Source organism: Haloferax marisrubri (assembly GCF_001469875.2).
GTDB classification, from domain to species: Archaea; Halobacteriota; Halobacteria; order Halobacteriales; family Haloferacaceae; genus Haloferax; species Haloferax marisrubri.
Map to the genome: position 1 here is coordinate 120,004 of NZ_LOPW02000018.1, position 57,671 is coordinate 177,674.

A 57,671-nucleotide genomic window follows, 5' to 3' on the forward strand; every position below is an offset into this window, starting at 1 on the left:
CGACGACCCCGTCGCCGCGGGCTTCGCGCGGACGGCGAGCGCCGACGCCTCGAAGTCCTCCGGTTCGTCGACGCTCCCCGGGATGGTCACGTCGGGGAACTCGCTGACGCCCTCGACGCGGGCCGCGGGCGACTCGCCGGCCGAGAGCGTCACCTCGCCGTCGGCGAAGCCGCCGCCGACGTTGTCCCGCACGACCGTCGTGTTCGAGAAAATCCCGATGTTCCGGGTCGTCCCGCCGCCCCGCACGTCGTTGTTGACGATGCGGTTGTGGTTGCACGCCGGCCCGGTTTCGAGGATGCCCCACGTCTGTTTCGGCTCGTCGCGGTCGTCGTAGACGCGGAGGTTGCTGATGGAGATACCCTCCGCCGGAAGTTGTTCGCCGTCGTTCCGCGAGTCGATGCGGACGCCGTCGCCGTTCGTGTTCTTGACGACGCCGCCCTGCACGGTGACGTCCCGGCAGTTCTGGATGAGAATGCCCTGGTCCTCCGCGCCCTCGATGTTGACGTGGCCGATGGTGATGTCGTAACACTCGGAGACGCCGAAGACGCCTCGGTTGCCGCCGCGGCTGACGACCTCGCCGACCGTCACGTCGTGCGCGCCGTTGGCGACGCGGAACGTCGCGTAGCCCGCGGGACCGCCCGGTTCGAGGCCGACGACGCTGTTCACCGTCGCATCGACGGTGTCGTTGAGGAGGACGACGCAGCTCGCGGGGTCGTTGCCGACGACCTGCTCGATTTGGATGCGGTCGACGCCGTAGGTCTCGACGCCGTGGTGGCCGTTCCCCTCGACGTATATCTGCCCCATCTGGATGTCGGTGGACCGGGGCGCGTCGCCCCGGCCGTCGATGCGGATGCCGTCGCTGGTCACGCCCGTGATGCGGATGTCGCCGAGGCGGACGTTCGAACAGCTGGTGAGTCGGACACCCATCGCCGCCGGTCCCTCGACGACGAGCGATTCCACTTCGACGTGTTCCGCGCCGACGGCCCGAACGACCGGCGGCACCGACTCCCCGTCGGGAATCGAGAGCGTGGCCGGCGCGTCGAGGGTCGTGTAGCTCGGGAGTTCGAGGCTGCCGTCCCCGCCCGCAATCTCGCCGGGCGAGGCGATGAGCACCTTCTCGTTCCACGTCCGCCCCTCGGTGAGGCTGTCGATGGCCGCCTGCGCGACCGGAACGACGCCGTCGCCCGACGCGATCTCGCCGTCCGCGCCGTCCGCGTGGAACGTCCCGTCGTCGTCCTTCCAGACGATGACGTCGGCGTCGCGCGCCGAGGTGTAGACGCGGTCCACGTCGAGCGACGCGAGGTTATACAGACTGTTGCCATTCGCGTCGACGTCCCGGTTCCACGGCTTTCCATCGTTTCCGCGGCCGTTCCCGCGTCCCTCTTCGCCGTCGTCCTCGCGTTCGTCGTCGGACTGGGCGGCCGCGGTTCCGGACAGCGCCGCGACGCCGGTCCCGCCGAGGAGCGCGAGCGCGGTTCGTCTGGTGAGCGAGGCTCCGTTCGAATCGCTGGCTGTGGGTGTGTCTTTCATACCCACGAACCCATTCCTAACAAATATACATAAAGTTAATTGCAGAATCAGGTTCGCTTGGGTCAGCAGTAGCGCGTCGTTGCAAAAATGAAAACGGGACAGGCGGAACAGACGGGACAGACAGCGGGACGTGGCTCGGACTTCGGACTACTCCGGCGGGCTGTCCCACTCCTCGCCGTCGTCCTGCGGGTGGTACCCGATTTGCGAGCGGGCGTGTTCGAGGTCGTACCACCGGCGCTGGTTGTCGCTCACGCCGCTGAAGATGCCGAACTCGACGTCGTCGTCCTGCAGACAGCAGTCGATTTCGTGGGCGAAGTCGCGGCGGGACTGCCACATCGCCTTCATGCGGCCGACGGTCTCCTCGTACTCGGCGCTCCCGCGCTCGAACTCGCCGTTCTCGACGGCCTGCTCGGCGTCGCCGTACGGGTGGTCGTACTCGGGCATCCGGACACTGCACACCCGGAGGGCGTAGAACTGCTTGGGGTATTCGTAGTTCTCGACGTAGTACCGGCCCATGTCCTCGCCGTAGGCCTTCGACGCGCCGTAGAACGAGTCGGGGCGGACGGGGTCCTCGTGTCCGATGACGAGTCCGTGGCCCGGTTCGTAAATCTCGGGGGAGAACTCGTCCTCGTAGCCGCCCATGACGTGGTTGGTCGAGAGGAAGACGAACGACTCGATTTCGTTCTCGCGGGCGACTTCGAGCGCGTTGTACATCCCGATGATGTTGGGCTCGAAGATGTCTTCCCACGTGCCGTCGGTGTAGGGGTACGCCGCCATGTGGACCATCGCGTCCTGTCCCTCCGCGGCCTCGTTGAGGGCGTCGTAGTCGGACACGTCGCCGACGACGGTGTCGTAGCCGCCGTATGGGTGGTCGTCGGGGCGGTCGGAGCGGTTGAAGTACGTGAAGTCGTAGGCGTCGTCGTCGTGCAGGTGGTCTATGACTGCGGTGCCGCACCGGCCATAGACGCCGGTCATCAAGACGTCCATACGAATCCACTCTGACCAAATCGTAATAAATTGATGGGTGACCGCGAAATCAGACCTCGCCTCGGGTGCCGCCCCGGCCCGCTCGTTCGGTTCACAAAGCCTGAATGTCGCGTCCCAGATGGACGACTCACGGGCGCTCTCGCGCGCGAACGCCGGATTTAGGGGTTGACGATGGCTTTATCACGGTTGACTCAGATTGACTGTACCATGCCACTCGAAGACGACCGTGTACGTAGTCGTCTCCGTGGCGTCGCCGTCGGCTTGCTCACGCCGTTCGACGACGACCTGGAGATTCAACACGACAAACTCGAAGCGAACGCGAAGTCGCTGTCCGGCGACGGTATCTCGTCGTTCCTCGCGGCCGCGAACATCAGCGAATATCACTCCCTGTCCCAACAGGAGCGCGTCGACGTGACGGAGACGAGCGTCGAAGCGCTCCCCGACAGCGCCTGCGTCCTCGCCGGCGTCGGCGGGTCGACGAAGGCCGCGACGGACCTGATGGAAGCCTACGACCGCGTCGGCGTGGACGCCATGATGGTCATGCCGCCGGACCACACCTACGTCCACGAGCGGGGACTCATCCGCTACTACGAGAAACTCGACGCCGCGACCGACACGCCGCTCGTTCCCTACGTCCGCGGCTTCGACCCCTCGGTCTCCTTCCTCCGCGACCTCTCGCGCGTCGAGGGCGTCGTCGGCGTCAAGTACGCCATCGAGGACCCGGTCAAACTCGGCTCCGCCGTCGCCGCCGCGGACGACGACGTGGTCTGGGTAGACGGCCTCGCGGAACCGTACGCCGTCTCGTTCTGGAACGAGGGCATCGAGGGCTTCTCGGCCGGCGTCAGTAACTTCCGCCCGGAAATCGGCCTCTCGCTGTTCGAGGCGCTCTCCGAGGAGAACTGGGCGCTCGCCCGCGAGATTCGCGACCTGACGCTCCCCTTCCAAGACTTCCGCGGCGAGACGGGCCAGGACAACGACCTGCCCGGCGCAATCAGCGTCTCCGCCGTGAAGAAAGGCCTCGAACTGGCCGGCCTGCACGGCGGGTCGGTCCGCGAGCCGATTCGGCCCCTGTCGGCCGAAGACGAGCGCCGCGCCGAGGAACTGTACGAGGAACTCGACGACGGTATCGCCCGCGTCATCGACTGACTCGGCGACCTCGACCCGAGCGCGCACCGCCGACTCGGACCGCACCGACACCGACTGACCACCACCCACACTGCCTGACGCTCCCCGACTGTGCCGGTCGGGGCCCCACCTCCTCCTTTTGCCGTCTCACCGCCGAGTCGTCTCTGAACCGCTGTTCTTCTCTCCTCTTTTCCTCACCTCGCTTCTTCCGTCTTGTCCGGTATCGTGTCGTTCTCCCGGCCGTGAGAGTAGCCAAACTCGCTTGCTGACTTCCGACACCGGCGGGTGACCCGGACGAACCGACCATCACGGCGTCGTCACATTCCTGCGCGACGTTCGCGGGTGGGGAACGGACTCCCGGCGAATTGTGCCCGATTATTCATCTGCAATGGTTTCCCTGTTCCCTTCTTACGAACGAGCTTGTTAGGGGCTTGTAACGCCGGAATTTGAGAGAATAGCTGATTTATCGATTCCGGGCAATCCTCCGACATTGGGGCCCAACGCTCGAATTCGGAGTCACAGTAGGCAGAATATTACAAGCATATGGCTGTAATTTTCCCGCCTCGGGAACCAGACTGGCCGAATCGGAACTTCCCTCGCGCCGAGTCCCGCCGCGCTCGTCGCCGCACGTCGGCGGTCGGAGGTAGCAATAAGTAGGTGCGGAGTGTGCGTGACTCACACGGTATGCAGCACGACGATATCCAGCACGACGACGTTCAGTTCCACAACGTCAGGGCGCTCCAGCGGGTCAGACCGCACGAGGGACTTCGACTGCTCCGCGTCCCGGAGGCCGTCAGGAGCGGTCTGAACACCGGCGCGCAGACGCGGATGTCCCACCCCGCGGGGACCGAGATTCGGTTCGTCCCCGAGGAGACGGTCCGCATCACGCTCTCCTCCGAGGAGCGCGACAGCCTCGTTCGACCGTTCTGGGGGGACTTTCAGGCGACGGGCGATGAGTTCACGCTCGGGCCGGAACCGAAGACGGTCGAACTGTCTCCCCCGGAGTCGCTGTCCGACCTCGACCCGGCGGCGACCGGCGAGATGCGTTACGCGCCCGAGGTGTGCCGACTCGTCTTCCCCGGCGACCACCGCGGCGGCCACATCTACTACCACGACGTCGAGGGCGCGCGGCGGCCGCCGACCGACGACGAAGTGCCGAGCCTCCGGTACCTCGCGTACGGCACGTCGATTACCGAGGGCGAGGACCCATCGGCAGAGATGCTCACGTACGTCAACCAGACGGCCCGGAGACTCGGCGCGGACCCGATAAACCTCGGCTCCTGCGGGACCGCCTACTGCGACCCCGCGATGGCCGAGCACATCGCCGCCCGCGACGACTGGGACGTGGCGACGCTCTCGCTGTCGGTGAACATGGTCGGTCGATTCTCGCCCGACGAGTTCCGCGAGCGGGCCGCGGACATGGTCGAGACCGTCGCCGCGGCGAACCCGACCAAACCCGTCGCCTGCATCACGCTGTTCCCGCACGTGCGCGAGTACAAACGAGACCACGAGGAGGCGACGCTCTCCGAGACGTTCCGCGAACACCTCCGCGACGTGGTCGCCGAGTGCGGCTACGACAACGTCCACCTCGTCGAGGGTCCCGACCTCCTGCCGACCGCCAGCGGGATGACGACCGACCTCGTCCACCCCGGCGACGACGCGATGATTCGCATCGGCGAGCGCCTCGCGCGCGAGCTCGAATCTCTCATGGACGATTAACTGGAATACCTGCGACTCAGGCGCTCTCGTGCTCGAATTACCCGAACGAAATCTCCGCGAGCGTAACACCGAAGGACCCCCCTGTTCGATGGAAGGGTATGACCGTCGCCGCAAATCTGGGCTACATGCTCGGGGTGCTCTGCCTCGGGGCGCTAGCGAAGCGTCTCGGCCTCCTCGACAGTAGCCGTCGCGACAAGCTCACGTTCTTCGCGTTCGCCTTCGCGCTCCCCGCGCTCGTGTTCACCTCGACGTACGACCAGCCGATTCGCGAGGTTATCGAGCCGACGCTCCTCTTGGGCTTCTGGCTCGTCCTCTTCACGATGCTCGCCGTCGGCTGGGTCGTCCACCGTCGGGTGTCGCCCGACTCGGTCCGGAGCGTCGCAATCGTCCAGTCGTACTACTCGAACCTCGGCTTCCTCGGCCTGCCGCTCGTCGCCTCGACGTTCGGCTCGCTGACGACGGCGAAGGCGAGCGTCATCCTCGGTGTCGGCGCGCTCACTCACGTCCCGCTCACTATCACCGTCCTCGTGCTCGTCAACGGCGCTGACGTGTCGTTCAAAGAGGAGTTCATCGGCGTGCTCAAGACCCCGGTCATCCCGTCGCTCGTGCTGGGACTCGCCTTCTCCGGGCTCGGCCTCGGCGTCCCCGGCGTTCTCGTGACGGGTCTCGACGCGCTCGCCTCGCTCGCCCTCCCCGTGGCGTTGCTCTCTATCGGCGCGTCGCTCACCGTCTCCACCGAGTCGTTCGACTTCCGCACCGTCGGGGCCGTCGTCGGCAGCAAGGTCATCCTGATGCCGCTCGTCGCCTTCGCGGTGTTCTCGACGCTCGCGTCGAGTTGGACGACGGTCCAAGCCGGCGTGACGATGCTCGCGACGCCGACCGCCGTCTCCTCGTTCATCTATGCGAACGAACTCGGGGGCGACGCCGACCTCGCGTCGATGAACGTGTTCGCCACCACCGCCGTCTCGGTCGCGACGCTCTTCGTCGTCCTCCAGTTCCTGCTCTGAGTCGGCGGCGCACCGTCGGTATCCCTTCCGAATCTCACGAATTCGCTTCTCTCACGCCTTGGGACGGTCACGAGCGCGCGCCGAGCGTCGCCGTTCGGCATGAGAAGCTTACTTAGTGATGGGTGTGCATGGCTAGGTCGAATGTCGAGAACTTACGGTAACTTCATCGACGGCGAATGGACCGACTCCCAGTCGGGAGAGACGTTCGAAGTGACGAACCCCGCGGCGGCCGACGAAGTCGTCAGCGTTCACCCGGCGTCCTCCGAAGCGGACGTCGAGGCGGCGCTCGACGCGGCCGTCGCCGCACAGGACGAGTGGGCGTCGACGCCCGGTCCGTCCCGCGGCGCGATTCTCCGCGAGGCCGGCAACAACCTCGAAGCTCGGAAGGAGGAGGCGACCGAAGTACTCGTCCGCGAGGAGGGCAAGACGCGCTCCGAGGCGGGCGGCGAGGTACAGCGCGCCATCGACATCTTCCACTACTACGGCGCGAAGGCGCGTGACTTCGGCGGCACCGTCAAGTCCGCGAGCGCCCCCGGGAAGGACCTCTACACGAAGCACGAACCCCTCGGCACGGTCGCGCTCATCACGCCGTGGAACTACCCCATCGCCATCCCGGTCTGGAAGCTCGCCCCGGCGCTCGCCGCCGGCAACACGGTCGTCCTCAAGCCGGCGTCCGAGGCACCGGCCGTCGTCTCCATCGTCCTCGAATGCCTCGACGACGCGGGCCTCCCGGCCGGCGTGGCGAACACCATCACCGGCTCCGGGAGCGAGGTCGGCGGCCCGCTCATCGAGAGCGAGCGCATCGACGGCGTCTCCTTCACCGGCAGCACCGCCGTGGGGACGATGGTCGCCGAGACGGCCGCGGTCGACCTCAAGCGCGTCCAGTGTGAGATGGGCGGGAAGAACCCGACCGTCGTGATGCCCAGCGCGGACATCGAAGACGCCGCCGAGACCGTCGGCGTCGGCGCGTTCGGCACGACCGGCCAGTCGTGTACGGCCACCTCGCGCGCCATCGTCCACGAGGACGTGTACGACGAGTTCGTCGCGGCCGTCTCCGACTACGCAGACTCGCTCGTCGTCGGCGACGGCCTCGACGACTCCGACATGGGCCCGCACGTCTCCGAGAACGAACTCTCTTCGACGCTCGAATACATCGACATCGGTGCCTCGGAGGGCGCGACGCTCGAAGCCGGCGGGAGCCGGCTCTCCGGCGACGACTACGACGACGGCTACTTCGTCGAGCCGACCGTGTTCTCCGGCGTCGAAAACGACGCTCGCATCGCCCAAGAGGAGATTTTCGGCCCCGTGCTCGCGGTCGTCAAGGCCGACTCCTTCGAGGACGCGCTCGACCTCGCCAACGACGTTGACTACGGCCTGTCGGCCAGCATCGTCACGCAGGACCTCAGCGAGGGCAAGCGCTTCGTCAACGAGGTCGAAGCGGGCGTCGCGAAAATCAACGAGAAGACGACCGGCCTCGAACTCCACGTCCCCTTCGGCGGCTACAAGGACTCGTCCACCAATACGTACCGCGAGCAGGGCGACGCCGGCCTCGACTTCTTCTCGTCTGTGAAGACCATCTACGAGAACTACTGAGCCGCGGGCCCCTCCGCGCTCAGGAGAACTTCGTGTTCAGTTCGATGACGTTCGCGGCGCTCTGGACGTAGTCCGCGAGTTCGCCGTGCAGGCGGTCCTCGGTGAACCGGCTCGACGGACCGGTGATGCTAATCGCGCCGAGGATGGTCTCGTCGTTCTTGACGGGTGCGGAGACACAGCGCAGGCCGTTGATGTTCTCCTCGTCGTCGATGCCGTACCCCCGCTCGCGAATCGCTTCGAGTTCCTCGAACAGCTCCTCGGGACCGGTGATGGTGTTCGCCGTCTTGGGTTCGTACTCCATCGCCGCCGCGATTTCCTCGATGCGCTCGGGGGGCAGGTACGCGAGAATCGTCTTGCCCAGCGACGTGGAGTACATCGGCTGTTGTGTCCCCACCCGAGACAGCGTCTCGACGGCGTGTTCGCCCTGCGCCTTGTGGAGGTACGAGACCTTTCCGTACTCTTCGACACCGAACTGGACGATTTCCCCCGTCTCCTCGGCCAGCGAATCGACCTCCTTTTGGACGATGTCGAAGTTCCCTATCTGGTCGCGGACGTGCGAGGCGACGTCGAGGAACCGCAGGCCGAGTCGGTAGCCGTCACCCTCGCGCACGATGACGCGCCGCTCTTCGAGCGTCCGGAGGTGGCTGTGGACGGTGCTCTTCGAGTGCCCGAGCTCGTCGGCGATTCTCGTCACGCCGATGCCCGCTTCCTCCTGCAGGAGGTCGATGATATTGAACGCTATCTGGACCGAGCGGATTGTTCGACCGGGGCGTTTGTTCGGTTGGGGGCTCATGGTGTGGTAGTCGAACCAGAGCCGTATATATCTGTTCCCGCCTGGGGAACGTGTCTGTCGCGGCGAACGAGTGTTTCGGAGTGTTCAGACCGACAGACCGGCGCGTACCGGCCGCCTTCCCGCGGTGGCGCGTCGCCATGGGATACATTTTTCATCCCTGCACGTCTTCGTGTGGGTACTGTACTCATGCCAGCAGACGAGCTTACACCAGTCCAGCGCGCCGCGTCGTATCTCCGGTCGCTGGACATCGACGGTCAGTCGTGGATAACCGGCGTCGCCATCAACGGCCTGCTCGCCGAGGGGGGAGACGAGTCGGTCGAGCGCGCGAAGCACCTCGTCGACACCGCGGTGGCGACCCAGAACGACGCCGGGCAGTTGAGCTACGGCCCGAGCTACCCGATAGAGGTCTTCAGCCACGGCCGCGAGTACGAGGCGAGCTGGGAGTTGACTGTCAAGAAGTGCATGAACACGAACAACAGCACCGCCATCGGTCACGGCGTCCTCGACTTCTACGACCGGACGGGCGAGGAGCGCTACCTCGACGCGGCCGAACGCGCGTACGAGTCACTTCTGTCCTTCGAGCGGACCGAAGACGGCGGCATCCCCCACCACGACCCCGAACTCGCGGGCATCAAGTCGCTGTGGATCGACTCCGTCTACATGATGTGCCCCTTCCTCGCCCGCTACGGCGAGGCCGCGGGCGACGACGACGCCTTCGACGAGGCGGTCGAGCAGATTCTGATTCACGCCGCGCACCTCCGCGACGACCACACGGGGCTGTTCCGGCACATCTGGGTCGAACAGCCGAACCACTACCCGCAGGGCGCGTTCTGGGCGCGCGGCAACGGCTGGGCCGCCGCCGCCTCGGCGGACGTGCTCGAACGGCTCCCCGAGGACCACCCGAAGCGCGACGACCTCCTCGACCTGTTCCGGTCGCACTGCGAGGCGCTCCTCCCGCTGCAGGACGGCAGCGGCTTCTGGCACAACCTCGTCGACGACCCGCACACGCCGCTTGAGTCGTCGGGGACGCTCATGTTCGCCTACGCGTTCGCCCGCGGCATCGACCTCGGCATCCTCGACGAGGAGACCTACCGCCAACCCGCCGAAGACGGACTCGCGGCCGTCTCCCGCGTCGTCGGCGATGAGGGCGCAGTCAACCGCGTCGCCGGCCCGCCGGGCGGCCCCGAGGCACCCCTGACGGACACGCCATACGGCCAAGGGTGGTTCCTCATGGCCGCGGCCGCGCTCGACTAACCTCTCGGTATCCTTCTCGACTCTTTCTGGGCCGACACCACAGTTATGCGCCCCGGCGTACATTGACGAACGAACGCGAGCAATAGGACACACTATGACTTATCAAGCAGGCATCATCGGAACGGGCGGCATCGCAGGGATGGGTATCCTCGGCATGCACGACGAGGAGGCCATCGGCAGAGAGAAAATCGACGCGAGCCACGCGGGCGGCTACGCCGCGACCGACGACGTCGAACTCGTCGCCGTCGCCGACGTGGACGAGTCGAAACTGGACACCTTCGGCGAAGCGTGGGACATCCCCGCCGACCGCCGGTACGTCGGCCACGAGGCGATGCTCGAAGCCGAGGACCTCGATGCCGTGTCGGTCTGCACCCCGTCGTTCCTCCACCGCGACCACGTCGTCGACGCCGCGCGCTCCGCGGCCGACCCGTCTGTCATCTGGTGCGAGAAACCCATCGCGTCGTCCGTCAGCGACGCCGAGGAGATGGTCGCCGTCTGCGACGAGACCGACACGGAACTCGTCATCAACCACTCGTTCCGGTTTACGGACAAGCTTCGCCGACTCCGCGACCTCGTCCGCGAGGAAGGCATTCTCGGCGACGTGAAGTCCGTGAGCGCGCAGTACCGGATGGAACTCATGCGGAACTCCACGCACGTCCTCGACACGCTCGTCTACCTCCTCGACGCGCGGGCGTCGCGGGTGAGCGGTCACATCACCGGGGAGAACGAGGCGCTCGACGCGCTGGACGCTACTGAGTCGGTCGTCGACGCCGGCGGCGGCGGCCACGTCGTCATGGACGACGGCACGTTCGTCACCGTGGACTGCACGATTCCGCGCGACGTCTCCTCGATGACGCTGAGTTTCATCGGCACCGAGGGCAAACTATACATGAACAACGACGACGGCGAGTGGCGCTACTGGTCGCTCGAAGACGGCGAACACGTCGAGCGACCGCTTCCCGGCATCGAGGGCGCGTGGACGTGGGAATCGGACTACAAGGGGTCGTTCGCCAACGCGGCGGCCCACGTGCAGGACCTCCTCGACGGACAGGCGGAGAACTACTCGCCCGGCGTCGCGGCGACTCGCTCGCTCGAAATCATCGTCGGGTTCTACCTCTCGCACTACACCGATTCGACGGTCGATATCCCGCTTCCAGGGCCGCTCCGCGAGGTGCCTATCACGTCGTGGTGAGGCGCGGTCGGTCGGTCAGTCGCTCACGCCGGAAAGACTTCCGGTATGGCCGGATGGTCTCTTGGCGCCGGTTCTCGAACTGAATTGGGCGTATATTGCGGATAGAGGCCCACATAGTGCAGTATCGCGTTTTCAATTGCTCTCTCCCGCGTTGGTCTTCTCGTCCGGCCGGTCGAATCTGCGCTTCGGGATATATCCGCGTCACTCCGCGTAGAAACAATTCCAAATTACAATTCTATGGTAGTAATGATTAGGGGCGTACAACCCGTTTGGACGGCAATCGCGTACATCGAGCCGTCGTACCACTCGGTTAGCGGATGACGCTCCACGGTCGATTCGAGCCGCGCCGATTTTCCGCCAGTGGCGGATACGTATCCGGAAGGACCGGAGCGAACGGTTATCCCGGAAAACGGCTATTTGTGCGCCGCTACTCCGCGGTAAATGCGACTTTGGGGTAATTCGTCCAGTACTGTTCCCGGTGAGAAATTCATCGCTGATGGCGGACGCTCCGCCATGGCCGGACAACTGTCCCCTTCGAGCGTCAGATCATCCGATAGACTTCGTCCATCCAACTGTCGTCGGTCTCGACGGTGATGCCGCTCATGAGCTCCGCCCAGTCGGCTTGTGCCTCGCTGTTGTCCATCACCTCTTGGATGGCCTCCGGGTCGTCGACCTCCATGAAGCCGAAGACGTGGCCGTCCTTCTCGAAGACGCTGTAGGTCTGTAGCCCGGCGTCGGAGTCCAGGTAGGCGGATTCGAGCGCCTCGGGGACGTTCTCGTGTTTCGTTCGGTACTCCTCTCGCTTGCCGTCCTTTATCTCAAGGTGGAACGCGATTCGCGCCATACGACCCCCGATTCGACGGCACCCGTCTTAGCTCTTCGGCGGGTAAGATTTAGTACGGGGTCGCCCGTCATCGACTGTAATGATAGATACCCACACCCACGCGTGGGGAGCCGCGAGCCCGGAGCATCCGTGGACCAACGGCCCCATCTTGGACCTCGTGGACAGCTTCGACGTGCACACCGTCTACACCGCCGAGCGCCTGCTCGCCGACATGGACCGAAACGGCGTGGACGAGGCGGTCGTCGTGGGCTACCCTATCTGCGACTGGACGGACAACTGGTACACCCGACGGGTCGCCGCCGAGTACGACCGACTCCACGGCATCGTGATGCTCGACCCCTTCGCCGACGACGCCGTCGAGCGCCTCGACCGCTGCATGGAGACCGACGGCGTCCTCGGCTTCCGACTCGGCGCTGCCTGCCCGTACGACCGGATGTGGGAGACGTTCGACCCGAGCGTGACGTGGCTCCGAGAGAGCATCGAGGAGACCGCCTTCTGGGAGGCCGCGGTCGAACACGACGCCGCCGTCCAGATTCTCTGCGACCACGGCCAACTCGACCAGGCGCTCGACCTCGTCGAGGCGTATCCCGAACTCACCTACCTGTTCGACCACTTCGCTCACGCCGGCCCCGAGACGCCCACCGACGAGGGCACGTTCAGCCGGTTCGCCGACCTCGCGGAACACGACTCGGTCGCGGTGAAGGTCTCGGAAATCGTCCACATGTCGGACTCGGCGTTCCCCTACGTCGACATGCACGACCACGTCCGGTGGCTCCTCGACACCTTCGGGCGCGAGCGGGTCGTCTGGGGCTCGGACTACCCCAACGTCAGCGACGTCGCCAGCTACGCCGAGGCGTGTAACTGGCTCAAGCAGGTCGACTCGCTGTCGGAGGCCGACCGGTCGTGGCTGACCGGGAAGTCGTTCCGGCGGCACGTCGACCTCGGGTGAGCCGCCGTCTTATGGTTCGTGCTGGCGGACGCGGGGCGTGTCGCCGGATATAGCCGACAGCTCGCCCCGTGTAGCCGCGGCTTCAGCCGCGCTATCACCGAAATTCTCCGCCCGCACCCAAACATATTAATCGGTGTGTTCACATGGTGTAAACGAGACGAACCCACACGGTTATTCGCAACTATGAAAGCCATTATTCAGACCGGGCCGCGCTCGGTAGAGACACAGGAGCGAGAGGTCCCCACCCCCAGTGCAGACGAACTGCTCATCAAGGTCCACACGGCGGGCCTCTGCGGCAGCGACGCCCACGCCTACAAGTACGACGGCGGCTACGAGTGGATTCCCATCCCGCGTATCATGGGCCACGAGTACTCCGGGACGGTCGCCGAGGTCGGCGGGAACGTCGAGACGTTCGAGGTCGGCGACAAGGTCGTCGAGGAGCCGATTCACGACTGCGGTCACTGCTTCCAGTGTCAGAACGGCCAGCCGAACGTCTGCCAGAACTTCTCCATCACGGGCATGCACCGCGACGGCGCGTACACGGAGTACGTCACCGTCGCGCCCGAGCACGTCCACGCGGTGCCCGAGGGCGTTCCCCTCCGGCACGCCGCCATCACCGAGCCGACGAGCATCGCCACGCGCGCGGTCCTCGACCAGTCGGTGACGACCCCCGGCGACAACGTCCTCGTTGAGGGGCCGGGCCCCATCGGCATGCTCGTCGCCGCCGTCGCCGACTCCCTCGGCGCGAACGTCGTCGTCTCCGGGCTCGGACAGGACGCGGCGTATCGCCTCCCGCTGCTCGAAGACCTCGGCATCGACACGGTGAACCTCCAGGAGGAAGACGGCCTCGACGAGCGGGTCGAGAGCCAGACCGACGGCATCGGTTTCGACGTGGTCTTCGACGCGACGGGCCACCACAGCGGCGTCGTCTCCGGGAACGACGTGGTCCGCAAGGGCGGCCAAATCGTCGTCGTCGGCATCCCGAACTCCCCGAGCGAGCTCAGCCTCACGTCGACCGTCCGCGGCGAAGTCGACATCAACACCTCCTACGGCTCGACGTGGACCAACTTCGAGCAGGCGCTTCGCCTGATGGAGCGCGGCGAAATCGCGGTCGACAAGATTCTCGACACCTCCTACAGCGTCGACGACCCGGCCGAGGCGTTCGAGGCGTTCCTCGACTCGGAGACCTGCAAGCCGGTCTTCCAGTTCGACGGCTGAAGCGACACGACAACAGGCACCCCACCGAGGCGGCGCCGCCGCGTCACCGACCGATTCGGGTCTCACCGACCGACTGACGGCGGGCCGACCGACCGACGAACCAGCGACCTCTCCGGGCCACAGGTCGCCCAACGACAGAAACTATTTTACCCGTGCCGATTGGATGTGAGGTCGTACCAAACAAATCATGGAGATTACAGACATCTCAGCGACGAAAATCAGTAACGAGTCGTGGGGCGAGTTCATCGAATTCCCGCTCGTCACCATCATGTCGAAGTACGACGAGTACCGTAACGTCGACGGCGAGAACCCGCAGGCCCGCCGCAAGTGGATGGGCCCCGTGGGCGACGTGGTCGTCGAGGTCGAGACGGACGCGGGCATCACCGGCGTCGGCGTCGGCAACTGGGGAACCGGTGCCATCGCCACCGTCGTCGAGGAGACGCTCTCGAAAATCGTCGTCGGCGAGGACCCGATGCAGCGCGAACTGCTCTGGGAACAGATGTACCGCGCCACGCTCCCGTTCGGCCGAAAGGGCGTCGCCGTCATGGCCATCAGCGCGGTCGACCAGGCGCTGTGGGACATCGCCGGGAAGGACGCCGGCAAGCCGGTGTACGAACTGCTCGGCGGCCCCACCAAAGACGAGATTCCCGCCTACGCGTCGAACCTCCACCCCGTCGACATGGAGACACTCGAGCGCGAGGCCATCCAGTACGTCGAGGAGGGCTTCGACGCGATGAAGCTCCGCTTCCTCCACGGCCCCGAGGACGGCCGCGCGGGCATGAAGAAGAACGAGGAAATCGTCGCGACGGTCCGCGACGCCGTCGGCGACGAAATCGAAATCGCGGGCGACGCCTACATGGGCTGGTCGGTCAAGTACGCCAAGGAGATGACCCAGCGCCTCGGCAAGTACGACATGGCGTGGGTCGAGGAGCCGGTCATCGCCGACGACATCTCCGGCTACGCCGAGGTCCGCGAGGCCGCGCCGATGCCGATTTCGGGCGGCGAACACGAGTTCACCCGCTGGGGCCACGAGGACCTCCTCGAGGAGGGCGCGGTCGACATCCTCCAGCCCGACGTGGGTCGCGTCGGCGGCATCACGGAGCTGCAGAAAGTCGCCGACATGGCCGAAGTCCACGACGTGCCAGTCATCCCGCACGCCGGCACGAACCCGACGCTTCACGCCATCGCCGGGCACACGAACATGCCGATGGCGGAGTACTTCCCGACCCCCGAGTGGTTCGAGGAGCGCCAGGAGAAACGCGAGTCGACCTACGCCGACGCCATCTTCCAGAACCCGCCGTCGCCCGAAAACGGGTCGATTCCGCTCCCTGACGAACCCGGTGTCAGCACCCAACTGAACCGCGAGGCGCTCGAACACTTCGCCATCGAGTAACGATGTCTGACATCAGCTTCGAGTACAACGTCCCCGTCTTCGCCGGCGCGCCCGACGAGGGGACCGAGCCGACGCACCGCGACACCCCGGAGTACGAGGCGCTCGACTGGGAGACGACCAAGATGGGCGTCCAGAAGGCGGAGGAACTCGGCTTCGACGCGGTGTGGGCACCCGACCACCTGCTGTTGGGCCGCGACCACGCCGAGTACGAGTGCTGGACGCTGCTGTCGGCCATCGCCGGTTTCACCGAGGACATCAACCTCGGCTCGCTCGTCCTCTGTAACGACTACCGCAACCCGGCGCTCGTCGCCAAGATGGCGGCCACGCTCGACGTGATTTCCGACGGGCGGCTGGAACTCGGCCTCGGCGCGGGCTGGCACGAACCGGAGTACGACGCCTACGGCTGGGAGTACCGCGACGGCTTCGAGCGCCTGATGCGGCTCGACGAGTCCATCCGCCTCATGAAGCGCATGTGGGCCGCCGGGACCGACGGCGCGAGCTTCGACGGGAAGCACTACCAGATAGAGGACGCTTACTGCGTCCCCGGGCCCGTACAGGACCCCCACCCGCCCATCCTCGTCGGCGGGCAGGGCGAGGAGGTCACGCTCAAACTCGTCGCCAAGCACGCCGACGTGTGGAACACCGACGTGTTCAACGGCGACGTGGAGACGCTCGAACACAAAATCGGCGTCATCGAAGACCACTGCGAGACCGTCGGCCGCGACCCCGACGAAATCGAGTACTCGTGGGACGGCCACGTCATCTGCACGCGCGACGAGGAGAAGTTCGACCGCCTGCTCGACCTGATGACGCCCATCCAGTTCGAAGAGGAGTATCAGGACCAAGCGCCCATCGTGACCGAGGAAGACGCTCGGGAGTACTTCATCATGGGAACGCCCGAGGAGTGCGCGGAGGCCATCGAGCGCCGCATCGACGCGGGCGTGACGAAGTTCCAAGGCTGGTTCATCGACTTCCCCGACACCGACGGGATGGAACTGTTCGCGGACGAAGTCATCCCGCAGTTCAGCTGAACTCGCAGGCCGCGTTCAACTATTTTCCCGCGGCGTCCCGGAGCTAACCACAGAAGTATTGGTGACGCGTAGTGGAGAAGGTGTATGAAATACGCTGATACGGTGGTGCGGGCCACGCGGTTGCTGGTACGCAATCCGTTCGCGGTCCTCCTCGTGAGCATCGCCACCACTGTTTCCATGGTGCCGCTCGTAAGCGGCGTCGCGCTCGGCGGGGTCGCGGGGGGTCTCGTCGGACTCTGGACATCCTCTATGCTACTCGGATTTGTCGCCGTCGGCGGGGCACGGCTGTTCGTCGTCGTCGTCGAGCGCGAGGTGTCTTTGGGTACGGGTTACTTCTGGAGCGGAATTCGCGCCGGGAAGCGGATGGCTCCAGTCATCGGCTTCGGTACGTTCGTCGTCGCGTTCGGTGCGCTCCTCCTCGCCTCGAATCCGCTCGACGGTATCGCGGGGATGAGCGTCGCGATGCTCGGCGTCTATCTCCTCTTGGCCTGGTACGTCCTCGTCATGTACTCGCTCACACTGTGGGCGTCTTCGGACCAGCCAGTCGACGTGAGAGACACCTTTGTCGGCGGCGGACGGCTCATCTTGGAGCGGCCGGTGTCGGCTGGTTGGCTCCTCGTCCAGACGGTCGGCTGGACGCTGCTCTCGATACCGCTTTTCGTCGCGCCGGTCCTCCTCCTCCCGGGATTCGTTCAACTCATCGGGACGGCGATTATCACCCGCGCGATGGAGGAGTGAACGGACTCCGCGGTACCGCGGGTCGCACAGCGGGGACTGATCCTGTTAGTGACCACGAAGAAATCGTTACTACATTTTAGATAATTTTATATGCGGCCATCACATTAGCCTATACTATGTCACACAGTAACAGCAATGGGGGCGGTGACAGCGGTGCAGGCAGTTCCCGTTCAGGCGGTAGGAAGCGACTGACTCGTCGTAACTGGATTAAAGCTGCAGGCGCTGCTGGCATCGCGGGACTCGCTGGGTGTGCTGGGGGCGGCGGCAGCAACGACGGAGGCGGTAGTGACTCCGGCGGCGAGGGCACGACCACCGGTGACTCGGACGACGTCACCACGATCGAACTCTGGCGCTGGCCGCACTCGACGGAACCGTCGAATGCCGGCGAAGACGAGATTGTAAAGCTCTTCAACGAGGGCCCGGGCGCAGAACAGGGTATTCGAGTCAAGCAGGTGAAAAACCCGTTCGGAGACCACCAGACGAAGGTCAAGACGGCCATCGGGAGCAAGTCTGCGCCCGACATCGCCTGGACCTTCACCGAGCAGTACTACGACACCGCCGGGAAGGACCGAAGCACCATCGAATCAGAGGCACCGTACGTCTACATCGACGACTACGTCAGCGACGACTGGCTCGGTGACTTCTACGAGAAAGAACTGAGCGACCAGCGGGCGCAGTTCGGTGGCATCGTGGGCGCTCCGTTCGTCTCCGGGCTTCAGCCCGGGCTCATGTACCTGAACGTCGACGCGTGGGAGGCCGCGGGTCTGGGTGAGGTCCCCACTGATTCGTGGAGCTACGAGGAGTACCTCGAAGCCGTCGAAGCGATGCACGGCGTCGAAGCCAACGGTTCGACCGTCAGCGGAGTCGGTATCGGGCTCAAAGACGCCACGTCCTCCGAGTGGAGTAACTTCCCGGGCACCATCGGCGTCACCGCAGGAAGTCTCATCGGAAACGGCTACCGGCGTGAGGACGACAGCTACGCGCTGACGATGGCGTCCGACCCCGAACTCGAAGCGTGGAACGAGATGTTCGGAAAGCCGCTCGCGAACGGCTGGACGAACAACCCGCTTTCGTACGACTACCTCGAAACGCAGGAGCCGTTCGTGGGCGGCCAGATCGGCCTGCTGCACCACGCCACGTTCTCTCGCGTCCAGTTCGGCCAAGAAGCAGACTTCAACTGGACGATCATCCCCTACCCGACCAAGGGTGGCAACGAGAACTACTCGGTGTACTCCGCGGGCCTCGGCGTGCTCGTCACCATGACGGCGTTCAAAGAGGAAGTCGGTGGCAACCCCGAAGCGGCCGCCGAGTTCATCAAATTCCGCAACAACGCGCGGAACCAGTACCGGTGGTTCAACACCTCCTCGCAGGCGATTCCGAACAAGGGTGCCTACGAGCTGATGAACAGCGAGGGCGTTTCCGACTTCGTCGAGGAAACCGGTGGAAAGGACATTATGGACCGCGCGGACACCGCGTACTCCGAGTACGAGTCGGTTCGCGAGGCCATCAAGAGCCGGTACCCCGACATCAAGACGACCGAAGACGGCGCACCGGTGACCAACGTCCCGACCGGTATCGCCAGCGGTCGAGTCGGCGAAGCGCTGGGCGGGATGCTGCAGCGACTCGCACAGAACGGCAATTCGAACCCCAAGGAGGCGTACACGCAGGCTGAGGGTCAGTGGGCCGACCTCATCGTGCAGGCTGATGACACCGAGTTCGCCGAGGAGAGCCGCGGTTACAACAAGCCTGAGCCGAAAGCGGGTCCCATCTGAGCGCCCCGTGAAATAAGGCTCACAATTTAATTAATTCGAACCACATCCTGTACTCACATGACATCAGATTCCGAGTCAGAATCGGCTATTTACGCTTCTGAGCGCTCTGACACGAGGTCGTTTAGCCTCGATTCTCTCAGCCTCAGTCAGCAGGAGTCCATCGAGGGATGGCTCTTCGTACTCCCGAAGCTCGCTATCCTACTGTTCGTTATCGGCTTCCCGATGGCGTTCGGTATCTACCTGAGCTTCACCGAATCGACGCTCCTGAACTTACCCGGCGAGTTCGTCGGACTCGAGAACTACCAGTGGCTGGTGAACTATCCGGTCTGGTGGACGTCGGTGAAGAACGTGCTCATCATGAGCGCGGTGAAGATACCGACGAACATCTTCTTCTCGTTCACCGCGGCGCTACTGCTCAGAGAGAAACTGAAAGGCAGCAACCTCTACCGGATCGCCTTCATCGTCCCCGTCGCGGGGCCACCGGTTATCTGGGCGATCGTCTGGCGGCTCATGCTGTTCTCCAACGAGGGTGGGATAGCCAACGCGATTCTCCTCGAACTGGGTGCGATTAGCCAGTACATCCCGTTCCTGACTAACGTGACGTACGCGCTCCCGTCTGTCATCATGTCCCAGATATGGTCGTTCGGGCTCTCGATGCTCATCTACATGGCCGCGCTTTCGGGGCTTCCCTCGTCAGTTATGGAGTCCGCATCGATGGACGGCGCGAACAAGTACCAGAAGGTACGGTACATCATCTGGCCGCTGATGAAGCCGACGACGCTGTTCCTCGTCGTGATTCAGCTGATAGAAGTCACCAAAGTCGGATTCGCGTCCGTGTTCGTGATGACCGGCGGTGGCCCGCTGAACTCGACGATGGTACCGTCGTTCTTAGTGTACGAACTCGCGTTCCGGTACAACGAGTTCGGCCACGCGTCCGCGGTGGCAGTCGGGATGTTCCTCATCACCGCCTTCATCGCGCTGGTCCTCTACAAACCCCTGCAGAGCAACGCGGAGTACTACCAATGAACACCACAGCCATTCACGCGTCCGCATCGGAGGTGCGTAACTGATGAGCGGAACGCACGACACGATATTCGAAGAACCGGACACGACGCAGGGCCGCCTCGAGCGACTGGGCGCGCACGCGTACCTGATCGTCATCGCGCTCCTCACCGCGGGACCGTACCTGATCATGGTCTCCATCTCGCTCATGGGTAACGGTTGGAACCCGGTCGTTCCGCCGAAATTAATCCCTGAAGCGGTGAGCCTGCAGAACTACATCGACGTCTGGGCCGGACAGACCGCGCTCCTGGACCAGCCGTTCTCCGGGTTCTTCATCAACTCGCTCATCTACGCGGTCGGCGCGACGCTGACCGTGCTCGTGGTCGACACGCTCGCCGGCTACGCCTTCGCGCGGCTCGAATTCGCCGGGAGAGACATCAGTTTCCTCGCTGTCATCGCGACGCTGATGATCTCGCCGATGATTCTGTTCGTCCCGCTCTACACGTGGTTCAACCAGTTCGGACTGGTAAACACCAGAATCGGTGTCATCCTGCCGCACACGTTCACCGGCTTCGGGGTCTTCCTGATGCGTCAGTTCATCAAGACTCTTCCATCCGACCTCGAGGACGCGGCCCTCATCGACGGCTGTTCCCGGTTCGGCGTGTTCTGGCGCGTCGTCATCCCGATGATGAAACCGGCGCTCGTGACGCTCGGCATCATCACGTTCATCACCGTCTGGAACTCGTTCCTCTGGCCGCTCGTCTTGGCCCGGGACTCCGCCCTGTACAACCTTCCCGTCGCACTCGGGTTCTTCCAGGGTCGGACGAGCACGCTGTGGGCACCGCTGATGGCGGCCACGGCGATTACACTCGTCCCGATGGTCATCCTGTTCATCTCGATGCAGAAGTACTACGTCAGGGGCTTCACCATCGGCGGCATCAAGGGGTAACACCCGACTAGCCGCTCGACTTTCTACTCTTTCGCGGTGTTACGCCTTCTTGCTCCCAGATCGTCGCGACGGAATCCGTCTGAGCGACTCGCCTTTTGACGCTCTCCGACTCCGCCCGAGACAGTCTGCTCTATTCGCTTCCGTCCGCACGTTCGAGGCGTGTCTTGTCCGCCAACTGAGTCGGTGGCTCGCTTCTGGCCGCACCGTCCCGACTGTGTTCACGGCGGTTCTATCTTCTATGGAGACTTCGAGTTGACTTCGAGAAGTAGTGCGCCCCGGCTCGGGGCGGTAGACGACTAGTAATCCAGAGACAAGCGAGTTACTCCGTCGTTTCGTTGAAAATTAGCGTCCGGTTTCAGGCTTCCGTGGTCTCGGAGGCCGTCAGATCTTCTGCTGGGTACTCTTCATCGGTGGGCTCCCCTCGGGTGACAATCGAGTTCCCGGTTTCCCTGTCGAAGACGTGAATCTCCGCGGCGGGCAGCGCGATTGTGACTTGGTCACCGGGTTTAATCTCGGTGTTGCGGTCGACGCTTATCGTGACTTCCGAACCGCCGAACTCGGTGTAGAGATACGTCACGTCGCCCAGCGGTTCGACGACGTTGACCTCGACGCTGAACGAGTCCGGATGCTCAACTGCCTCTTCGCCGCTCAGGATTTCCTCGGGGCGGATTCCAAGTACGAACTCCGAGTTGTGACCTGCGAGCGCGCTCTCGATCGACTCGGGAAGTGTCACGGCGAAGTCGTCGGTACTGAGTTCGCCGCCGCCCAGCGCGACGTCGAAGAAGTTCATGCTGGGTGAGCCGATGAAGCCGGCGACGAACTGGTTTGCGGGCTCTTGGTAACACTCGGCGGGCGTACCGATCTGCTGGAGTTCGCCGTCGTTGAGAATGGCGATGCGGTCTCCCATGGTCATCGCCTCGGTCTGGTCGTGCGTGACGTAGATGGTCGTCACGTCGAGGTCCTGCTGGAGGTCTTGGAGCTCCGTCCGCATCGTCGTCCGGAGCTTCGCGTCGAGGTTCGAAAGCGGCTCGTCCATCAGGAACACTTCGGGGTCCCGGACGATGGCGCGGCCGAGGGCGACGCGCTGTTGTTGGCCGCCGGAGAGCTCGCCCGGCTTCTTTTCGAGCAGGCCTTCGATGCCCATCAGCTCCGACGCGTTGCGGACGCGCTCGTCGATCTCGTCGGCCGGCATCTCAGTCGTCATCTTGAGGCCGAACGACATGTTCTCGCGAGCGGTCATGTGTGGGTACAGCGCGTACGACTGGAACACCATCGCCATGTTCCGGTCCTTCGGTTTCCGCTGGGTGACCGGCGCACCGTCGAGGACGATGTCGCCGCTCGTCGGCTGTTCTAACCCTGCGATCATGCGGAGTGTGGTAGACTTCCCGCAGCCCGATGGTCCGACGAGGATGAGGAATTCACCGTCTTCGATTTCGATATCGAGGTCGTCGACGGCGACAACGTGGTTCTCACCCTCACCGAACTCTTTCGTGATATGCTCTAGTGCAAGCTGTCCCATGGATACCTGTGTATGTCTGCCATGGACATTAATGCTTTTCCCTATTACGATGATACGAGTTAATTTTCGGAACCCCGAGAAACCGGCGCGTGGTGTCGGTGCAAAGACTTAATTCGAATCCAACGAACTCGGTAGGCATGGCTGAACGTTCCGCGAGAGAACTCCACTCTCCTCCGAGTCGTCTTCGCGTCGAGTACGAACCGTCCCCGGCCAACGTTGACCCGACCGGCCAGCCGCGGTTCTCTTGGCGCGTCGAAACCGACCGCAGGGGCGCGAGCCAGCACGCGTATCGCGTCGTCGTCGCTCACGACCGCGTCGACGCGGAAGACGGGAACGGGACGATGTGGGACTCCGGCCGGGTCGATTCGTCGCAGTCGACGAACGTCCGCTATCGGGGCCCTCGGCTCTCTCCCGACGACACATACTACTGGTCGGTGAAGCTCTGGACGGACACAGGAGAGACCGAGTGGGCCGGAGCAGCGCAGTTTTCGACCGCGCTCGACCCCGAAAGCTGGCGCGGCGAGTGGATCAGTCACCAACCGGACGGCGGGGACTCGAACGGGTGGCGGAGCCAGTGGCGAGACGACGACTGGGACGGCGAGGAGTGGGTTCAGGTCGACCTCGGTTCGGAGCGCTCGGTGGACTCCATCGAACTCCACCCGGCGGAACCGATCGATATCATTCGGATGCCGGACGACACGGCCGTCACTCAATCGTGGCGCGAGAACCCCCTCGCGGCCTTCGGCTTCCCCGACGCGTATCGAATCGAGGTCGCTGCCGACCGCGACTTCGAGGACTCGACGGTCGTGGCGGACGTTACTGACACTACTGAAGTCGTGACCGACGGACCGGGCCGAAACGCCGGTAACGAGACCGTCTCGACGGCTTCGCACGGCGGCCTGAACGTCGAGGGACGGTACGTCAGAGTCACGGCAACGGACCTCTGTACCGTCGGCCCGTCGTCTGAACCCATCTTCCGAGACGAGGTCAAAGAGCGACAGTCACAGCGCGTCGAGACGTGGCAGTGTTTCGCGCTCGCGGCCCTCGGGGTTCGAGACTCGTCTGGGACTGACCTCGCTCGCGGGTGTCCCGTCGACGCGTCATCGTCTGCTGACTCCGATACGTGGGGTCGGAGCCACCTCGTCAACGGTCACTCGACCTCTCGAACCGCGTCGTCCTCCCCACTCTTGCGGACCGAATTCGCTCTCGACGCGCCCGTCGAGTCGGCGCAGATTCACGTCGCCGCCGTCGGCTACGGTGAACTCCACGTCAACGGCGACCGCATCGGCGACCGCGAACTCGACCCCGCGTGGACGGACTACGAACGCCGCGTCCTCTACTCGAGTTACGACATCTCCGACGAACTCACCGAGGGGAAGAACGCCATCGGACTGTGGCTCGGCCGCGGGTGGTTCTCGAAGACGCACGCGTACTGGCTGAGCGACGGGTCGCCGAGAGGTCGCATCACACTCTCCGTCGAACTCGAAGACGGTACGCAACGCCGGCTCGCGACGGACGAAAACTGGCGTGCGTCATCGAGCCCGATCGTAGAGAACGACCTTTACAACGGCGAGAGATACGATGCACGACAGGAACCGTCGGGCTGGCAATCTCCTGGGTTCGACGACTCCGAGTGGGACTGCGCCGCCGCGGTTCGCCCCCCAGGTGGGACGCTCCGACCGGAGCGAATCAACCCGATGGGCGTCGTCGACACGCTGGACGTGGAGGCGGTTCACGACCACCCCGAGGGCCCCATTCTCGACTTCGGACAGAACCTCACCGGCTGGTTGGAACTCACGGTTCGCGACCCCGACGCCGGCGACGAAATCGAGCTTCACCACGCCGAAGCCCTCACCGAAGACGGGAGCCTCTCCACGACTGACCTCCGAACCGCCGACGCGACTGACGTCTACGTCGCCCGTGGGGACGCCACGGAGACGTACGAACCGCGCTTCACGTACCACGGCTTCCGATACGCGCAGGTCGTCGGGTACCCCGGCGACTTCGACCCGGCAGACGTGACGGCGAAAGTCGTCCACACGGCCATGGACCGACGGGGCTCGTTCGCCTGCTCGAACGAGGACCTGAACCAACTCCAGCACAACTCCGTGTGGGGGCTCCGCGGGAACACGCACTCGATTCCCGAGGACTGTCCGCAGCGCGACGAGCGATTCGGCTGGACCGGTGACGCCCACATCTCGACCCGGTCGCTGTTGTTCAACTTCGACGCCGTTCGGTTCGACGAGAAGTGGATTCGCGACCACGAGGACGTGGCGTCTCCCATGGGATACGTCCCGGACGTCATTCCGAACAAGGACCAAGAGGACCCCGCGGACCCGACGTGGTCGATTACCCGCGTGATGATTCCGTGGTATCTGTACCTCCACGACGGCGACGAGGGCATCCTCCGCGAGCAGTACGAAGGGATGCGCGACTACGTCGATTACTGGTACGGCGTGACCGAAGACGGAATCGTCCCCGACGACTACGGGAAGTTCGGCGACTGGCTCGCGTTCGAAAACACCGACGGCAGGCGCGGCCTCCCGCACGACCTGTACAACACGGCGTTCCTCTACCAGACGACCGACACCTTCGCGAAGATAGCCGAGACTATCGGCGTCGACGGTGACGCGACTCGGTACCGAGACCGAGCCGACCAAATCGCCGACCGATTCAACGACCGGTTCTTCGACGCGGACACCGGCGTCTACGGGCCGGGGACACAGTCTTCGTACGCCGTTCCGCTGTTCCTCGGGATGATTCCCGAGGAGTCGGTCGAGACGGTCGCGGCCAACCTCGCCGAGAAGGTTCGAGCGGACGGTGGAAAGCTCAAGACTGGGTTCCTCGGGACGCGTCCCATGATTCACACCCTCGCGCACCACGGCTACGCGGACCTCGCCTACGAGGTCGTGAGCCAACCGGAACAGCCCGGCTGGGTGTACATGGCGCGGAAGGGCGCGACGACGATGTGGGAGCGCTGGAACTCCGATGAGAGCGTCGGCTCCGGCATGAACTCGCTGAACCACTCTCCGTTTACGCACGTCTCCGAGTTCTTCTACGAGGTCCTCGCAGGCATTCGAATCGAAGAGACGCCCGTCTCGGAGCACGTGACAATCGAACCCGCGCTCGTCGACGATCTCGATTGGGTGTCCGCGAGCGTCGAGACGGGCACCGGCGAGCTCTCCGTCGAGTGGGAACGAGCCGACGACGGTCCGGGATACGCGCTCGCTGTGACGATTCCGTGGAACGGAAGCGCGACGGTTCGGCTCCCGGCCGCAGCGGACGCGACGGTGACGGAGTCCGGTGAAGACGTCGCACAGCGCGCACCGGATGGCATCCGAAGCGTCGAACGCGACGGTGACGAACTCGTCTTCGAGGTGGGCGCTGGCGGCTACTCGTTCTCGGTCAGCGAATAGCCTGCTCGCACCTGGCGCTTTTCTTTCGTATCTCTCGGATTCTCCCGGGAGGCGGACCTGGTTCCAACCGCTGACGGATGTGGTTCGTGCGTCCGTCTACGGGGTGAGTCGCGACCGAAGGGGTTCACTTCTTGATGCGGTTTCCTTCTATCTTTGAGTCCAGTGCTCTCGATGACGATTGCAGGGAACCATAGCCTAGGACCGGTGATCGATTTTGACTCGAAAACGGTTGTCGTCGCTCGTGGTACTGGTTTCTGCATGCTCACACCGGCCGACGCGTGGATTCGAATCTGGTTCGTCGGGCGCGCCCGTTTCGCGACCATCGACTTCCGGCCATAGCGGAAAGACATTTGAGGGATGAGGATTCATAACCAACTATGGCGAAGGACGTTCCGGTCAACGCGGTCAAAATCTCGCTCGAACTCGTCGACCTCCTGCGGGAACTCGACGGGGCGGGCGTCTCGGAGGTAGCCAAGCGGCTCGATAAGCCGACCAGCACGATTCACGACCACCTGCGGACGCTGGAGCAACAGGAGTACCTCGTCAAGGAGGGCGACACGTACTACGTCAGCACGCGGTTCCTCCAGTTGGGCGCTCACGCGCGGTCCCGCCAGAAGGTGTTCAAAATCGCCCGTCCCGAGATAAACGAGCTCGCGCAGGTGACCGGCGAGCACGCGAACCTGATGATAGAGGAACACGGCGTCGGCGTCTTCCTGTACCGGTCTCGGGGGCCCGACGCCGTCCGGCTGGACACCCATTCGGGGATGCGTGTTCCTCTGCAGACGACGGCCCTCGGAAAGTCTATCATGGCGAACCGGCCGCGAGAGGAAGTCGAGCGAATCCTCGACCGCCACGGGTTAGAGGCGGTGACGGACCGCTCCATCACGGACCGCGAGGAGCTGTTCGACGTATTGGAGGAGGTCCGCGAGCGCGGCTACTCGTACGACGACGAAGAGCGCGTCAAGGGCATGCGCTGTGTGGCCGCGCCGATACTCAACGAGGACGACTACGCCATCGCCGCCGTGAGCGTCTCGGGGCCGAAAAGCCGGATGCGCGAGGAGCGGTTCACCGAGGAACTGCCGAACCAGATTCTCAAGAGCGCGAACGTCATCGAGGTGAACCTGACGTACTCGTAGTCGGCGGGCCGCGGACCTATCCCCGCCGTCGCAATGCTGCGTAGAGCGCAACAGTTAGGTATCACGGTGTGGCATCGTGTAACGATGCAACTCGTTCGATACACCGCAGGCGGCGCCCCGGAGTGGGGTGCCCATCGCGACGGCGAGATCGTCCCGCTTTCCGGCCTCCGCGAAGACGTTACGGTCCAGAACCTGAACAGCCCCGGCTTCCTCACCGTCGTCGAGGACGCCGCGGACGCCGCCGAGGACCAGTCGGTCCCCGTCGAGGACGTGAAGCTCCTCGCGCCCGTCCCGCGCCCCGGCAAAATCGTCTGCGTCGGGCTCAACTATCACGACCACGCCGAAGAACAGGACGAAGAGGTTCCCGAACGTCCGCTCCTGTTCGGTAAGGCCGGCACGTCCGTCACGAACCCCGGCGACCCCATCGTTCACCCGGCGGCCATCGACGAGGTCGACTACGAGGTCGAACTCGGCGTCGTCATCGGCCAGACGGCCAAGAACGTGGACGCCGAGGACGCCTTCGACTACGTCGCGGGCTACACCGCCATCAACGACGTGAGCGGCCGCGACGCCCAGTTCGACGACGGCCAGTTCTTCCGCGGCAAGAGCTACGACACGTTCGCCCCGATGGGGCCGACGTTCGTCCCCGAGGCAGACCTCGACCCGCACAACCTCGACGTCGCCTGCCGCGTCAACGGCGAGACGAAACAGGAGTCCAACACCTCCGAGTTCATCTTCGGCGTCGACGAGGTCGTCGAGTATATCAGCAACATCACCACGCTCCGACCCGGCGACGTCATCTCCACCGGCACGCCCGGCGGCGTCGGCATCTTCCGCGACCCGCCGGAACTGCTCGCGCCGGGCGACAGCGTCGACGTGGAAATCGAGGGCATCGGCACGCTCACCAACCCGGTCGTCGCCGAGCGCGACGAGTAACCGGCCGCCGTACAGCGCAATTATTTATACGATATCCCGGTACTACCGACTATGAGCACGCACACAGACACCCGATTGAGAGACAGGCATATCGTCGTCACCGGCGGCGCGCGCGGCATCGGCCGCGGCATCGCGGTCCGCTGCGCCCGCGCGGGAGCCGACGTATCGATTTTCGACACGAAGCCCGAGGTGGCCGCGGAGACGGCCGAACTCGTCCGCGAGGAGGGCGGCGAGGCCGAGGTGTACGAGGTCGACGTGACGGACGCCACGGGCGTCGAAACCGCCGTCGACGCCGCGGTCGAGTCGCTCGGCGACATCCACGGCCTCGTGAACAACGCGGGCGTCCAGCAGGCCATCCCGCTTCTCGAAACGACCGAAGACGACTGGGACCTCCACTTCGAAGTGAACGCCAAGGGGACGTTCCTCGTCTCCAAGGCCGTCGCCGCCCGGATGGTCGACCGCGAAATCGAGGGCAGTATCGTCAACATCTCGTCGGTCGGCGCGGAGCGACCGTTCGCCGGTCAGGGCGCGTACGGCGCGTCGAAGGCGGCCGTGCTCGCCTTCACGACCGTGCTGGCGAAGGAACTGAGCGACCACGGCATCACCGTCAACGCGCTCAAGCCCGGCACCGTCGAGACGCCGATGGTCGAGGCGTGGCTCGACGAGCACGCCGAACAGTCGGGGAAGTCGCCGGACGAAATCCTCGCGGAGACGCTCGACGTACACATCCTCGACCGAATCGGCCAGCCCGAGGAAGTCGGCCACGTCGCGGTCCTGCTCCTCTCCGAGGAGGGTGACTGGATAACCGGCGAGTCCATCGCCGTCGACGGCGGCTACCTCAAACACTAGCCTTCGTCTCGACTGCTTCGGGAACTGTCCGAAGCGTCCGAGACCAGCGCTTTCAACGTCTCTATCTACATCTCGCGGTTTCTGCTACAGCACTCGCTCGCAGTCCGGCATCGTCGGATATTGATTGTGTAGAATATCGATAACCGGGCGAACTGAAACCGCGGCGTGACCGTCGCGGCGCACGCGACCACCACGAGGATGCGAAACCAACTGGCTCGGAGACACCCGTATCGACTCGCGCCGCCGCACTTGGTGGTATGTCGTCGCTGCCTGCGACACACTTGATTCGTCTCCGGGACTCAGCGGCGGACTCGTGGCTTTGAGCACCGGATTTCTCGGTGGGGCAATATTAGTCACAGACACAATTTACATATTAGTATGTTGCATAATAGCATATGGTCGGAGCAATCTGACCCATGTGTGATCAGCATCCCGTGCGACCAGCACGATAACCATCAGTACATCAGTCATACTGTACGCGCGGTAGCCCCCACCGAGTACGCCTGCCCAACTGGTACTCATGAACACGTGGTGCGGCTACCTACCGAGCACAACGTCCCATTGATGCTCTATTTTTGTGACCATCTCGCCGCGAGCCGCGACTGTCTAGTTATCTCGGAGTCTGACCGCCGCCGACCGCTCGGTTCTCTGCCAAGCCGCCTTCGTACTCAAACTCACCGTCCGGCATTGTCGGATGGCTTGCGGTCGATCTGGTCGAACGCGCCTCGCTGGGAGCGGTGAATCGGCCTCCGAACCTGAAGATATTTCACGCCACCGTGTGAAAAGCGGGTAATGGGTACCGACCAAAGCACGAACCGTCGCCTAAGCAAGGTAGAGCGGGTCATCGAGACGTACGACTTAGACGGGTTCGGCGAGCAACTCGCCGACCGGTGGACGGCACCCGAGGACAGCGACAGCCTCCGGGACCTCGCGGACCTGATGAACGAGAAGGTCCTCGACGCCGCGCTCCGAAAGGCGGGTGAGGACGTTCTCGAAGGGGAGGTCGAGAACCTGTACACGCTTCTCACCGGCGACGAGACCACGGAGGGGATGCGCGTTCAGGCGAAGAACACGCTCCAGTCCCGCGGCGTCGACGTCGACCAACTGCTCTCAGATTTCGTCTCCCACCAGGCGGTCTACACCTACCTGACCGATATTCGCGGCGTCTCGAAGGATTCCTCGTCCGGAAACAGAATCGACAACGTCATCGAGTCCATCCAGCGACTCCGCGGCCGACTGGTCGCGGTCATCGAACAGAGCCTGAGTTCGCTCCGCAACACGAGTAAACTCCGACTCGGCGACTTCGACGTCCTCGTGGACACGCAGGTGTACTGCCGCGACTGCGGGACGCAGTACGAGGTCATCGAACTGCTCCGACGCGGCGGGTGCGACTGCGACGAGAGCGCATCGAACTAAGCAATTACATAATTAGAACTGTCACATTCTGTTCGATTCAACGGGTGATTTTATATTGATGTACCTGTTGAGTCAAGGTATGAGCTCAGAACAAGTGTCAAAATCTAAAGTCCACCTTTCGGTCGAGAACATCGGTGGCATCGACAACCTGTCAACGTCGTTCGAGCCGGGTGTGACGGTCCTGGCGGGTCGAAACGCCACGAACCGAACGTCGCTCTTGCGGTCCATCATGGCCGCCCACGGGAGCGACGACGTGGCGCTCAAGGGCGACGCCGACGAGGGGTCGGTCGAACTCACCATCGGCGACGAGACGTACACCCGGACGTTCGAGCGGCAGGGCGACACGGTCATCTCCGGCGGGAATCCGGTCCTCGACGACCCGGACCTCGCGGACCTGTTCGCCTTCCTGCTCGAGACGAACGACGCCCGACAGGCGGTCGCTCGCGGCGACGACCTCCGCGACCTCATCATGCGCCCGGTGGACGTCGAATCCATCAACGAGCAGATCGAGTCGCTCCAGCAGGAGAAACGCGACATCGCCGACGAGCTATCGACGCTCAGCAACCTCTCGGACCGCCTGCCGCAACTCGAACGCCGGCGGACGAAACTCGAAGACCAAATCGAGGAGAAGGAAGACGAACTCGCCGAGAAAGAACAGGAAGTCGAGGAGTACGACGCCAGCGTCAGCGAGCGGCAGGAAGTCGAGAGCGAACTCGAATCCAAACTCGGTGACCTCCGGAGCAAGCGCCGCGACATCAACGACGTGGACCGCCGCATCGAGACGGAGAAACAGAGCCTCGACGCCCTCGAATCCGAGGAGGACGAACTGGAGGACGACGCCGAGGACCTCCCCGAGGTCGCCGGCGGCAAGATAGACGAAATCGAGTCCGAAATCAGCCGCCTCCGGACGCGCCGCCAGCAGATTCAGTCCACCGTCAACGAGCTTCAGTCCGTGATTCAGTTCAACGAGGAGATGCTCTCGGGCACCTCCTCGGACGTCGTGGACGCGCTCCGCGACGCCGACGACTCCGGCGGGAGCGTCACCGACCAACTGCTCGGCGACGACCAGGTCGTCTGCTGGACGTGCGGCTCCGAGGTCGACAAGTCCGAAATCGAGGGCACGCTCGAACGCCTCCGGACGCTCCGCGAGGAGAAACTCGAGGACAACCGCGCACACCGCGAGCAGCTCTCCGAACTCGAAGACGAGAAGTCCACCTACGAGCGCCGCCAGCGCGAGCGCGACCGTATCGAGCGCCGCCTCTCCGAAATCGAAAGCGAGCGCGAGACGCGCCAAGAGCGCATCGAGGACCTCAAGTCCGACCGCTCGGACCTCGAAGACGAAATCGACTCGCTCGAACAGACCGTCGACGAACTCGAAAGCGAGGAACACGGCGACCTGCTCGACCTCCACCGCGAGGCGAACCAGCTCGAATACGACCTCGGTCGCCTCCGCAGCGACCTCGAAGACGTCGAGGACGAAATCGCGGACATCGAGCGCAAACTCGACGAGCGCGACGAACTCGAAGCGGCCCGCGAGGACATCGAGGACGAACTCGCGGAGCTTCGGACGCGCATCAAGCGCCTCGAATCCGAGGCCGTCGAGGAGTTCAACACCCACATGGACGACGTGCTCGACGTGCTCGAGTACGACAACCTCGACCGCATCTGGATCGAGCGCACGGAAAAGCGGGTTCGGGAGGGCCGAAAGAAGGTCAAGAAGTCGGTGTTCGACCTCCACGTCATCCGGACGAACGAAGACGGCGTGAGCTACGAGGACTCCGTCGCCCACCTCTCTGAGTCCGAGCGCGAGGTGACCGGCCTCGTGTTCGCGCTCGCGGGCTACCTCATCCACGACGTCTACGAGACGGTTCCGTTCATGGTCCTCGACTCCCTCGAGGCCATCGACTCGAACCGCATCTCGCGGCTCGTGGACTACTTCGCGGACTACGCCGACTTCCTCGCCGTCGCCCTCCTCGAAGAGGACGCGCAGGCGGTCGACAGTTCCTACCCGCGCTACTCGCCGGCGTAACGACGCCGACGGCGTTTGTTTTTCTCGTTTTCGCACCCGCGACGAGTCGCGTCGCGAACGGCACGTCTCGTTTTGAGTTACACTATTAGGTGTGTCACGAAACGCCCCCGACGGCGACGAGGCGGCGCGCTCAGGAGAGCGCGATGCTCAGTTCGAGTTCCTCGGCGATGCCGAGGAGGACCTCGGTGAGACGGTCGAACTGCTCGCCTTTCATCCGGTTGGAGGGACCGGCGACGCTCAGCGCGCCGAACACGCCGCCGTCAGGTCCCAACACGGGGGCTCCGACGGCGCGGACGCCGCTAATCTGCTCTTCGACGTTTAGCGCGTAGCCGCGCTCTCTGATTTCGGCGAGTTCGTCGAACAGCGCCTCCTCGTCGTGAATCGTCTGTTCCGTCTCCTTCGGAAGTCCGACCCGGTCGATGATTTCGCGGACCCGCTCTGCCGGCATGTGGGCGAGGATGGCCTTCCCGCTCGCCGTCGAGTGGAGGTAGACGCGCTTGCCCACGGTCGATTGCGTCCAGACGCCGTGTTTTCCGGGTGCGGTGTGGACGTACACGCCCCGTCCGTGCTCTTCGACGGTGAAAATCGAGCGCCGTTCCGACTCCTCGGAGAGGACGTTGGTGTAGTGTTCGGCTTTCCCGAATTTTCGTTTCCGCGTTCGGACGAAGTTCCCGAGACCGAGGAAGCGAAGCCCGAGATGGTAGGTCTCGCCCTCTTTAACCACGTATTCCTGGGATTCGAGAGTCGTCACGTGGGTGTGTGCGGTGCTCGGTGCGATGTCGAGTTCGCGGGCGATCTCGGTCACGCCGGCACCGTCGCGTTCCCTGAGTAATTCGATGATTCTGAGGGTTGTGACCGTTGTTTTGAGCGAGCGGTCGTTCGCGTTTTCGGTCATTACCTGCGGGTCGTCACCATCGCACATAGTGTTTTCGCCTCTCCCGAATACCAGTTGTTAGATGACGAATACGTTGCCTCAATCCGCCGAAACGAGTTGTTTGTGAACGATACGCACGGTATGCGCCTGATTCGGGGGGTGACTCCCCTCCCCTGAGTCGGCGAAACCGACGAGCGAATTCGGCAGAGAAAGGGCTGTAAACCCCTGAATCAACCGGATTCGGTCACTCTCTCGGTTTCGACATCTCCCATCGGTTACATTCGTTCCTCGTGAATATCAATCCGTATCCCGAATTCAGGGCCTGAACGTCCACCGTTCCGGAAGTGTTATTATCGTTTCTCCAGTCGAAACGCACGAGACGCAATGAATCACAACGAGACGTTCGAGACGGTCGAGTCGCTGGAGGCGGAACTCGTCTCGCTCACCGAGTCGCTCTGGGAGACACCCGAACTCGGGCTTCACGAGACCGAATCGGCCGAGTTGCTCTCGTCGGTCCTCCGCGACGCCGGGTTCGACGTCACCGAGGGAATCGGTGGGATGCCGACGGCGTTCAGCGCGACCTACGGCGACGGCGAACCACACGTCGGCATCCTCGGCGAGTACGACGCCCTCCCCGGACTGTCGCAGACGGTGTCGTCGAGCAGGGAACCCGTCGAGGCCGGCGCACCGGGCCACGGCTGTGGACACAACCTGTTCGGTGTCGCCGGCGTCGGGGCCGCCCTCGCCACGAAACGCGCCATCGACGAGGGGCGGGCCGAGGGGACGGTCACGTTCTTCGGCTGTCCCGCCGAGGAGATACTCGTCGGCAAGGTGTTCATGGCCCGCGACGGGGCGTTCGACGACCTCGACGCCGCGCTCACGTGGCACCCGAGCCACCTCAGCGCGCCGTTCATGGCGCAGACGCTCGCGATGAACTCCGTCGAGTACACGTTTCACGGCGAGTCGGCCCACGCCGCCGCCAGCCCGCAGTCGGGTCGGAGCGCGCTCGACGCCGTCGAACTGCTGAACACCGGGTCGGAGTTCATGCGCGAGCACGTCTCCGACGACGCCCGCATCCACTACACCATCCCCGATGGCGGTGGCGCGCCAAACGTCGTCCCCGCGGAGGCGACGGCGTGGTTCTACGTCCGCGCGCCGACCCGCGACGAGGTCGACCGCATCACCGACTGGCTCGACGACGTGGCCGAGGGCGCGGCGCTCATGACCCAGACGACGGTCTCCCGGCGGTTCCACACCGGCTGTTACGACTACGTGGCGAACCACGCGCTGTCGGATACACTGCTGGAGAACATGCGACTCGCCGGTCCCATCCCGTACACCGACGAGGACCGCGAGTTCGCCGCGGAGCTTCAGGAGACGCTCTCGGCGGAGACCATCGAGGCGCGGACGGCGAAGCTCTCCGAGGAACGCCGCGAGGCGGCGCGCTCGTCGGTGCTGTATCCGGACGCCCAGCCCTCCTACGACGTGGGGACCGTCCTCAACGGCTCCACGGACGTCGGGGACGTGAGCTGGATTACGCCGACCGCGCAGTTCTGGGCGGCGTCGTGGCCGGTGGGGACGCCCTCGCACACGTGGCAGGCGGTCGCCGCCAACGGGAGCTTCGGGTCGAAGGCGGCCGTGTACGCCGCGAAGGTCCTCGCGGCGACGACGCTCGACCTCTTTTCGGACGACGCGTTGGTGGCGGCGGCCCGCGAGGAGTTCGAGGCGTCCGTGCCCGGCGAGTACGAGTGCGCGCTCCCGGAGGGAACGGAACCGCCGTTCCACCTCACGCTGTAGCGACGTTCTTCGGTAAAAGCTCGTTTTCGGTTCGCGGTTTCGCTGGCTGTCCCGTACGTTCGCCGTCGAAGTGTTACGCGATCTCCGACTGGAGGTGCGTCAGGATGCGGTCGGTCGTCGCCTCGATGACCTCTTCGAGGAACTCCGGGTCAGACTGCGTCGGGTCGCCGAGCCCGCCCTCGACGGTCAGGTCGTCGAAGTGGACGTACTGGCGGACCTCGTAGCGGTTCTTCTTCGTCTGCGGCGTCTTGCGGTCGCCGCGGACGAGTTCGGGCCGGTAGTGTTCGATGACGCTCGTCTCGTACTCGCCGGCGTGACCCCACTCGGTGCCGAACCGCTCTTCTAACTGGTCGCGGGCGAAATCGGTCCAGTGGGCGTAGTACGAGTCGAGACCGTGGTCGCGCTGGAGTCGGTCGAGGGCGAGTTTGTGCGGTTCGATGTTGCCGCCGTGGAAGTTGGCGACGAGAAACCGGGTCGCACCGTGGCGCTGGACCGACCGGCCCACGTCGATGATTATCTCCTGGTAGGCGTCGGCCCCGAGCGATATCGTCCCCGCGTAGTTGAGGTGGTGTTCCGAGTAGCCGTACGGGAGAACCGGGAGAACGAGGAGATTCAGGTCGTGTTCCGGAGCGGCCGCGGCGAGCTCTGCGGTCAGGTTCTCCGCCCGGATGGAGTCGACCGACGTCGGGAGGTGCGTTGAGTGCTGTTCGGTTGCCCCGCAGGGGAGCACGACGAAGTCCGCCTCGTCGAACGCGGTTTCGGCTTCCTGCCACGTCATCTCCGCTAGGAGTGACTGTGACTCCGTTGAGTCCATAGGGAGATACGCACAGTTGTCGTATATAATAATTTACTATCCGGCAGTCTGTGCGGACAAGCGGAAACAAATGCATAGTATGCAAACGGTTAAGTCGGTGATGCCGAAATGATTCGGCGTCAATGATGAGAGAGAGTGTCTCACGTAGAAACATACTGAAAGCGACGGGTGCGTCGATACCTGTCTTACTCGCCGGTTGTACGTCTGACTCTGGTTCCGAAACGACCACTGAGGGCGACGGCGGCGGCGGAACGACCACGAGCGGCGGCACGGAGACGTCTTCCGGGAGCTCCGACGCGACGATAAACATCGGACAGTCGCTGAACCCCGTCCGATTCGACCCGATAACCCAGCTTTCGAACCCCGACGCACTCGTCGCGAACCGGGTGTTCAGTCAGCTGTACACCTACGGCGAGGGGACGGACGTGGTCCCGAACCTCGCGACGAGCATGCCGACCATCGAGCGGGACAACACCCGCTACATCGTCGAAATCGTCGATAACGCGATGTTCCACAACGGCGACCCGGTCACCGCTGAGGACGTGGCCTACTCGTTCCGTGCGCCGATAGAGGAGGAGACGCCCCTCTTGGGTATCTTCAGCGTCATCGATACCGTCGAGGCAATCGACGAGACGACCGTTCAGTTCGACCTCTCGAACCCCTACGCGATGTTCCAGCACGTCCTCACCCATCAGGTCGTGCCGGAGGCCGTCCGCGAGGAGGACAAAGAGGCGTTCAGCACCGAACAGCCCATCGGCTCGGGGCCGTTCCGGTTCGTCGAGTGGGAAGAGAGCAACTACGTCACGCTCGAACGCTGGGACGACTACTGGGGCGACGAACTGCCCAATGTCGCGGGCGTCGAGTTCACGCCCATCACGGAGTCGACCACGCGCGTCACCAACCTCCGGACGGGTGACGTGGATGTCATCGAGACGATTCCGCCGCGGCTCTGGGACACCGTCGAGAGCACTGACGACACGAGCATCTCCGAGGTAGAGAGCGTCGGGTACTTCTACGTCGCGTTCAACTGCAACGAGGGGCCGACCGCCGACAAACGCGTCCGCGAGGCCATCGACTACAGTTTTTCGATGGACGACGCGGTCGACCGCTACATCGACCCGGCTGGACTCCGCCAGTACGGTCCGCTCCCGGGCCCAATGGTCGAAGAGTGGGACATGCCGCTCGAAGAGTGGATGGAGATTCCGAACGACAAAGACATCGAGCAGGCGACGGCGCTGTTCGAGGAGGCGGGCGTCCCCGCCGACTGGGACGCGAAGATTATCGTCCCGCCGGACGACAACCGCGAGAACATCGGCCTCTCTATCGCCAACGGCATCAAAGAGGCCGGCTACGAGGCCCACGTCGAACGGCTCGACTGGGGCGCGATGCTCAGCCGCGCGTACACCGGCAACGCCTCGGACTACAACATCTACGTCCTCGGGTGGGTCCGCTACCCCGACCCGGACGACTTCATGTTCAACCTGTTCCACGAGGAGTCTGAGGGCGTGAACCAGGGCGTCTACTACAAGAACGACGAGGTCATGGAGCAGATTAAGGGCGCGCGCGAGTCGACCGACCGCGACGAGCGCCAACAGCTCTACCAGTCCGCCATCTCGACGCTTCTGGAGGACAAAGTTCACCTCCCGGCGTTCAACTACAAGAACTCCTACGGCGTGAAGTCCGCCGTCAGCGAGTTCCAAGTCCACCCGGTCTCGCCACAGAACCCGCGGCTCCTCACCGGCTACAACAACGTCTCCGTCGACAGATGACGTTGTTCTGTCGGTAACAGTTACCAAACGTTATATGCTCACTCCCCATCCACTCCACTCATGACGACAACCGGTTACATCGGACGGCGATTACTCCAAATCGTTCCGGTCTTGCTGTTCGTCGTTACGGTCACGTTCGTCCTCATCAACTCGATACCCGGCGACCCGGTTCGCATCCTCGTCGGGCCGGCCGCCGACGCGGCGGCCATCGAGGCCGCCCGCGCGAAGTACGGCCTCGACCAACCGCTGTACGTCCGGTACGTCCGGTACCTCGCGGCGGTCGCGACGGGCGACTTCGGGACGAGCATCCACTACGGTGGAGTCGCGGTGACGGAGAAGATTCTGGAGCGGCTTCCGGTGACGCTGCTGCTCCTCGCGTCGAGTTTCACGCTCGCCATCGGCTCTGCGATTCCGCTGGGCATCTTCGCCGCCAAGAACCGTAACAACGGCTACGACCACCTCGCCCGCGTCACGTCGCTCATCGGCGTCAGCACGCCGAGCTTCTGGGTCGGCCTGCTGCTCATCATCGTGTTCGCGTACTACGGCGACCTCCTGCCGCCGAGCGGGCTCGTCATGCCGTGGGCCGACCCCGCGTCGGTCGACGGCGCGACGTCGAGACTGGATGTGCTCACGACTGCCGCGTCGCATCTGATACTCCCCTCTATCACGCTGGGGACGCTTCAGATGGCGGCTATCACGCGCATCGAGCGGTCGTCGATGCTCGAAGTGCTCAACAAGGACTACGTTCAGCTCGCCCGCGCCTACGGCGTCTCCGAGCGGACGATTCTCCGGCGGCAGGCGTTCAAGAACGCGCAACTGCCGGTGCTCACCGTCATCGGCATCCAGATGACGACCGCCCTCGGCGGCGCGGTGCTGACCGAGACGGTCTTCAACATCAACGGGATGGGGAACCTCATCATCACCGCGGTCCGGGCGCAGGACTACCAACTTATCATGGGCACGACGATATTCTTCGCCATCGTGTTCGTCCTCGGCGTGCTCGTCGTGGACGTGCTGTACGCGGTCATCGACCCGCGCATCTCCTACGGGGGTGGTGCCGGTGAGTGATTCGACGGCTGCCGTCGGCGACTCGGCTCGCACGGGCGGCGTCGCGGACGCCGACGAGCGCTCCGCCGTCTCGCGCACCTCGCAGGTGCTTCGACAGCTGAAGCGCAACTCGGCGTCGCGCGTCGGCCTCTACGTCATCGGGCTCGTGACGCTCGTCGCACTGTTGACGACTATCGACGCCGACCTGCTCGACTACCAGTTCGCAGCGACGTTCTGGTACCACCCGGAGAACGACCCGGCCGGGAGCACAATCCTGCTCCCACCGGTCGGTATCGAAAACAGCTTCGGGACGGGAACGTGGGCACACCCACTCGGGACGGACCACCGCGGCCGCGACGTACTCGTCAGGCTGGTCTACGGCACCCGCATCGCTGTCCAGGTGGGGCTCATCGCGACGGGCATCGGGATGACCATCGGGACGCTCGTCGGTGCGGTCTCCGGCTACTACGGTGGGTGGGTTGACGACGTGCTCCAGCGGTTCGTCGAATCGCTGTACGCGATTCCGTTCCTCATCCTCGTCATCGCCATCATGTCCGCGTTCGGTAAGGAACTCGGCATCGCCATCGTCGGCGTCTCCATCACGACGATTCCGGTGTTCACGCGCCTGATTCGCTCGCAGGTGCTGAGCGTCCGGGAGATGGAGTACGTCGAGGCCGCGAAGGCCGCCGGCGTGCGCGACCGCCACATCATCTTCCGCCACATCATCCCGAACAGTTTCGCGCCGGTGCTCGTCCAATCGACGCTGCAGGTCGGCGTGAACATCCTCATCGTCGCGTCGCTGTCGTTCCTCGGGTTCGGGGTCCAACCCCCGACGCCGTCGTGGGGGCAGATGCTCGCCCACTCGCGGCAGTACATGATCGTCAACCCGTGGTTCAGCATCTGGCCGGGCCTCGCGATTCTCGCGACGGTCATCGGCTTCAACCTGCTGGGCGACGGCCTGCGCGACGCAATCGACCCGCGGTCGAACGACTGACGATGAACGGACGACACGTCTCACCGACCGTTCGCCGCGGGGCCGGGAGTCGCCCGGCCCCCGCCAGTTGCTCGCCCGCCGAACTATCGCTCCCTACTCGGGGCGGCGTCGGAACTCGCTCTCGCGGTTCTGCAGAGGCACCCATCTCACGCACCGACGCCCCCCACGACTCCACGACCAATGTCTGATACGCTACTCACCGTCCGCGACCTGCACACCCACTTCCGCACCGACGCGGGAACCGTCCGGGCCGTCGACGGCATCTCGTTCGAGGTACAGCGCGGCGAAGTGCTCGGGTTAGTCGGCGAGAGCGGCGCCGGAAAGAGCGTCGCGGCGCGCAGCCTCATGCGCCTCATCGACGCGCCGGGGGTCATCGTCAACGGCGAGGTCCGCTTCGAAGACGACCTGCTCGTCGGCGTCGAGCGCGGCGACGACCTCGACGGCGAGCCCCGACAGGACCCCGAGATGCTGTCGAGCCGCGAGATTCGCGAGCGCATCCGGGGCCGCGAAATCGCGATGATATTTCAGGACCCTACGGAGAGCCTCAACCCGGTGTTCACCGTCGGCGAGCAGTTGAGCGAGATTATCGGGCTCAACCGCGACGTGTCGGCGGCCGAAGCCAAGGATATCGCCGTCGAGCGCCTCCGCGAGGTCGGCATTCCCGAGGCCGAACGCCGGATGGACGACTACCCGCACGAGTTCTCCGGCGGGATGCGCCAGCGCGTCCTCATCGCGATGGCGTTCGCGTGCGAACCGAGCCTCGTCATCGCCGACGAGCCAACCACCGCCCTCGACGTGACCGTCGAGGCGCAGATTCTCGACCTCGTGAAGGACCTCGCGGCGCGCTACGACACGTCGTTCGTCTGGGTCACCCACGACATGGGCGTCGTCGCCGAGATATGCGACCGCGTGGCCGTGATGTACCTCGGCGAAATCGTCGAGCAGGCGACGGTCGACGACCTCTTTCACGACACGAAACACCCCTACACCGAGGCGCTCCTCGGGTCGATTCCGCGCCCCGACCGCGACGTGGACGGCCTGTCGCCCATCGAGGGTATCATGCCGGAAGCCATCAACCCGCCGCAGGGCTGTCGCTTCCACACGCGGTGTCCGCACGCTCGCGAGGCGTGCCTCCAGTCCCACCCCGACGCTCGGCGCGTCGACGGCGGGGACAAGGACTCCCGCGACGCGAGCGCGAGCGTCGCTGCCTCCGCTGACGACGGTCCAACCACCGCCTCCAACACCGCTGATGGAACGGCCCTCACCGAAGTCGCCGCCGCGCCGCACCGGGCGGCGTGCCTGCGCAACGACGCGTTCGCCGAGGCGGGCTACTGGGAGAGTGCACCGCTCGACGACGCCGAATCGGAGTCGGCTTCGACCGCCGCTGAGTCGGAGTCGGAGCCGGCTTCCGCCTCCGCAGGTGACACCGACGCTGCCGTCACCGGGTCTACGTTCGACCCCAACGCCGACCCGCTCCTCAGCGTGCGCGACCTGCGGAAGTACTTCGACGCGAGCGACGGCTTCCTCGACCGCCTCCGGTTCGACCGCGACGCGGGACCGCTCCCCTTCTCGGTCGAGCGCGAGCACGTCCGCGCGGTCGACGGCGTCTCGTTCGACATCCTGCCCGGCGAGACCCTCGGTCTCGTCGGCGAGTCCGGGTGCGGGAAGTCCACGCTCGCGCGGACGCTCCTCCGGTTGGTCGACCCGACCTCCGGGGACATCGTCTTCGACGGGGAGAACCTCGCCGAACTGTCGAAAGAGGAGCTTCGGAAGCGCCGCAAGCGCATGCAGTTCGTCTTTCAGGACCCGCAGGCGTCGCTCGACCCGCGGATGACCGTCGGCGAAATCGTCGAGGAGCCGATGCAGGCCCACGGGCTCTACGAGGGCAACCGCGAGGGGCGGGCGCGCGAACTGCTGGAGACGGTCGGCCTCGACGCCGACCACTACAACCGCTACCCGCACCAGTTCTCCGGCGGCCAGCGCCAGCGGGTCAACCTCGCGCGGGCGCTCTCGGTCGACCCCGACTTCATCGTCTGCGACGAGCCGACCTCGGCGCTCGACGCGTCGGTGCAGGCGCAGGTGCTCAACACGATGAAAGCGCTTCAGGAGGAGTTCGGCCTGACGTACCTCTTCATCAGCCACGACCTGAGCGTCATCCGGCACGTCTGCGACCGCGTGGCCGTGATGTACCTCGGCGAACTGGTCGAACTCGCCGACAAGGACGACCTGTTCGAGTCGCCGAAGCACCCCTACACGCGGGCGCTACTCTCGTCGATTCCGGTTCCCGACCCGCGGGTGTCCCGCGAGACCGTTCCGCTGTCCGGCGACGTGCCGTCGCCGATTCACCCGCCGAGCGGCTGTCGGTTCCACACCCGGTGTCCGAGCCTCGTCGCCCCGGCGGAACTCGACCTCGGCGACGAGGAATGGGACCGCGTGCGCCGGTTCGTCAGAGCCGTCCAGCGCGAGTCCCCGGACGCGGCCGCTGACGACGCGCGGGCGACCTACTTCCCCGACGGCCTCCCCGCCGGCGACGCCGGCACGACCGTGGAGCGCGCGCTCTCACTCGCGGCCGACGGCGCGTGGCGCGACGCCGCGTCGCTCCTGACGGAGACGTTCGTCGAGCCGAGCGTCTGCACCTCCGAAGTACCGGCGCTGGAGTCGCCCGACGAACTCGACCGTATCGTCAGCTGCCACCACTACTCCTGAAAAAGCGTCGCAGTCGTTACCTTACCTTACCTTACCTTACCTCACGCCGACCCGAGTCGGTCGGCGACTTCGTCCACGGTTTCGAAGACGACGCCCGGCGCGTCGGCGACGTGTTCGACGAACGATTCGAGCCGGGCGAGTCGGTGTGACTGCCCGATGACCTGCGGGTGCATCGTGAGGACGAAGACGCCGTCATCGACGTTGTCGACCATCCAGTCGAACTGCTCGCGCCACTGGCGGAACACCGCTTTCTCGTTCGCGTAGCCCCGCTCGCGGTTGAAGGCGAACGCCGGGAAGTCGTCGCGTTGCCACGAGACGGGCACCTCGACGATGTCGGTCTCGGTGCCGCGCTCGAAGGGGGCGTCGGCGGGCGCGGCCCACCCCTCGCGGACGTGGTACGGCTCGAAGTCGGTCGCCATCTGGCTGGAGTCCCACTCGAAGCCGAGTTCGTCGAGGATGCCGAGCGTGTGGGTCGAAAAGTCCCACGACGGCGAGCGGTAGCCGGTCGGCCGACGCCCCGTGAGGTCCACGATGCTCTCGACGCCGCGTTTCACGTCGTCGTACTCGGCCTCCCTCGACTCGTACTGTCGCGGGCGGGTGTGCGACCAGCCGTGGTGCTGGATGTCGTGGCCGCGGCTCCACACCTCCTCGGCGGCCTCGGGGAAGCTATCGATGGTGTGGCCCGGCGTGAACCACGTGGTCTCGACGCCGAATTCGTCCAAGAGGTCGAGGACGCGGGGCGCGCCCACGTCGACGCCGAAGAGTCCTCTCGACAGTTTCGTCGGGCTGTCCGGCGACTCGAAGGAGTGTATCCACGAGGAGACGCCGTCGAAGTCGAACGTGAGGCAGACGCTGTGGTGAGTCACGTTTCGACGTACGAAAATAGATGTGATAGCTGTTTCCATGCCGCACTCGAAAACTGGCGGCCTCTCGTCTCTCGCCCCGCGAGTTACCGAAACGCCGGCGCGACGCGCTCGGCGAACAGCTCGGCGCTCGTCGTCTCGGGGAAGTCGACGAACTCCACGACGACCTCGCCGAAGCCCATCTCGGCGAACGTCTCCAGTCGCTCGCGGACCTGCTCGGGCGTGCCGACGAGCGGGTACTCGCTGTCGGCGACGTTCTCGGGCTTGAACCGCGGGAAGTGCTCGTCGAGGAGGGCGTCGAGTTCCGCCTCGTCCTCGCGTATCAGACACCGCGCGAACCACGAGCGCTCTATCTCCTCGAACGGCCGGCCGTAGCCCTCGCAGTGGCGTTCCAACACGTCCAGTTTGTGTTGCATCACTTCCGGCGGCCCCCAGAAGTTCCACGAGTCGGCGAACTGGGCGGTGATTCGGAGCGTGAACGACTCGCCGCCGCCGCCGACCATGATGGGCGGGTGTGGGTCTTGGACGGGGTGGGGCCGGCACATCGCCTCGTCGAGGGTGTAGTAGTCGCCGTCGAAACTGACCGTCTCCTCGGTCCACAGGCGCTTGAGCATCCGAATCGACTCCTCCAGCATCCGGAGCCGAGTCGGCGCGTCCGGCCAGTCGTAGCCGTAGGCCCGCGCCTCGCTCTCCTTCCAGCCGGCTCCCATGCCGAGTTTCAGCCGCCCGTCGCTCACGGCGTCGAGCGTGGCGGCCTGCTTGGCGAGGAGCGCGGGGTTTCGGAAGTGGTTGTTCACCGTCTTCGGGTAGAGGTACACGTCCTCCGTCTCGCGGGCGATAGCGGCCAGCGTGACGAAACACTCCGTCGTGGGGCCGGTGCCGGTCATGACGTGGTCGGGGACGGCGACGCCGTCGAAGCCGAGGTCCTCCATCGCCACGGCGAACTCCACCTGCGCGTCCCACGAAATCTCGTCGCAGAACGCCAACTGGGAGTGAACGGAGTCGCCGGCGCTGGTCGGAACGTTGACTGCGAACTGCATACGAACGGCTCACGCGCGACCACGAAAACAGTTACCACTTCACTCTCTTTCTCACTCCCCCACTCGCCGCCACCCCAACACGTACTACGGTCCACACCGTCTCGACCCACATGACGGACCACCAGCGCGCGGCAATCGTGACCGGCGCGTCCAGCGGTATCGGACGGGCGGTCGTCGAGCGACTCCGAGCGGACTACGACTACGTCGCCTGCTTCGACATCGAGACCGGCGAGACCGACTGGGATGACGAAGGCGTCCACGAGTTCGCGGTCGACGTTCGTGACCCCGACGCGGTCGCGGACGCGGTGGCGGCGGTCGAATCGGTCGCCGACGTGGCGGCGCTCGTGAACAACGCGGGTATCTCGCGGGCCGTCTCCCTCGCGGACCTCGACCCCGACGAGTGGGACCGCGTCCTCGGCGTGAACCTCAAGGGGCAGTACGTCGTCGCTCGCGCCGTCGCCCCGGGCATGGTCGAGCGCGGCGAGGGTGCCATCGTCAACGTGTCGAGCGTCGCCGGCCTCCGCGGGAGCGCCACCGGCGGCGTCCACTACTCCTCGTCGAAAGCGGGCGTCTTCGGACTGACGAAGGGGCTGGCGAAACAGCTCGGCCCCGAGGTACGTGTCAACTGCGTCGCGCCGGGACTCGTCGAGACGCCGCTTCTCACCGAGTCGAACCTCTGGACCGAGGAGGCGCTCGCCGAGTACGCCGCCGAACTCCCGCTCGAACGAATCGGAACGCCCGAGGAAGTCGCCGACGTTGTCGCGTTCCTCTGCGACGGCGCGGCCTATATGACGGGAACGGTGCTGACGGTCGACGGCGGGTCGATGCTCCGGTGACACGCCGGGCGACTACGTCTACGGGCGACTCCGCGTCGCACCGACGAAGCCGAACTAGCACCCAAAAATATCAGAAAAAATTTCATATATGAATTCTTTAATTTCTGTTTCTCATTCGAACTGATTCGAGCGATTCGTCGTCGGTGGGTCCCTGCGGCAGTCTCGATACGTCTCGCGTATCGGTCGCGGTAGCTCTGTCGGGCGAACAATGTACTAAACCGTCTCTATGCCGGCTCTTTCATCTTTTCACCTCCCGTCCGTCCGAGTGACGACCGGACGAGCGTGGTCGTCTGAGTTACTGGGTCCGCGGTCGTCCGAGATTTCGACAACTGCTGACTGTCCCTGCCTATCTGTGTGTCAAGCCGCTGTAGTGGACAGATAACCCGATGATACTGGTGAATCGGATGACGAGGTCCCGGTCACCGGTTCGATGCGAAACCGGCCGCCCGGGTGTCGGGGTGAGGGCTCGATTAAGACACTTATAGAAATTGACTATCATATGCTCATATCAGAAAAGATGATAGTCTAACACCATTGTCCGTCCGCAACGTTGAGCCTTTCACAACATATTACGCCGCCGGCGCTGTATCGGACGCTCGGGCACAACTATGGACTACGTCAAAGAAGACGACACGGTCGTCGTCAGGCTGGACCCCGGCGAACAGGTCCTCGACTCGCTCGCGACGGTGCGCGACGAGTTCGACATCGAACACGGCTTTCTCACGGGTATCGGCGCGGTCGACTCCGTCACGCTCGGCCACTACGACGTGGACGACCAGGAGTACCTCGAAGAGGAGTTCACGGGCCAGTTCGAGGTGACGAGTTTCCTCGGCAACATCGGCCCCGACAAGATTCACACGCACATCCAGGTCGGCACGCGCGACTTCGAGACGCTCGGCGGCCACTGTTCCGGCGCGCGCGTCTCCGGGACGTTCGAGGTCGTCATTCACCTCGGCGAGACGCCGCTGACCCACCACCTCGACGAGCGGACCGGTCTCGACGTGTTCGACATCTGAACCGGCTTGGTCCGGCCCGGACCGAACTGAGCCGGACTAAACCGAACTGAACCGGACCGAGCGATTCGCGGTGCGGGCACTCGGTCACTTTTTCGTGCGCCCGCTGTGGTTCGAGAGCGCCGCGCTCGTCGGGCGACGAGTGGCGATTCGGAGAAAGAAAAGCCGGTGCTGTCGAGGCGTCGGCCGGCGGTGGAGGGCCGAAGCGAGGGGGGCTGGAGGGCGCGTGGTCGGCGGACTGGCCGACGCCCCGAGCGCACCGAACGAGGGTTCCGGGGGGTCGTCCGCCGACGCGGGGTCCGCCGCGGGGACGCGACCGGGGACCGGTGGTCGCGCCGCCGTCGGCGGGTCGCAACCGCCGGTCCGTTGGAGCGCGGCCGGCGGCAACTATTCGTAGTCGACAACCCACATTGGCGGTTCCTCGGTAACTACCGTAAGTTACGTGAGTAGCATGAATAGCGTGTATATATCTCTATTCGGCGTTTATGGGTCCTCTACCGTTCGCTCACGCGAGAATCTCCCAACCGAATGACTTTCGACGCGGGAAGTCGTGGCCGAGAGTGACAGATGAAACGACACCTCCGCGTTCACATCGTCCCCCTGTGGCGCGAACACGACCGCATCGTCGGCCCCATCGAGGACGACCGGCCGGACAAGGTCTACCTCCTCGAACACGAGGACCCCGCGGTCGAGCGCCCGACCTACCACGACGCGGTCGTCGACCGCATCGCCGACGTGGTCGGCACCCCGCCTGACGTCGAGTACCTCGACCTCTTCGACATGTACGAGGTGATGGGCGCGATTACGACCATCGCCGACTGGCACCCCGACGACTTCGTCCGCGTCAACGTCACCGCCGGCACAAAGCGCGCGGCCGTCGGCGCGACGATGGCCTGCATGGACGAACGCACCGACGCCGAACCGTACGTCGTCGACCCCGAGGTCCGGCCGCACGGCCTCGACGCGCCGGTCACCGAGGGCTTCGCGCAGGCGTCGCTCCTGACGACCTACCAAATCGACTCGCCCTCCCCCGACCAGGTCGCCGCGCTCGCCATCATCGAGGCCCACGACACCGACGCCAAACACGCGAAGAAGAAGACGCTCATCACCGAGGCGGCCCGCTACGGCCTCGAGTTCATGCGCGGCCGCGTCGACGGCGAGGCCGCCGACTACGAACCCGTCACCGGTGACTACAACGTCCTCGACAACCGCGTCACCGCGACGCTCGAACATCAGGGCTACGTCACCGTCACCCAGCGCGGCACCCGCCGCTACCTCGAACTCACGGAGGAGGGGCGACAGACGCTCCGCGCGTTCCGACACCGCGCCGAATCGGTCGTCTCGGACCTCGAAGCGCGGACCGACGACCCGTCCGAGAACGTCGATTTCGCCCTCGACAACCCGGTCGACGCGCTCGTCGAGGGCCGGTAAGCTGCGTCGTTAGTCTCTCCTTTTCGCTGTCGCTCCAAGGGCAACTGTTAGTACGGTAGCGACGGGACGCAGACATGTATGCCCTCCAACATGCACACGCGCAGAGCCGTCCTCGCGGCCGGCGGCGCGACCGCCCTCGCGTCGCTCTCAGGCTGTGTCGCCCGCGCAATCGGTGCCCTCGATGTCGAGCGCAACTACCGACGTGACGCGCCGGTCGGCGACGTGACTGGTGCGTGGCCGACGTACCAGCGCGATTTCGCCAACACCGGTTACACCACCGACTCCGGCCCCTCGGCGGACGCGAGCGTCGAGCGAATCGCGTCCGGCGACGCGGCGCTCGCCACCTCGGTCGCGCTCGCCGGCGGGCGCGGCGTCCTCGGATACAGCGACGGCGACGGTGAGGACGGCGTGTATCGCGCGCTCGACCTCGACGCCGAGGCCGCTCCCGCGGACTCCGACGACGCGTGGACCGTCGACTACGCCCACGGGAAATCCACGCCCACGCTCGCCGGCGACGCGATGTTCGTCTCGACCGCGGAGTTCGTCGCGGCCTACGACGCCCGGACCGGCGAGCGGTGCTGGCGGACGAGCGAGGGCGGGTACGGGACTCCCGCGAACGCGCCGATACTCGCCGCGGGGACGCTCGTCGATGGTGGGAGCGCGCCCGTCTTCGGGCGCGACCCTGCGACCGGAGAGGAGCGGTGGACGTACGACCCGGGTGAGGTGTCTACCGTTCTCGCCGCTGGCGAAGGCGTCGTCTACACGACCGTTGGTGCCGACCACGAGCAGACCGGCGTCGCCGCACTCGACGCCGCGACCGGCGAGGAGCGGTGGCGGCGCGAGGACCTCCCGCAGACCGGCGTCCCGCTCGCGGTAGGCGACTCTCACCTCTACTACAACGCCCACCGCGGGAACGTGTTCGCCCTCGCTCTCGAAGACGGGTCGACGCAGTGGCGGGCGTCGGTTCCGCTCCCGGAGAACGGAAGCCCGCAGACCGCCGTCGCGGGCGACACGGTCCACGTCCAGTCCTCGCGGGGGAGCCTCGCCGCGTTCGACGCCGGCGACGGCGCGACGAAGTGGACGCTGTCGCTCGATGCGGATACGTTCGCCCGCCCGCCGGTCGTCGCCGGCGACACCCGGTTCGTGGCGAGCGACGACCGCCTCTCGGCCGTCTCGGCGGCGTCCAGCGAGGTACTGTGGTCGAAGGCGCTCGACGTCCGACCCACCGGCGGCCTGTCGGTCCGCGGGTCGGAACTCTACTTCGCCGGGACGGGCAGGAACCCCGGCGTGTTCCGCGTAGCGGACTGAGGCCAGCGGGCCGTCGCCGCGGTTGCGGCGCGACGCCGAGTTCACACCTCACGACGCGCTCGCCGTCACTCGAACGTGTACGTCCGGTACCGTCGAACCGCGTACCGGTACGAACCGTAGGAGACGCCGACGGTCACGAGGAGGTACAGCCCGAGCCCGGCGGCGAGAAGCGGCGTCGCGGAGAGGTGCCCGGTGACGCCGAACCACGTGGCGACGAGGCCGATGACGGTGCCGGGGCCGACGACGAACATGAACGCCATCAGCACGAGCGTCGAGGGGACGACGGTCGTCGCGCCCCAGAACTCGCGTTCCTCGTATATCGGGTACGCCGCGCCGATGCCGACCGCGAAGGCCGCGGCGGCGACGCACATGAACACGCCGACGAGCGCGAAGCCGACCGCCGACAGCGGCGACGTGCCGAGGGCGACGGTCGCCAGCGGGAGCGCCGCGGCGACCGGCACCCCGAGAATCACGCCGGCGAGCACGCGACCGCGAACCAGTTCCCGCGGCGCAGTCGGAGTCAACAGTAACATCGGGAACTGCGGGCGGTCGTCGCCGATGGGGTTGAGACCGAACGTCGCGCCCGCGAGGTAGGTTCCCAGGCCGGCCCCGCTCGCGGCGAGCAGCGGGCCGAGGCCGTCGGCCGAAGACTGGACGATGGTCGTTCCGAGCGGGCCGAGGAAGAACACCAGCATCACGAGGTGCGTGAACTTCTGGGGGTGGCGGACGCCGCGGACGAGTAGTCCCCACGCGACGTGGCCCCCGTTCGTCCCCGCGAGCGGCTTCGGCGTCGAGAAGCCGCCGGTCGAATCGGTCGCCTTCGCGCCTGCCGCCGACGAGCCTCGGTCGCCCCCCGTCGCGCGGTCGGTGAACCAGAGGGCGCTCGCCTGTCGGGTGGCGACGGCAAGGCCGACGGGCGTGAGTGCGACGATGGCCGCGAAGGTGACGACGGCGGCCGCCGAGAACGGTCGGGCGAGTGGAGTCCCGACGAATGCGAGCGCGAGGTAGTCTGCGAGCGGGCCGACCGTCAGCGTCGCCGCCAGCCACTCGAGCGGGAGCGACCCCTCGGCCAGCAACCGCCCGAACGACTGCGAGACGAGGACGAGCCCGACCATCGCGACGAAGCCGACGACCTTGAGGGTGCGCCGGACGCCGGGCAGGCGCTTGAACGCGCGGAGCACGGCGACGCCGACCGCGTAGCCCCAGACGGTCGTACAGCACGCCAGCGGGGCCGCGACGACGGCCGTCGTGAGCAACAGCGACGGCGCGCCGAGGCCGGCCGTGAACGTCGCGGCGACGACCGCGAGCGGGAGCCCGAACCAGAGTCCAATTCGACAGATTTCGGCGGTGATGAGTCCGATGACGACGGCCCGCGGATGAACCGTCGTGAGCACGAGCGACTCGTTTTCGACGCGGCCGATGCGTTCGAGCGTTCGGAACGTCGCGAGGAGCGCGAGCCCCACCGGTATCGCGGTGGCGACGAGGTCGAAGAAGGGAATCTCGGTCACGGACTGCGCGCCCCGGCCGACGACGTAGACGGCCGGGAGCGAAAACAGGAGGCTGCCGCCGAAGAACAGCAAGAGCAACAGCAGGCCGATGATTCGGCGCGTCTCGGAGGCGTACCCCCGGAGGCTCCGCACGAACTCGGCGCGCCCGATTCGCAGGCCGTGGCGAACGTCTCGTCGGAGGCTCATTCGTCGGCGACACCCGACAGCTGCGTCTCGTCGCTCGTGACCGCGAGGAACGCGTCTTCGAGCGAGCCCTCGCCGCCCGTCTGGGCGCGCGATTTCACCTCGTCGGGCGTCCCCTCGGCGACGACGCGACCGTCGAACAGGACGCCGACCTCGTCGGCGACGGCCTCGACCACGGGGAGGATGTGCGTCGAGAGGAAGACCGTCGCCCCCGCGTCGGCCACGTCGCCGATGGAGGTCCGAATCTGTCTCGCCGCGCGGGGGTCGAGCCCGGAGGTCGGCTCGTCGAGAAACAGCACGTCCGGCTCGTGGAGCACGCTCTGGATGAACGCGGTCTTCTGTTTCATCCCCTTCGAGTACGTGCCGATGCGCTTGTTCGCGTCGCCGACGAGGCCGAACTGGTCGAGCAGGTCGTCGATGCGCGCCTCGGCGGTCTCCGACGGGATGTCGCGGAGGTCGGCGACGTAGTCGAGTTGCTCGCGGGCGCTGAACTCGTCGTACAGCGGCGGCGTCTCCGGGAGGTAGCCGACGTGCGGCGCGAGTTTCCTGCGGTCGCTCACGTCGAGTCCGCAGATGCGGACCGAGCCCGAGGTGGGCTGTGAGAGCCCCGTCAGGATGCGCATCGTCGTCGTCTTCCCCGCGCCGTTCGGCCCGAGAAATCCGTACACCGTTCCGCTCGGAATCGACAGCGAAACGCCGTCGAGCGCGACCTCGGAGCCGTAGGACTTCCTGAGGTCGGTCGCTTCGACGGCGACGTCCGCGTCCGCGTTGGTGGAGGGCATGGGACGGCCCGCGTTTCGCCCCCCGGACGCCTAACGGTTGCGAATTGATACACGTCCGACAGAAATGGCGGCGGTTCGCGGCGGCGTCAGGGGTTTACTCCCTCGGGGTTCGCCGGGCGAATCGACCGGTAGAACGCGGTCGAGTACGCGGCGAAGAAGCCGCCGGTGAGACCGCTGACGAGGACGAGGCCGACCGCGATGGCGACCATGCCGACGACGCCGACGGTCGGAAGGCTCGAAAACGCCGACGCGGCGGTCGCGCCGGTTTCCGACCCGGCCACCGCGGCCCCCTGATGCTGGAGCGACGGGGTGAGTAGGAGCGAGGCCACGCCGCCGACCACGCCGGCGAGGAGGCCGCCGAGTCCGATGATGACGGAGTAGCCGAAGACCGACACGAGGTTGTTCCTGACGCACGAGATGCTGCGCTTGACGCCGTCGACCGCGCCGAGGTCGTCGATAACGATGGCGTGACCGAAGAACTGCATGACGAACACCACGGCGAGGTAGGTGAGGGTCACGGCGAGGACGATGACGGCCAGAACCGCGAGCGTGGCGGTCCCCGGTTGGCTGCCGCTCCCGATGAGGAGGAGGCCAAAGAACAGCGAGGCGAAGACGCCGATGAACGCCAACACGAGGTTGACCGCGAGCAGGCTGAAGTAGACCGCGAGCAGCGAGACGTAGTGCGACTTCCCCTCGTTGACGAGCGTCCCGAGCGAGGTGTGACCGTCGATGGCCTCGTTGGCCATGCCGAGGACGCCACCGAGGAAGAACGGGACGACGAACACGGTGAGGCCGCTGAATCCCAGCGAGACGATGCTTCCGATGAGCGGGCTGACCGCCTGCGCGAACAGCGACGGGAGTTGGATGAGGCTGAACGCCGCGGCGACGACGAACAGTATCGGGTTCCGTCTGAGAGAGCCGGCGGCTGTGCCGATGGCTTGGAGGGCTGCCATACCGACCACGTCTCCGCACCGAGAAAAGAATGTTGGGTTGACAGGTCGTCTCGCGCGTCCGGTCTCCGACCCGCGATTCGGTCGCAAACGAGCGCGAGACGGCTCGTGTCTCTGAGATTGCGATTACACCTGTACCCGTGTAATCGGCGTTTTCACGCGTGACTGGCCCGGTCACGGAGGAACGAATCGACCGCGGCCGCGACCCGCTCGGGGTCGTCGCCGGGGCCGCCGTGACCGAGCGCGTCGAACTCGACGAACCGACTGGTCGGCAGGGAGTCGTGGACGTTTCGGGCGCTCTCGCGGAGGAAGTCGGGGCCGCCGGTGCCGGCCATGACCACGGTGGGTGCGTCAACGTCCAGGCGGGCCGGAAGCCGGTAGCGTTCGACGGCGCGGTTCATCCGGACGACCTCCTCGGCGAGGGCCACGCAGTCGGGCCAGACGGGCCACTCGTCGAGCCACGCGTCGAGGTCGTCGATGCCGTCGGGGTGGAGCACCTGCTCGACGTAGCGTTTGACCGCCTCGCGCCGCTCTCCCGCCTCGACGAGCGCGGCCATGCGCTCCGAGAGGTCCGCCTCTCTCCGGTACGCCTCCGGGAGCACCGCCGGCTCGTAGGCGGCGACGGCGGCCACCCGCGCGTCGGTCGCCGCTTCGAGAGCCGTGAGCGCGCCGAAGGAGTGACCGAACAGCGCCGGGTCGCGTCCGGTCGCCTCGCGAATCTCGTCGACGGCTTCCCGGACGTACTCGACCTCGCGCTCCAGCACCGCCTCGGCGGGCGTCGTCTCGACGTCGTCCAGACAGGTGCCGAAGCCGGGTCGCTCCGGGACGACGACCTCGTAGCCGTCGAGGTGCGGGACGACCGCGTCCCAGTACGCCGGCGGTGCCATCCCGCCGTGACAGCACAGAAGCGGCGCGCCGCTCCCGAATCGCTCGTCGGACAGTTCTGTTCCGCGTTCGAATCGAATCGGTTGCATCGCGGCCTCGCTTGTCGCCGGCGGCGACTAAGTCGCACTCTCAGCCGTGCGGTCGTTTAAGTGGCCTCCGAGGGCGGGCGACCGCCTCGGCCGCTTCGACACGTCCATGACCGACCGCCGAGACAGCGGACGTATGGGTCTCATCGCCGAGTTCGACATCGACTGCGACGCGCTCCCGCTGACCGGGGTCGCGGCGGCGGTTCCGGAGGCGACGCTCGCGTTGGAACTCCAGTACAACCACGGCGAGCGGCCGATGTTCATCGTGACGGTCACCGGCGGGGCACACCGGGCACTCGAAACCGCCATCGACGACGCCGTCGACGTGGCCGACTGGACGCGAATCGGCGAGTCGGGCGAGACCCGCCGGTATCAGGCCGTCCCGGCGCTGACCTTCGAAGAACAGCTCGGTGACAGCCTCGACGACCTCGCCGGGCTGGAGGCCCTCGCCACCGCCGACGCCATCATCGAGCGCATCGAGGTCCGACGGGGTGGTTGGCGACAGACTGGTTGGTTCGCGGACCGCGACGCGTTCGGGCGGTTCGCATCGTTCTGGCGGCGGAACGCCGGCTTCGGGCTCCGGCGCCTCGCCCGCGACGGCGACCCCGAACCGCCGGGCGAGGGGCTCACCGACCGACAGGACGAGGCGCTCCGGACGGCGTACGAACTGGGCTACTTCGACATCCCCCGCGGGGCCACCCTGCGGGAGGTCGCCGACGAACTCGGCATCACCGCTTCTTCGACCTCCGAGCGACTCCGACGGGCGCAGACCCGGCTCATCGCCGAGACGGTGGCGACGACGTGGCCGCCGCTTCCGAACTGACGGGTCGACGAACCACTCGGGTCGGTTGCGCCCGAAGACCGACCTAACTGAGTCGGACGACGGCGCCCCGGCCGGCGAAGTAGACGCCGCCCTCGGCGACGCTCGGGCCGATGTCGAAGCGCTGGCGTTTGCCCGCCGCCAGCTCTTGTCGCGTGTTTCCGGTGGGGGCGTCGAGGACGGTTATCGCACCCCCGCTGTCGTCGTGCGTCGGGACGAACACGGTCCCCGCGCCGACGGCGATGCCGCTCGCGTAGCTTCCGGCGTAGTTTCGGTTGTCCCAGCAGCGGGTCCCGTCGGCCAACGCGAGCGTGACCAACCGGTCGTCGGTCGCGACGTACACCCGGCTGCCGTCGGTCGCGATGGTCTCGGGCCGCCTCGGTCGACTCTCGCCGCCCGCCCGCTGCGGTTCGAGTCGATAGCGCCAGCGCTCCGCGCCCGTCTCGGCGTCGAGTCCGAGCACGCTCCCGGCACCGGTCCCGACGAGGACGGTTCCCTCGACCACCGAGACGTTGCACGCGATTCGGGCGCTCGTCTTCGCGCGCCAGCGCTCCGTCCCGTCGGCCGTCGCCAGCGCCCGGACGTAGGTGTCGTCGCCGGCGGTGTAGACGGTGTCGCCGGCGACGGCGGGCGTCGAGTCGGAGGGGAATCCGGTCGCGGCCCGCCAGCGGGTCTCGCCGGTCGAACGCGACAGCGCGTGAGTCGCGACGCCCGCTTGGACGTAGACGGTGTCGCCCGCGACGATGGGGCTCGCGCCGAAGATGCCGCCGCCGAGTCCCTCCCGCTTCCAGCGTCGGTCACCCGTCGCCGCGTCGAAGGCGTGGGTCTCCTCGCGGGTCACGACGACGAGCGTTCCGTCGCCGACTGCGGGCGCGGGCTCGGGGTCGGTGAGCGGTCTGGTCCACGTTCGCTCGCCCGTGTCGGCGTCGACCGCGGAGAGTTCGTCGTCCATGTCGTGGACGTAGACGGTGCCGTCGGCGACGACCGGGACGTGGTGGCCCACGTAGGTCTCCACGGGCACCGTCCAATCGACGGCGAGGTCGCCCTCGGGGACGGCCTCGGACGCGACGGCCCCGGTGTTCGTCGTCGGACCCATCACGCCGCGCCAGTCCGCGGTCGCCGGCTCGACGGGGTCGTACTCGGGGCACTCCCCGCTCGTCGGGTTGTGCTCCGACCGCGTTCCGAGACAGCCCGCCGCGCCGACGGCGGCGGCGCTTCCGAGACTCGCCAAGAGTCGACGCCGAGTCGGTCGCTGGCCGGTGTCGGTCATGCGACCTTCACCACCCCGTGGTGCGCGTGGGTCAGATACATCGCTTCCTCGGTGATGACCGGCGACGCCATCGGTCGCCTGTAGTACGGTTCGGCGAAGTAGTTCCCCGACTGGAGCCACTCGTCGGCGTCGCCGCCCCACAGCCGCGTCCCGTCGGCGGCGTCGACGGCTCCGGTTCGGAGGTAGACTCGCCCGTCGGCGACGGGCGGGCGAGCGAGATACGGGAGCTCCGTCGGGTCGCGGTCGTGGCTCGGCGGCGCTTCGTTCACCACGCGCCAGCGCTCGACGCCATCGGTCCGGGAGAGCGCGTAGAGGTTCTTCGCGCCGACGTAGACTCGCTCGCCGTCGACCGTCGGCGGGCCGGCGGCCTCCGAGCCGGTCACGAACCGCCAGCGCTCCTTGCCGGTGTCGGCGTCGAGCGCGTAGACGGTTCCGCCGACGGTCGCGTACAGCGTGTCGTCGGTGACGGCGAGGCCGTTGGGCGACCGGCCGTACCGGCCGTCGAGCACCGTCCGCCAGCGCCGCCCGCCGCCGTGGTCGTAGCCGAGGACGACGACCGCCTCGCGCTCCCGCTCGAACGGCGTGAAGGCGGCGTAGACGCCGCGGTCGTCGGCGACGGGCATCGTCGTCTCGACCGGCTCGTCCGGGCCGACGAGGAGTTCGAGCGCCCCCGGCCGGTCGGCGGTCCACAACCGGTTCCCGTCGCTTCCGACGGCGTGCAGGCGGCCGTTCCCGCTTTCGACGTACAGTCTGTTCCCGTACGCCGTCGGGGTTCCCAGCCGGCCGCCGAGGTCCGCGGTCCACTCGCTCGACCCGTCTCTTCCGACGGCGTGGAGGGTGCCGTCGTAGCCTCCGACGACGACGATTCCCGGGTCGTCGCCGACGACCGCGGGGCCGCCGCTGAGCCCGTCCGGGAAGCCTTCGACCCACCGGACCGACCCGGACTCGGCGTCAATCGCGGCCAGCGGGCTGGTGAAGTCGTCCGGCCTGTAATAGTGGGTAGCGAGTCCGGTGACGTAGACGGCCCCGTCGGCGACGACCGGCGGGGCGAGCGCGCCGTAGAGCGGCGGGTCGAGGCTCCCCCGCGAGACGCTCCACGAGACGGTTCCCTCGTGCGGGCCGGCCGGTGCGTGGCCCGTCGCCTGCGGGTCGTAGCCGGTGGTCGGCCACGCCGTCGTCGGCGCGTCGAACGTCGCGTCCGGAGACGGTGGTGAGCCACCGCACCCGGCGACCCCGCCCGCGAGCGCGACTCCGCCGGCGGCCAGTACCTCGCGTCTGGAGAGCATACGACCGCCGTCTCGGCGCGGGATAAAAACCTTCGTGGCTCCTCGCTCGAAGGGTTCGCCGGCCGCGGCCGGTCGCGCCGCCGTCGAAACCAACAGGAGTATTATCAGCCGGACCACACGTCCTCGCTGATGCCCTCCTATTCGAGACGCGACGCGCTGAAGGCTCTCCCGGCGCTCGCCGCTGGCCTCGCCGGCTGTGCGAGCCTCACGGGCCGCGACGACTCGCTTCCGATGCCGACCGCGTGGACGGCGGGCGTTCGGACTCCGACCCGCGCCCTGCGCCCGCCGTCCGGCCCCCTGCTCGTCGGAACCGGGAGCCCGTTTCACGCCGACCCGATGGTGTCCGCGCTCGACCCCGAGACCGGCGAGGAGCGCTGGGCGGTGACCGGCCGGAAGGGCTACCGCTCTCCCCTCGGCGTCGACGACCGGAACGCGTACCTGTTCTCGAAGGCGGGACGGGCCACGGCGGTCGATTACGAGGCGGGCGAGCGAGCATGGAACATCGGGCTGACGGGCGTCGGTAGCGCCGACCCGGGCGTCGTTCAGTACCCGCCGGTCGTCGCCGACGACACCGTCGTCTTCCCCATCTCGGGCACGGAAAACGACGTGGTGGACCGACTGCTCGGGCTGTCCCGCGAGGACGGCGAGCGGCGTTTTCGCGCCGAACTTCCGGCGTCGCTGGCCGGCGCGCCCGCGTCCGCACCCGCCGGAGGCGGCTCCCAAGCCGGCGTCGTCGCGCCCATTCTGGACGGAACAGTCCGCCGGTTCGCCACGGATGAGTCCGAATCGTGGCGCGCCGACGTGGGGGCGTCCCCGTCGTCGGTGGCGGTCGCCGGCGACACCGCCTTCGTCGGGAGCGCGACCGAGGAACTGTTGGCGCTCGACGCGGCGACCGGCGAGCTTCGGTGGCGCGGGTCGCTCCGAAACACCGTGTTCGCCCGGCCGCTCGTCTCCGACGGCCGCGTGTACGTCGGCGGCGCGGACTACTTCCTGTACGCCTTCGACGCCGAGA

General features: G+C 65.8%; 46 protein-coding genes (2 of these 46 only partly in view). 31 read left to right on the plus strand and 15 right to left on the minus strand.

Annotation, left to right across the window (positions count from 1 at the left end):
* Both AUR65_RS15480 and AUR65_RS15485 read right to left on the minus strand, forming a co-directional pair.
* Positions 1-1,530: the 5' portion of a right-handed parallel beta-helix repeat-containing protein gene (locus tag AUR65_RS15480; RefSeq protein ID WP_058567750.1), read on the minus strand. It extends 129 nt beyond the left edge of the window; only the first 1,530 of its 1,659 coding nucleotides appear in the window; the start codon lies at positions 1,528-1,530; its stop codon lies beyond the left edge, outside the window.
* A gap of 147 nt (positions 1,531-1,677) precedes the next feature.
* Entirely contained in the window at positions 1,678-2,517 is an 840-nt protein-coding gene (locus AUR65_RS15485; protein ID WP_058567751.1) for an NAD-dependent epimerase/dehydratase family protein, read from the minus strand.
* Between the two features lie 207 nt (positions 2,518-2,724).
* Here AUR65_RS15485 and AUR65_RS15490 point away from each other — a divergent pair, with 207 nt between their 5' ends.
* The 4 genes from AUR65_RS15490 to xacF all read left to right on the plus strand — a co-directional run bounded on the left by AUR65_RS15490 (position 2,725) and on the right by xacF (position 7,961).
* Positions 2,725-3,663, plus strand: coding sequence for a dihydrodipicolinate synthase family protein (locus AUR65_RS15490; RefSeq protein WP_084816471.1), 939 nt, complete (start codon positions 2,725-2,727; stop codon positions 3,661-3,663).
* 663 nt (positions 3,664-4,326) lie between these two features.
* On the plus strand, positions 4,327-5,361 hold the full coding sequence (locus AUR65_RS15495; protein WP_058567752.1) for an SGNH/GDSL hydrolase family protein: 1,035 nt from the start codon (positions 4,327-4,329) through the stop codon (positions 5,359-5,361).
* A gap of 98 nt (positions 5,362-5,459) precedes the next feature.
* On the plus strand, positions 5,460-6,368 hold the full coding sequence (locus tag AUR65_RS15500; protein ID WP_058567753.1) for an AEC family transporter: 909 nt from the start codon (positions 5,460-5,462) through the stop codon (positions 6,366-6,368).
* Between the two features lie 141 nt (positions 6,369-6,509).
* A complete protein-coding gene (gene xacF / locus AUR65_RS15505; protein ID WP_058567754.1) occupies positions 6,510-7,961 on the plus strand; it encodes a 2,5-dioxovalerate dehydrogenase in 1,452 nt (483 codons plus the stop codon).
* 19 nt (positions 7,962-7,980) lie between these two features.
* On the opposite strand, the gene AUR65_RS15510 is transcribed toward xacF, so the two are convergent.
* Positions 7,981-8,754, minus strand: a complete 774-nt coding sequence (locus AUR65_RS15510) for an IclR family transcriptional regulator (protein ID WP_058567755.1) — start codon at positions 8,752-8,754, stop codon at positions 7,981-7,983.
* Between the two features lie 186 nt (positions 8,755-8,940).
* Between AUR65_RS15510 and AUR65_RS15515 the strand changes: the two genes are divergently transcribed.
* Together AUR65_RS15515 and AUR65_RS15520 are read left to right on the plus strand one after the other, a co-directional pair.
* The gene (locus tag AUR65_RS15515) at positions 8,941-10,008 is read left to right on the plus strand and encodes a glycoside hydrolase family 88/105 protein (RefSeq protein ID WP_058567756.1); all 1,068 of its coding nucleotides are present in this window, start codon (positions 8,941-8,943) and stop codon (positions 10,006-10,008) included.
* 94 nt (positions 10,009-10,102) lie between these two features.
* Positions 10,103-11,200 (plus strand): Gfo/Idh/MocA family protein, encoded by a 1,098-nt coding sequence (locus AUR65_RS15520; protein WP_058567757.1) that lies wholly within the window; start codon positions 10,103-10,105, stop codon positions 11,198-11,200.
* A 541-nt stretch (positions 11,201-11,741) separates the two neighbouring features.
* Here AUR65_RS15520 and AUR65_RS15525 read toward each other — a convergent pair.
* Positions 11,742-12,044 carry an L-rhamnose mutarotase gene (locus AUR65_RS15525; protein WP_004972034.1) on the minus strand — a complete coding sequence of 101 codons (303 nt, stop codon included), beginning with the start codon at positions 12,042-12,044 and terminating at the stop codon, positions 11,742-11,744.
* Positions 12,045-12,123: 79 nt separating this feature from the next.
* Here AUR65_RS15525 and rhcC point away from each other — a divergent pair, with 79 nt between their 5' ends.
* The 8 genes from rhcC to AUR65_RS15565 all read left to right on the plus strand — a co-directional run bounded on the left by rhcC (position 12,124) and on the right by AUR65_RS15565 (position 21,096).
* On the plus strand, positions 12,124-12,993 hold the full coding sequence (rhcC, locus tag AUR65_RS15530) for an L-rhamnono-1,4-lactonase (protein ID WP_050460082.1): 870 nt from the start codon (positions 12,124-12,126) through the stop codon (positions 12,991-12,993).
* Between the two features lie 183 nt (positions 12,994-13,176).
* Positions 13,177-14,211 (plus strand): 2-keto-3-deoxy-L-rhamnonate dehydrogenase, encoded by a 1,035-nt coding sequence (rhcE, locus tag AUR65_RS15535; RefSeq protein WP_004972030.1) that lies wholly within the window; start codon positions 13,177-13,179, stop codon positions 14,209-14,211.
* 187 nt (positions 14,212-14,398) lie between these two features.
* Positions 14,399-15,604, plus strand: a complete 1,206-nt coding sequence (rhcD, locus tag AUR65_RS15540; RefSeq protein WP_058567758.1) for an L-rhamnonate dehydratase — start codon at positions 14,399-14,401, stop codon at positions 15,602-15,604.
* A gap of 2 nt (positions 15,605-15,606) precedes the next feature.
* Positions 15,607-16,635: a TIGR03560 family F420-dependent LLM class oxidoreductase gene (locus tag AUR65_RS15545; RefSeq protein WP_004972027.1), complete on the plus strand. Its 1,029-nt coding sequence runs from the start codon at positions 15,607-15,609 to the stop codon at positions 16,633-16,635.
* A gap of 249 nt (positions 16,636-16,884) precedes the next feature.
* Positions 16,885-17,373 (plus strand): hypothetical protein, encoded by a 489-nt coding sequence (locus AUR65_RS15550; protein WP_146047428.1) that lies wholly within the window; start codon positions 16,885-16,887, stop codon positions 17,371-17,373.
* A 116-nt stretch (positions 17,374-17,489) separates the two neighbouring features.
* Complete coding sequence (locus tag AUR65_RS15555) at positions 17,490-19,145, plus strand: ABC transporter substrate-binding protein (RefSeq protein ID WP_084816472.1); 1,656 nt, start codon at positions 17,490-17,492, stop codon at positions 19,143-19,145.
* Positions 19,146-19,202: 57 nt separating this feature from the next.
* Positions 19,203-20,171, plus strand: a complete 969-nt coding sequence (locus AUR65_RS15560; protein WP_084816473.1) for a carbohydrate ABC transporter permease — start codon at positions 19,203-19,205, stop codon at positions 20,169-20,171.
* Positions 20,172-20,214: 43 nt separating this feature from the next.
* The gene (locus AUR65_RS15565) at positions 20,215-21,096 is read left to right on the plus strand and encodes a carbohydrate ABC transporter permease (protein ID WP_058567762.1); all 882 of its coding nucleotides are present in this window, start codon (positions 20,215-20,217) and stop codon (positions 21,094-21,096) included.
* A 355-nt stretch (positions 21,097-21,451) separates the two neighbouring features.
* On the opposite strand, the gene AUR65_RS15570 is transcribed toward AUR65_RS15565, so the two are convergent.
* Positions 21,452-22,615, minus strand: a complete 1,164-nt coding sequence (locus AUR65_RS15570; protein WP_058567763.1) for an ABC transporter ATP-binding protein — start codon at positions 22,613-22,615, stop codon at positions 21,452-21,454.
* 137 nt (positions 22,616-22,752) lie between these two features.
* Between AUR65_RS15570 and AUR65_RS15575 the strand changes: the two genes are divergently transcribed.
* The 6 genes from AUR65_RS15575 (at position 22,753) to AUR65_RS15600 (ending at position 32,397) form a co-directional block, all read left to right on the plus strand.
* On the plus strand, positions 22,753-26,031 hold the full coding sequence (locus tag AUR65_RS15575; RefSeq protein ID WP_058567764.1) for a family 78 glycoside hydrolase catalytic domain: 3,279 nt from the start codon (positions 22,753-22,755) through the stop codon (positions 26,029-26,031).
* Positions 26,032-26,408: 377 nt separating this feature from the next.
* Entirely contained in the window at positions 26,409-27,167 is a 759-nt protein-coding gene (locus AUR65_RS15580) for an IclR family transcriptional regulator (RefSeq protein ID WP_058567765.1), read from the plus strand.
* 84 nt (positions 27,168-27,251) lie between these two features.
* Positions 27,252-28,103, plus strand: a complete 852-nt coding sequence (gene rhcF, locus AUR65_RS15585; protein WP_058567766.1) for a 2,4-diketo-3-deoxy-L-rhamnonate hydrolase — start codon at positions 27,252-27,254, stop codon at positions 28,101-28,103.
* Between the two features lie 51 nt (positions 28,104-28,154).
* Entirely contained in the window at positions 28,155-28,952 is a 798-nt protein-coding gene (gene rhcB / locus AUR65_RS15590) for an L-rhamnose 1-dehydrogenase (RefSeq protein WP_058567767.1), read from the plus strand.
* A gap of 792 nt (positions 28,953-29,744) precedes the next feature.
* A complete protein-coding gene (gene rdfA, locus AUR65_RS15595) occupies positions 29,745-30,368 on the plus strand; it encodes a rod-determining factor RdfA (protein WP_058567768.1) in 624 nt (207 codons plus the stop codon).
* Between the two features lie 79 nt (positions 30,369-30,447).
* Positions 30,448-32,397: an archaea-specific SMC-related protein gene (locus tag AUR65_RS15600; protein WP_058567769.1), complete on the plus strand. Its 1,950-nt coding sequence runs from the start codon at positions 30,448-30,450 to the stop codon at positions 32,395-32,397.
* A gap of 130 nt (positions 32,398-32,527) precedes the next feature.
* Here AUR65_RS15600 and AUR65_RS15605 read toward each other — a convergent pair whose 3' ends face one another.
* Positions 32,528-33,292 (minus strand): IclR family transcriptional regulator, encoded by a 765-nt coding sequence (locus tag AUR65_RS15605; protein WP_058567770.1) that lies wholly within the window; start codon positions 33,290-33,292, stop codon positions 32,528-32,530.
* A 363-nt stretch (positions 33,293-33,655) separates the two neighbouring features.
* Between AUR65_RS15605 and AUR65_RS15610 the strand changes: the two genes are divergently transcribed.
* Positions 33,656-35,068: an amidohydrolase gene (locus AUR65_RS15610; protein ID WP_058567771.1), complete on the plus strand. Its 1,413-nt coding sequence runs from the start codon at positions 33,656-33,658 to the stop codon at positions 35,066-35,068.
* 73 nt (positions 35,069-35,141) lie between these two features.
* Here the strand turns inward: AUR65_RS15610 and AUR65_RS15615 are convergent, their stop codons facing one another.
* The gene (locus AUR65_RS15615) at positions 35,142-35,846 is read right to left on the minus strand and encodes a creatininase family protein (RefSeq protein ID WP_058567818.1); all 705 of its coding nucleotides are present in this window, start codon (positions 35,844-35,846) and stop codon (positions 35,142-35,144) included.
* Positions 35,847-36,007: 161 nt separating this feature from the next.
* Here AUR65_RS15615 and AUR65_RS15620 point away from each other — a divergent pair, with 161 nt between their 5' ends.
* The 4 genes from AUR65_RS15620 to AUR65_RS15635 all read left to right on the plus strand — a co-directional run bounded on the left by AUR65_RS15620 (position 36,008) and on the right by AUR65_RS15635 (position 42,398).
* Positions 36,008-37,651 (plus strand): ABC transporter substrate-binding protein, encoded by a 1,644-nt coding sequence (locus AUR65_RS15620; protein ID WP_058567819.1) that lies wholly within the window; start codon positions 36,008-36,010, stop codon positions 37,649-37,651.
* Between the two features lie 60 nt (positions 37,652-37,711).
* Positions 37,712-38,719, plus strand: coding sequence for an ABC transporter permease (locus AUR65_RS15625; RefSeq protein WP_058567772.1), 1,008 nt, complete (start codon positions 37,712-37,714; stop codon positions 38,717-38,719).
* Positions 38,712-39,692, plus strand: a complete 981-nt coding sequence (locus tag AUR65_RS15630) for an ABC transporter permease (protein ID WP_199180621.1) — start codon at positions 38,712-38,714, stop codon at positions 39,690-39,692. Before AUR65_RS15625 ends, AUR65_RS15630 begins: the two co-directional genes overlap by 8 nt.
* Positions 39,693-39,872: 180 nt before the next feature.
* Complete coding sequence (locus AUR65_RS15635; RefSeq protein ID WP_058567773.1) at positions 39,873-42,398, plus strand: dipeptide ABC transporter ATP-binding protein; 2,526 nt, start codon at positions 39,873-39,875, stop codon at positions 42,396-42,398.
* A gap of 41 nt (positions 42,399-42,439) precedes the next feature.
* Here the strand turns inward: AUR65_RS15635 and AUR65_RS15640 are convergent, their stop codons facing one another.
* Both AUR65_RS15640 and AUR65_RS15645 read right to left on the minus strand, forming a co-directional pair.
* A complete protein-coding gene (locus AUR65_RS15640) occupies positions 42,440-43,264 on the minus strand; it encodes a polysaccharide deacetylase family protein (RefSeq protein WP_058567774.1) in 825 nt (274 codons plus the stop codon).
* Between the two features lie 83 nt (positions 43,265-43,347).
* The gene (locus AUR65_RS15645; RefSeq protein ID WP_058567775.1) at positions 43,348-44,301 is read right to left on the minus strand and encodes a TIGR03560 family F420-dependent LLM class oxidoreductase; all 954 of its coding nucleotides are present in this window, start codon (positions 44,299-44,301) and stop codon (positions 43,348-43,350) included.
* Between the two features lie 110 nt (positions 44,302-44,411).
* Between AUR65_RS15645 and AUR65_RS15650 the strand changes: the two genes are divergently transcribed.
* The 4 genes from AUR65_RS15650 (at position 44,412) to AUR65_RS15665 (ending at position 48,889) form a co-directional block, all read left to right on the plus strand.
* Positions 44,412-45,137, plus strand: a complete 726-nt coding sequence (locus AUR65_RS15650; RefSeq protein ID WP_058567776.1) for an SDR family NAD(P)-dependent oxidoreductase — start codon at positions 44,412-44,414, stop codon at positions 45,135-45,137.
* Positions 45,138-45,745: 608 nt separating this feature from the next.
* Positions 45,746-46,153, plus strand: a complete 408-nt coding sequence (locus AUR65_RS15655; RefSeq protein WP_058567777.1) for a PPC domain-containing DNA-binding protein — start codon at positions 45,746-45,748, stop codon at positions 46,151-46,153.
* A 564-nt stretch (positions 46,154-46,717) separates the two neighbouring features.
* A complete protein-coding gene (locus tag AUR65_RS15660) occupies positions 46,718-47,581 on the plus strand; it encodes an HFX_2341 family transcriptional regulator domain-containing protein (protein WP_050460093.1) in 864 nt (287 codons plus the stop codon).
* 78 nt (positions 47,582-47,659) lie between these two features.
* Positions 47,660-48,889: an outer membrane protein assembly factor BamB family protein gene (locus tag AUR65_RS15665; RefSeq protein WP_058567778.1), complete on the plus strand. Its 1,230-nt coding sequence runs from the start codon at positions 47,660-47,662 to the stop codon at positions 48,887-48,889.
* Positions 48,890-48,954: 65 nt separating this feature from the next.
* On the opposite strand, the gene AUR65_RS15670 is transcribed toward AUR65_RS15665, so the two are convergent.
* From AUR65_RS15670 to AUR65_RS15685, 4 genes are all read right to left on the minus strand, one after another.
* Positions 48,955-50,583 (minus strand): hypothetical protein, encoded by a 1,629-nt coding sequence (locus AUR65_RS15670; protein ID WP_058567779.1) that lies wholly within the window; start codon positions 50,581-50,583, stop codon positions 48,955-48,957.
* Complete coding sequence (locus AUR65_RS15675; RefSeq protein WP_050460096.1) at positions 50,580-51,362, minus strand: ABC transporter ATP-binding protein; 783 nt, start codon at positions 51,360-51,362, stop codon at positions 50,580-50,582. The genes AUR65_RS15670 and AUR65_RS15675 overlap by 4 nt, the downstream gene beginning before the upstream one ends.
* An 86-nt stretch (positions 51,363-51,448) precedes the next feature.
* Entirely contained in the window at positions 51,449-52,315 is an 867-nt protein-coding gene (locus AUR65_RS15680) for a DUF7847 domain-containing protein (RefSeq protein ID WP_058567780.1), read from the minus strand.
* 152 nt (positions 52,316-52,467) lie between these two features.
* On the minus strand, positions 52,468-53,286 hold the full coding sequence (locus AUR65_RS15685; RefSeq protein ID WP_004971977.1) for an alpha/beta fold hydrolase: 819 nt from the start codon (positions 53,284-53,286) through the stop codon (positions 52,468-52,470).
* Positions 53,287-53,419: 133 nt separating this feature from the next.
* Between AUR65_RS15685 and AUR65_RS15690 the strand changes: the two genes are divergently transcribed.
* Positions 53,420-54,106, plus strand: a complete 687-nt coding sequence (locus AUR65_RS15690) for a helix-turn-helix domain-containing protein (RefSeq protein WP_058567781.1) — start codon at positions 53,420-53,422, stop codon at positions 54,104-54,106.
* Between the two features lie 43 nt (positions 54,107-54,149).
* On the opposite strand, the gene AUR65_RS15695 is transcribed toward AUR65_RS15690, so the two are convergent.
* Positions 54,150-55,373, minus strand: coding sequence for an outer membrane protein assembly factor BamB family protein (locus AUR65_RS15695; protein WP_050460100.1), 1,224 nt, complete (start codon positions 55,371-55,373; stop codon positions 54,150-54,152).
* Positions 55,370-56,659 carry an outer membrane protein assembly factor BamB family protein gene (locus tag AUR65_RS15700; RefSeq protein ID WP_058567782.1) on the minus strand — a complete coding sequence of 430 codons (1,290 nt, stop codon included), beginning with the start codon at positions 56,657-56,659 and terminating at the stop codon, positions 55,370-55,372. Before AUR65_RS15700 ends, AUR65_RS15695 begins: the two co-directional genes overlap by 4 nt.
* 129 nt (positions 56,660-56,788) lie before the next feature.
* Between AUR65_RS15700 and AUR65_RS15705 the strand changes: the two genes are divergently transcribed.
* Positions 56,789-57,671, plus strand: partial view of a PQQ-binding-like beta-propeller repeat protein gene (locus AUR65_RS15705; RefSeq protein WP_058567783.1) — the 5' portion only. It continues 308 nt past the right edge of the window; the window shows 883 of its 1,191 coding nt (coding positions 1-883); its start codon is at positions 56,789-56,791; its stop codon lies beyond the right edge, outside the window.

What these genes read in the sequence shown, in the direction of transcription:
- AUR65_RS15485 (WP_058567751.1), bottom strand. Translation starts at nt 2,517, where the DNA reads ATGGACGTCTTGATGACCGGCGTCTATGGCCGGTGCGGCACCGCAGTC.
- AUR65_RS15490 (WP_084816471.1), top strand. Translation starts at nt 2,725, where the DNA reads ATGCCACTCGAAGACGACCGTGTACGTAGTCGTCTCCGTGGCGTCGCC.
- AUR65_RS15495 (WP_058567752.1), top strand. Translation starts at nt 4,327, where the DNA reads ATGCAGCACGACGATATCCAGCACGACGACGTTCAGTTCCACAACGTC.
- AUR65_RS15500 (WP_058567753.1), top strand. Translation starts at nt 5,460, where the DNA reads ATGACCGTCGCCGCAAATCTGGGCTACATGCTCGGGGTGCTCTGCCTC.
- xacF (WP_058567754.1), top strand. Translation starts at nt 6,510, where the DNA reads ATGTCGAGAACTTACGGTAACTTCATCGACGGCGAATGGACCGACTCC.
- AUR65_RS15510 (WP_058567755.1), bottom strand. Translation starts at nt 8,754, where the DNA reads ATGAGCCCCCAACCGAACAAACGCCCCGGTCGAACAATCCGCTCGGTC.
- AUR65_RS15515 (WP_058567756.1), top strand. Translation starts at nt 8,941, where the DNA reads ATGCCAGCAGACGAGCTTACACCAGTCCAGCGCGCCGCGTCGTATCTC.
- AUR65_RS15520 (WP_058567757.1), top strand. Translation starts at nt 10,103, where the DNA reads ATGACTTATCAAGCAGGCATCATCGGAACGGGCGGCATCGCAGGGATG.
- AUR65_RS15525 (WP_004972034.1), bottom strand. Translation starts at nt 12,044, where the DNA reads ATGGCGCGAATCGCGTTCCACCTTGAGATAAAGGACGGCAAGCGAGAG.
- rhcC (WP_050460082.1), top strand. Translation starts at nt 12,124, where the DNA reads ATGATAGATACCCACACCCACGCGTGGGGAGCCGCGAGCCCGGAGCAT.
- rhcE (WP_004972030.1), top strand. Translation starts at nt 13,177, where the DNA reads ATGAAAGCCATTATTCAGACCGGGCCGCGCTCGGTAGAGACACAGGAG.
- rhcD (WP_058567758.1), top strand. Translation starts at nt 14,399, where the DNA reads ATGGAGATTACAGACATCTCAGCGACGAAAATCAGTAACGAGTCGTGG.
- AUR65_RS15545 (WP_004972027.1), top strand. Translation starts at nt 15,607, where the DNA reads ATGTCTGACATCAGCTTCGAGTACAACGTCCCCGTCTTCGCCGGCGCG.
- AUR65_RS15550 (WP_146047428.1), top strand. Translation starts at nt 16,885, where the DNA reads ATGCTACTCGGATTTGTCGCCGTCGGCGGGGCACGGCTGTTCGTCGTC.
- AUR65_RS15555 (WP_084816472.1), top strand. Translation starts at nt 17,490, where the DNA reads ATGTCACACAGTAACAGCAATGGGGGCGGTGACAGCGGTGCAGGCAGT.
- AUR65_RS15560 (WP_084816473.1), top strand. Translation starts at nt 19,203, where the DNA reads ATGACATCAGATTCCGAGTCAGAATCGGCTATTTACGCTTCTGAGCGC.
- AUR65_RS15565 (WP_058567762.1), top strand. Translation starts at nt 20,215, where the DNA reads ATGAGCGGAACGCACGACACGATATTCGAAGAACCGGACACGACGCAG.
- AUR65_RS15570 (WP_058567763.1), bottom strand. Translation starts at nt 22,615, where the DNA reads ATGGGACAGCTTGCACTAGAGCATATCACGAAAGAGTTCGGTGAGGGT.
- AUR65_RS15575 (WP_058567764.1), top strand. Translation starts at nt 22,753, where the DNA reads ATGGCTGAACGTTCCGCGAGAGAACTCCACTCTCCTCCGAGTCGTCTT.
- AUR65_RS15580 (WP_058567765.1), top strand. Translation starts at nt 26,409, where the DNA reads ATGGCGAAGGACGTTCCGGTCAACGCGGTCAAAATCTCGCTCGAACTC.
- rhcF (WP_058567766.1), top strand. Translation starts at nt 27,252, where the DNA reads ATGCAACTCGTTCGATACACCGCAGGCGGCGCCCCGGAGTGGGGTGCC.
- rhcB (WP_058567767.1), top strand. Translation starts at nt 28,155, where the DNA reads ATGAGCACGCACACAGACACCCGATTGAGAGACAGGCATATCGTCGTC.
- rdfA (WP_058567768.1), top strand. Translation starts at nt 29,745, where the DNA reads ATGGGTACCGACCAAAGCACGAACCGTCGCCTAAGCAAGGTAGAGCGG.
- AUR65_RS15600 (WP_058567769.1), top strand. Translation starts at nt 30,448, where the DNA reads ATGAGCTCAGAACAAGTGTCAAAATCTAAAGTCCACCTTTCGGTCGAG.
- AUR65_RS15605 (WP_058567770.1), bottom strand. Translation starts at nt 33,292, where the DNA reads ATGACCGAAAACGCGAACGACCGCTCGCTCAAAACAACGGTCACAACC.
- AUR65_RS15610 (WP_058567771.1), top strand. Translation starts at nt 33,656, where the DNA reads ATGAATCACAACGAGACGTTCGAGACGGTCGAGTCGCTGGAGGCGGAA.
- AUR65_RS15615 (WP_058567818.1), bottom strand. Translation starts at nt 35,846, where the DNA reads ATGACGTGGCAGGAAGCCGAAACCGCGTTCGACGAGGCGGACTTCGTC.
- AUR65_RS15620 (WP_058567819.1), top strand. Translation starts at nt 36,008, where the DNA reads ATGAGAGAGAGTGTCTCACGTAGAAACATACTGAAAGCGACGGGTGCG.
- AUR65_RS15625 (WP_058567772.1), top strand. Translation starts at nt 37,712, where the DNA reads ATGACGACAACCGGTTACATCGGACGGCGATTACTCCAAATCGTTCCG.
- AUR65_RS15635 (WP_058567773.1), top strand. Translation starts at nt 39,873, where the DNA reads ATGTCTGATACGCTACTCACCGTCCGCGACCTGCACACCCACTTCCGC.
- AUR65_RS15645 (WP_058567775.1), bottom strand. Translation starts at nt 44,301, where the DNA reads ATGCAGTTCGCAGTCAACGTTCCGACCAGCGCCGGCGACTCCGTTCAC.
- AUR65_RS15650 (WP_058567776.1), top strand. Translation starts at nt 44,412, where the DNA reads ATGACGGACCACCAGCGCGCGGCAATCGTGACCGGCGCGTCCAGCGGT.
- AUR65_RS15655 (WP_058567777.1), top strand. Translation starts at nt 45,746, where the DNA reads ATGGACTACGTCAAAGAAGACGACACGGTCGTCGTCAGGCTGGACCCC.
- AUR65_RS15660 (WP_050460093.1), top strand. Translation starts at nt 46,718, where the DNA reads ATGAAACGACACCTCCGCGTTCACATCGTCCCCCTGTGGCGCGAACAC.
- AUR65_RS15665 (WP_058567778.1), top strand. Translation starts at nt 47,660, where the DNA reads ATGCCCTCCAACATGCACACGCGCAGAGCCGTCCTCGCGGCCGGCGGC.
- AUR65_RS15670 (WP_058567779.1), bottom strand. Translation starts at nt 50,583, where the DNA reads ATGAGCCTCCGACGAGACGTTCGCCACGGCCTGCGAATCGGGCGCGCC.
- AUR65_RS15675 (WP_050460096.1), bottom strand. Translation starts at nt 51,362, where the DNA reads ATGCCCTCCACCAACGCGGACGCGGACGTCGCCGTCGAAGCGACCGAC.
- AUR65_RS15680 (WP_058567780.1), bottom strand. Translation starts at nt 52,315, where the DNA reads ATGGCAGCCCTCCAAGCCATCGGCACAGCCGCCGGCTCTCTCAGACGG.
- AUR65_RS15685 (WP_004971977.1), bottom strand. Translation starts at nt 53,286, where the DNA reads ATGCAACCGATTCGATTCGAACGCGGAACAGAACTGTCCGACGAGCGA.
- AUR65_RS15690 (WP_058567781.1), top strand. Translation starts at nt 53,420, where the DNA reads ATGGGTCTCATCGCCGAGTTCGACATCGACTGCGACGCGCTCCCGCTG.
- AUR65_RS15695 (WP_050460100.1), bottom strand. Translation starts at nt 55,373, where the DNA reads ATGACCGACACCGGCCAGCGACCGACTCGGCGTCGACTCTTGGCGAGT.
- AUR65_RS15700 (WP_058567782.1), bottom strand. Translation starts at nt 56,659, where the DNA reads ATGCTCTCCAGACGCGAGGTACTGGCCGCCGGCGGAGTCGCGCTCGCG.